This window comes from Alistipes megaguti (assembly GCF_944320325.1).
GTDB lineage: Bacteria > Bacteroidota > Bacteroidia > Bacteroidales > Rikenellaceae > Alistipes > Alistipes megaguti.
Genome location: NZ_CALUHA010000008.1, coordinates 1 through 57,671, shown reverse-complemented (window position 1 = coordinate 57,671; position 57,671 = coordinate 1). Strand labels below are relative to the sequence as shown.

46 protein-coding genes, 1 tRNA gene and 1 pseudogene are annotated in these 57,671 nt (G+C 59.4%); 25 read left to right on the top strand and 23 right to left on the bottom strand.

Features of this window, described 5'->3' with window-relative positions:
* Positions 1–93 precede the first annotated feature (93 nt).
* Complete coding sequence (locus PUQ42_RS03685) at positions 94–621, top strand: DJ-1/PfpI family protein (protein ID WP_087311182.1); 528 nt, start codon at positions 94–96, stop codon at positions 619–621.
* Between the two features lie 550 nt (positions 622–1,171).
* On the opposite strand, the gene PUQ42_RS03680 is transcribed toward PUQ42_RS03685, so the two are convergent.
* The 3 genes from PUQ42_RS03680 to PUQ42_RS03670 all read right to left on the bottom strand — a co-directional run bounded on the left by PUQ42_RS03680 (position 1,172) and on the right by PUQ42_RS03670 (position 4,272).
* Positions 1,172–2,086: an AraC family transcriptional regulator gene (locus PUQ42_RS03680; RefSeq protein WP_087311181.1), complete on the bottom strand. Its 915-nt coding sequence runs from the start codon at positions 2,084–2,086 to the stop codon at positions 1,172–1,174.
* A gap of 262 nt (positions 2,087–2,348) precedes the next feature.
* A complete protein-coding gene (locus PUQ42_RS03675; protein WP_087311167.1) occupies positions 2,349–3,224 on the bottom strand; it encodes a YegS/Rv2252/BmrU family lipid kinase in 876 nt (291 codons plus the stop codon).
* Between the two features lie 37 nt (positions 3,225–3,261).
* The gene (locus tag PUQ42_RS03670) at positions 3,262–4,272 is read right to left on the bottom strand and encodes an FAD:protein FMN transferase (RefSeq protein WP_273371085.1); all 1,011 of its coding nucleotides are present in this window, start codon (positions 4,270–4,272) and stop codon (positions 3,262–3,264) included.
* Positions 4,273–4,463: 191 nt separating this feature from the next.
* Here PUQ42_RS03670 and rpsO point away from each other — a divergent pair, with 191 nt between their 5' ends.
* The 4 genes from rpsO (at position 4,464) to deoC (ending at position 10,136) form a co-directional block, all read left to right on the top strand.
* The gene (gene rpsO / locus PUQ42_RS03665) at positions 4,464–4,736 is read left to right on the top strand and encodes a 30S ribosomal protein S15 (RefSeq protein ID WP_273371083.1); all 273 of its coding nucleotides are present in this window, start codon (positions 4,464–4,466) and stop codon (positions 4,734–4,736) included.
* Positions 4,737–4,825: 89 nt separating this feature from the next.
* Positions 4,826–7,042 carry a polyribonucleotide nucleotidyltransferase gene (gene pnp, locus PUQ42_RS03660; RefSeq protein WP_273371079.1) on the top strand — a complete coding sequence of 739 codons (2,217 nt, stop codon included), beginning with the start codon at positions 4,826–4,828 and terminating at the stop codon, positions 7,040–7,042.
* A gap of 390 nt (positions 7,043–7,432) precedes the next feature.
* Positions 7,433–9,154: a hypothetical protein gene (locus PUQ42_RS03655; RefSeq protein ID WP_273371076.1), complete on the top strand. Its 1,722-nt coding sequence runs from the start codon at positions 7,433–7,435 to the stop codon at positions 9,152–9,154.
* Between the two features lie 100 nt (positions 9,155–9,254).
* Complete coding sequence (deoC, locus tag PUQ42_RS03650; RefSeq protein ID WP_087311163.1) at positions 9,255–10,136, top strand: deoxyribose-phosphate aldolase; 882 nt, start codon at positions 9,255–9,257, stop codon at positions 10,134–10,136.
* 502 nt (positions 10,137–10,638) lie between these two features.
* Here deoC and PUQ42_RS03645 read toward each other — a convergent pair.
* Both PUQ42_RS03645 and PUQ42_RS03640 read right to left on the bottom strand, forming a co-directional pair.
* A complete protein-coding gene (locus PUQ42_RS03645) occupies positions 10,639–12,279 on the bottom strand; it encodes a S41 family peptidase (RefSeq protein WP_087311162.1) in 1,641 nt (546 codons plus the stop codon).
* Positions 12,279–13,451, bottom strand: a complete 1,173-nt coding sequence (locus tag PUQ42_RS03640; RefSeq protein WP_273371073.1) for a DUF3078 domain-containing protein — start codon at positions 13,449–13,451, stop codon at positions 12,279–12,281. Before PUQ42_RS03640 ends, PUQ42_RS03645 begins: the two co-directional genes overlap by 1 nt.
* Before the next feature lie 96 nt (positions 13,452–13,547).
* Between PUQ42_RS03640 and nfo the strand changes: the two genes are divergently transcribed.
* Positions 13,548–14,399, top strand: coding sequence for a deoxyribonuclease IV (nfo, locus tag PUQ42_RS03635; RefSeq protein WP_273371070.1), 852 nt, complete (start codon positions 13,548–13,550; stop codon positions 14,397–14,399).
* A gap of 47 nt (positions 14,400–14,446) precedes the next feature.
* On the opposite strand, the gene PUQ42_RS03630 is transcribed toward nfo, so the two are convergent.
* From PUQ42_RS03630 to PUQ42_RS03610, 5 genes are all read right to left on the bottom strand, one after another.
* Entirely contained in the window at positions 14,447–15,646 is a 1,200-nt protein-coding gene (locus PUQ42_RS03630; protein ID WP_273371068.1) for an aspartate aminotransferase family protein, read from the bottom strand.
* A 21-nt stretch (positions 15,647–15,667) separates the two neighbouring features.
* Positions 15,668–16,393 (bottom strand): TrmH family RNA methyltransferase, encoded by a 726-nt coding sequence (locus tag PUQ42_RS03625; protein WP_087311158.1) that lies wholly within the window; start codon positions 16,391–16,393, stop codon positions 15,668–15,670.
* Positions 16,374–17,300 (bottom strand): ribosome small subunit-dependent GTPase A, encoded by a 927-nt coding sequence (rsgA, locus tag PUQ42_RS03620; RefSeq protein ID WP_087404115.1) that lies wholly within the window; start codon positions 17,298–17,300, stop codon positions 16,374–16,376. Before rsgA ends, PUQ42_RS03625 begins: the two co-directional genes overlap by 20 nt.
* On the bottom strand, positions 17,293–17,808 hold the full coding sequence (locus PUQ42_RS03615) for a CvpA family protein (protein WP_087311156.1): 516 nt from the start codon (positions 17,806–17,808) through the stop codon (positions 17,293–17,295). The genes rsgA and PUQ42_RS03615 overlap by 8 nt, the downstream gene beginning before the upstream one ends.
* A 106-nt stretch (positions 17,809–17,914) precedes the next feature.
* Entirely contained in the window at positions 17,915–18,127 is a 213-nt protein-coding gene (locus PUQ42_RS03610; protein WP_232009245.1) for a helix-turn-helix domain-containing protein, read from the bottom strand.
* Positions 18,128–18,285: 158 nt separating this feature from the next.
* Between PUQ42_RS03610 and PUQ42_RS03605 the strand changes: the two genes are divergently transcribed.
* Both PUQ42_RS03605 and PUQ42_RS03600 read left to right on the top strand, forming a co-directional pair.
* The gene (locus tag PUQ42_RS03605) at positions 18,286–21,390 is read left to right on the top strand and encodes a hypothetical protein (RefSeq protein ID WP_273371063.1); all 3,105 of its coding nucleotides are present in this window, start codon (positions 18,286–18,288) and stop codon (positions 21,388–21,390) included.
* Positions 21,391–21,620: 230 nt separating this feature from the next.
* Positions 21,621–23,654, top strand: coding sequence for a glycoside hydrolase family 2 protein (locus tag PUQ42_RS03600; RefSeq protein WP_273371061.1), 2,034 nt, complete (start codon positions 21,621–21,623; stop codon positions 23,652–23,654).
* Here PUQ42_RS03600 and PUQ42_RS03595 read toward each other — a convergent pair.
* Together PUQ42_RS03595 and ispG are read right to left on the bottom strand one after the other, a co-directional pair.
* Positions 23,572–24,177, bottom strand: a complete 606-nt coding sequence (locus PUQ42_RS03595) for a WbqC family protein (protein WP_122119877.1) — start codon at positions 24,175–24,177, stop codon at positions 23,572–23,574. The two genes, PUQ42_RS03600 and PUQ42_RS03595, sit on opposite strands and share 83 nt — an antisense overlap.
* A gap of 153 nt (positions 24,178–24,330) precedes the next feature.
* The gene (gene ispG / locus PUQ42_RS03590) at positions 24,331–25,848 is read right to left on the bottom strand and encodes a (E)-4-hydroxy-3-methylbut-2-enyl-diphosphate synthase (protein ID WP_273371058.1); all 1,518 of its coding nucleotides are present in this window, start codon (positions 25,846–25,848) and stop codon (positions 24,331–24,333) included.
* A 51-nt stretch (positions 25,849–25,899) separates the two neighbouring features.
* On the opposite strand from ispG, the gene recG reads away from it, so the two are divergent.
* The 4 genes from recG to PUQ42_RS03570 all read left to right on the top strand — a co-directional run bounded on the left by recG (position 25,900) and on the right by PUQ42_RS03570 (position 30,460).
* Positions 25,900–28,011: an ATP-dependent DNA helicase RecG gene (gene recG, locus PUQ42_RS03585; protein ID WP_087404111.1), complete on the top strand. Its 2,112-nt coding sequence runs from the start codon at positions 25,900–25,902 to the stop codon at positions 28,009–28,011.
* Between the two features lie 48 nt (positions 28,012–28,059).
* Positions 28,060–28,857 (top strand): DUF3108 domain-containing protein, encoded by a 798-nt coding sequence (locus PUQ42_RS03580; protein WP_273371055.1) that lies wholly within the window; start codon positions 28,060–28,062, stop codon positions 28,855–28,857.
* Between the two features lie 339 nt (positions 28,858–29,196).
* On the top strand, positions 29,197–30,132 hold the full coding sequence (locus PUQ42_RS03575; RefSeq protein ID WP_087404109.1) for a hypothetical protein: 936 nt from the start codon (positions 29,197–29,199) through the stop codon (positions 30,130–30,132).
* A gap of 169 nt (positions 30,133–30,301) precedes the next feature.
* Complete coding sequence (locus PUQ42_RS03570) at positions 30,302–30,460, top strand: hypothetical protein (protein ID WP_162608235.1); 159 nt, start codon at positions 30,302–30,304, stop codon at positions 30,458–30,460.
* 97 nt (positions 30,461–30,557) lie between these two features.
* On the opposite strand, the gene PUQ42_RS03565 is transcribed toward PUQ42_RS03570, so the two are convergent.
* Positions 30,558–31,631, bottom strand: a complete 1,074-nt coding sequence (locus tag PUQ42_RS03565) for an SGNH/GDSL hydrolase family protein (protein ID WP_087311148.1) — start codon at positions 31,629–31,631, stop codon at positions 30,558–30,560.
* Between the two features lie 106 nt (positions 31,632–31,737).
* Positions 31,738–32,748, bottom strand: coding sequence for an ROK family protein (locus PUQ42_RS03560; RefSeq protein ID WP_273371050.1), 1,011 nt, complete (start codon positions 32,746–32,748; stop codon positions 31,738–31,740).
* 118 nt (positions 32,749–32,866) lie between these two features.
* Between PUQ42_RS03560 and PUQ42_RS03555 the strand changes: the two genes are divergently transcribed.
* The 9 genes from PUQ42_RS03555 (at position 32,867) to PUQ42_RS03515 (ending at position 46,070) form a co-directional block, all read left to right on the top strand.
* Positions 32,867–33,838 (top strand): polyprenyl synthetase family protein, encoded by a 972-nt coding sequence (locus PUQ42_RS03555; protein ID WP_273371049.1) that lies wholly within the window; start codon positions 32,867–32,869, stop codon positions 33,836–33,838.
* Positions 33,839–33,845: 7 nt separating this feature from the next.
* Positions 33,846–35,090 (top strand): peptidase U32 family protein, encoded by a 1,245-nt coding sequence (locus PUQ42_RS03550; RefSeq protein ID WP_087311146.1) that lies wholly within the window; start codon positions 33,846–33,848, stop codon positions 35,088–35,090.
* A gap of 481 nt (positions 35,091–35,571) precedes the next feature.
* Positions 35,572–36,942 (top strand): MFS transporter, encoded by a 1,371-nt coding sequence (locus tag PUQ42_RS03545; RefSeq protein WP_273371142.1) that lies wholly within the window; start codon positions 35,572–35,574, stop codon positions 36,940–36,942.
* Complete coding sequence (locus PUQ42_RS03540) at positions 36,939–38,114, top strand: S66 peptidase family protein (protein ID WP_273371046.1); 1,176 nt, start codon at positions 36,939–36,941, stop codon at positions 38,112–38,114. The genes PUQ42_RS03545 and PUQ42_RS03540 overlap by 4 nt, the downstream gene beginning before the upstream one ends.
* Positions 38,115–38,216: 102 nt before the next feature.
* Entirely contained in the window at positions 38,217–39,608 is a 1,392-nt protein-coding gene (locus PUQ42_RS03535; RefSeq protein ID WP_122119915.1) for an aminopeptidase P family protein, read from the top strand.
* Between the two features lie 14 nt (positions 39,609–39,622).
* Positions 39,623–40,306: a GDSL-type esterase/lipase family protein gene (locus PUQ42_RS03530; protein WP_273371043.1), complete on the top strand. Its 684-nt coding sequence runs from the start codon at positions 39,623–39,625 to the stop codon at positions 40,304–40,306.
* Positions 40,307–40,460: 154 nt separating this feature from the next.
* Positions 40,461–42,617, top strand: coding sequence for an elongation factor G (locus PUQ42_RS03525; RefSeq protein ID WP_273371041.1), 2,157 nt, complete (start codon positions 40,461–40,463; stop codon positions 42,615–42,617).
* Positions 42,618–43,055: 438 nt separating this feature from the next.
* Positions 43,056–45,287, top strand: a complete 2,232-nt coding sequence (locus PUQ42_RS03520; RefSeq protein WP_273371039.1) for an inorganic phosphate transporter — start codon at positions 43,056–43,058, stop codon at positions 45,285–45,287.
* 204 nt (positions 45,288–45,491) lie between these two features.
* Positions 45,492–46,070: a DUF4924 family protein gene (locus PUQ42_RS03515; protein ID WP_087311139.1), complete on the top strand. Its 579-nt coding sequence runs from the start codon at positions 45,492–45,494 to the stop codon at positions 46,068–46,070.
* 249 nt (positions 46,071–46,319) lie between these two features.
* Here PUQ42_RS03515 and PUQ42_RS03510 read toward each other — a convergent pair whose 3' ends face one another.
* The 3 genes and pseudogenes from PUQ42_RS03510 to rpmH all read right to left on the bottom strand — a co-directional run bounded on the left by PUQ42_RS03510 (position 46,320) and on the right by rpmH (position 47,604).
* Positions 46,320–46,865, bottom strand: coding sequence for a GNAT family N-acetyltransferase (locus PUQ42_RS03510; RefSeq protein WP_232009246.1), 546 nt, complete (start codon positions 46,863–46,865; stop codon positions 46,320–46,322).
* A 54-nt stretch (positions 46,866–46,919) separates the two neighbouring features.
* Positions 46,920–47,363 (bottom strand): annotated as a pseudogene (locus tag PUQ42_RS03505) (GNAT family N-acetyltransferase); the annotation flags it as partial.
* A 79-nt stretch (positions 47,364–47,442) separates the two neighbouring features.
* Complete coding sequence (rpmH, locus tag PUQ42_RS03500; RefSeq protein ID WP_087311176.1) at positions 47,443–47,604, bottom strand: 50S ribosomal protein L34; 162 nt, start codon at positions 47,602–47,604, stop codon at positions 47,443–47,445.
* 225 nt (positions 47,605–47,829) lie between these two features.
* On the opposite strand from rpmH, the gene murA reads away from it, so the two are divergent.
* Complete coding sequence (murA, locus tag PUQ42_RS03495) at positions 47,830–49,155, top strand: UDP-N-acetylglucosamine 1-carboxyvinyltransferase (RefSeq protein WP_273371034.1); 1,326 nt, start codon at positions 47,830–47,832, stop codon at positions 49,153–49,155.
* 98 nt (positions 49,156–49,253) lie between these two features.
* Positions 49,254–49,847 carry a thymidine kinase gene (locus PUQ42_RS03490; protein WP_087311137.1) on the top strand — a complete coding sequence of 198 codons (594 nt, stop codon included), beginning with the start codon at positions 49,254–49,256 and terminating at the stop codon, positions 49,845–49,847.
* A gap of 213 nt (positions 49,848–50,060) precedes the next feature.
* On the opposite strand, the gene PUQ42_RS03485 is transcribed toward PUQ42_RS03490, so the two are convergent.
* From PUQ42_RS03485 to PUQ42_RS03475, 3 genes are all read right to left on the bottom strand, one after another.
* Complete coding sequence (locus tag PUQ42_RS03485) at positions 50,061–51,605, bottom strand: sulfatase family protein (protein ID WP_273371138.1); 1,545 nt, start codon at positions 51,603–51,605, stop codon at positions 50,061–50,063.
* Between the two features lie 164 nt (positions 51,606–51,769).
* The gene (locus PUQ42_RS03480) at positions 51,770–52,462 is read right to left on the bottom strand and encodes a hypothetical protein (RefSeq protein WP_087311135.1); all 693 of its coding nucleotides are present in this window, start codon (positions 52,460–52,462) and stop codon (positions 51,770–51,772) included.
* The gene (locus tag PUQ42_RS03475) at positions 52,443–53,873 is read right to left on the bottom strand and encodes a carbon starvation CstA family protein (protein ID WP_273371031.1); all 1,431 of its coding nucleotides are present in this window, start codon (positions 53,871–53,873) and stop codon (positions 52,443–52,445) included. Before PUQ42_RS03475 ends, PUQ42_RS03480 begins: the two co-directional genes overlap by 20 nt.
* A gap of 181 nt (positions 53,874–54,054) precedes the next feature.
* On the opposite strand from PUQ42_RS03475, the gene PUQ42_RS03470 reads away from it, so the two are divergent.
* Positions 54,055–54,126: transfer RNA gene (locus PUQ42_RS03470), tRNA-Thr, on the top strand.
* A 153-nt stretch (positions 54,127–54,279) separates the two neighbouring features.
* The gene (locus PUQ42_RS03465; RefSeq protein ID WP_273371028.1) at positions 54,280–55,494 is read left to right on the top strand and encodes a site-specific integrase; all 1,215 of its coding nucleotides are present in this window, start codon (positions 54,280–54,282) and stop codon (positions 55,492–55,494) included.
* Between the two features lie 64 nt (positions 55,495–55,558).
* Here PUQ42_RS03465 and PUQ42_RS03460 read toward each other — a convergent pair whose 3' ends face one another.
* The 3 genes from PUQ42_RS03460 to PUQ42_RS03450 all read right to left on the bottom strand — a co-directional run.
* Positions 55,559–56,401 carry a hypothetical protein gene (locus PUQ42_RS03460; protein WP_273371026.1) on the bottom strand — a complete coding sequence of 281 codons (843 nt, stop codon included), beginning with the start codon at positions 56,399–56,401 and terminating at the stop codon, positions 55,559–55,561.
* Between the two features lie 148 nt (positions 56,402–56,549).
* Complete coding sequence (locus PUQ42_RS03455; protein WP_273371023.1) at positions 56,550–57,383, bottom strand: hypothetical protein; 834 nt, start codon at positions 57,381–57,383, stop codon at positions 56,550–56,552.
* Positions 57,384–57,474: 91 nt separating this feature from the next.
* Positions 57,475–57,671 (bottom strand): hypothetical protein (locus tag PUQ42_RS03450; RefSeq protein WP_273371020.1); only part of this gene is annotated, 197 nt, incomplete at its 5' end.

Genomic DNA, 57,671 nt, shown 5'->3' with positions numbered 1-57,671 from the left:
GTTCTTGTTTATTTGAAAATGCGCCCCTACCTTTGCATACAAAGGTAAGAAACTTACGGAAAATAACCGACAAACCATTCAAAAAAGAGAAACATGGCCAAGAAAGTTGCAGTTGCAGCCGTCAATCCCGTAAACGGGATGGGGCTGTTCCAGTATCTGGAAGCATTTTATGAAAACAAGATTCCCTACAAGGTATTCGCCGTAGCCCCCACGCGGGAGATCCGCACCAACTCGGGCGTCACACTGACCGTCGACGGAGTGATCGCCGATCTGAAAGGACACGAGGAGGAGTACGATGCGCTGGTTTTCGCTTGCGGAGATGCCGTTCCGGTCTTCGCCCAGCACGCCTCGGATCCCTGGAATCAGGATCTGATGGCCGTATTGAAGCGTTTCGGGGAGAAAGGCAAACTGATGATCGGCCACTGCGCCGCCGGACTGATGTTCGGATTCGCCGGCATCGCCGCCGGAAAACGCGTCGCCGTACACCCGATGGCCAAGGCCGGTGTGCAGGGGCCGATTGCCACCGACGCTCCGTCGGAGATCGACGGCAACTACTTCACCGCCCAGCAGGAGCACACCATTCCGACGATGATCGACCGCGTCATCGAGGCGTTGAAGTAGTTGTACAAAAAAGACATCGGGCTGCCGGTCACAAACCGGAGGGGGAGGGGTGAGGCGGCCGAAAGGTCAGCCGGAAAAACGGCCCCGATAAGAAGCCTCCGAAAGGACGACAGGGAAAAGGAGTCCGGAAGAAAAACCCGCCCGAGAATTCCGGGACAGAAGACCTGCCCAAAGAAAACGACCGCCGGAGAGACTCCGGCGGTCGTTTTGCCTGTTACAACGGTTCAAGCTCTGGGTTGTGGCTTCTCCCCGTTGGCTATCACTCCGATACGCGGCTCGATACTCCTGCGGCAGATCATTGCCCCGGCAAGCAGATCGCCGCTCCGTTCGGGCAAATGGGCCGAACCGACCCTACGGCCGCACGTCCTGCACAGATCAGCACTCCGACAGACCACCATCCCCACAGATCGCCGACCGCCCGGGCAAAAAAACGAAAGTATCCGATAACTGACCTCCTCGCCGTCTTACCGTCCTTACTGTCCTCGCCATCCTGCCGTCCTCACCGCCTTGCCGTCTCGGCGTCCTGCCGCTACGTTACCTCGGCGTCCCGCTACCCTTTGCGCTTGTAGCGCGAAGGCGAAGTGCCGGTATGCTGCTTGAAATACTTGCCGAAGAAGGATTGCGTCGAAAAGTTCAGGTGGTAGGCAATCTCCTGGATGCTCATCCCCGAATATTTCAACAGGGCCTTGGCCTCGAGGATCACCGATTCGTCGATCCACCGCGCCGCCGTCTTACCGCTCACCTCCTTGACCACCGACGAAAGGTACTTCGGCGTGATGTTCAACTGCTTGGCGTAGAAGCTGACGTTGCGTTCGCGTTTGCTGTACTGCTGCAGCAGCGACATGAACTCGTCAAAAAGCACCTCGCAGCGCCCCTGCTTCATCTCACCGGGCTGCTCGCGCAGATTGATCTCCGTGATGATATAGAAAGCCGCGGTGAAGAGCGTACGGATGATCTCGTGACGATAGCGCTCCTTGTCACTCAACAGCATCGTCTTGATCATCAGAAACAACTGCCGGATCTCGTCAACATCCTGCTGCGTCACCTCCAGCACCGGGGCTTTGCCAAAGCGCATGTAGACCGGAAGCGAAGTCGAGAGGTCAATCTGGATCTCGTTGACAAACGACTTGGAGAAGGCCAGCAGGTAGGCGGCGGCATTCGGCGAGCATTTCACCGTGCGGATGATCGAATCGGGATTGAAGAAGACGATCATATTGGGACGCACCGTATAGTTCTGCATGTCGATCGACACAACCGCTTCTCCGGAGATCATGATGATGGCCGTGAAGCCGTCGACCGTCGTCGGATAGTTGGCCGTAGTGTTCTTGTCGGCCGTCAGCGTCGTGATGACCAGATCGTCCGAAAGATAGAAGACATTGTTCATCTCCTTCTTGATCCGGGAGATGGAGACTTTATGAAGGCCTTCCCGTCCGCTGCCGCGCGTCGTTTTGCCATGTTCCGCCATAAGGTCGTGTTTTTTGACAAATATAGCATTTTACCGGGCGAAAAAGCAAATCAGGACATAAAAAAACACCCGAATGTGTAAAAAGTTGCAACAAGATCAAATTTTGCAAAATTGGCAAACCAAATCAGAATTGAATCGGATCATGGAAGAGACAGCAGGACGAAGATTTGCAGATCCCATCGGCCGTGAACCGGTCCCCGAAAAAGCAACCTCCCCCCCCCGAAAAGCAACCGGCCCCCCAAAAGCAACCGGCAGCGGAAGATCACTCCGCCTCCGCAGAGCACGGACGCACCACCCGCAAACCGCCGGCCACACACTCGATGTGAAGCGGGAATTCGGCACCGGGCTGTCCGTCGACATCCGTCGGCTCGTTGACCGTCGACTGGATGTCGATCTTCCGGGCCCGGAAGTGGCGGACAATCTTCGGATTGCCGCCCAGCAGGTACTGTCCCATGGCCAGCGTCGAACGGAAGAGATCCTTCTTTTCAAGCAGAATGCAGTCGAACAGTCCGTCGCGGATCGACGCCGTGCGCGCCAGGCGGAATCCGCCCGCCGTCTCGCCGTTGAAGATCAGCACCATCAGCGACCGCAGGTCGAAATGCTCGCCGTCGGCCACAATCTCCAGCGGCACGGCATGGATCGTCCGGAACTCCTTGACCCCCTCGATGATATAGGCCAGTTTGCCGATGCGGTGTTTGCGCGAATTGGGCGTACGCTGCGAGGTGGTCGTGAAGATCCCGAACGAGAAGATGTTGACGAACCACAGGTCGTTGACCCGGCCCACATCGACCCGATCCTCGCAACCCGTAGCGACCTGACGCGCCGCTTCGAGCAGTTCGTTCGACATGCCGAGCGCCCCGGCAAAATCGTTCGCCGTCCCGGCCGGAATCACCCCGATCGGAATATCGAGACCCTTGCGTTTCATGGCGTTGACGGCAAAATTGATGGTTCCGTCGCCTCCGGCCACGACCATCAGATCGATCGTCTCATGGCCCTCGAAGGGATTGACGGCAAAGTCGATCGGCTGCGGAATAACCCGGTAGCCGTTCGTACGGAAGATCTCGTCGATCTGTTCGGCTTCACGGGCGACGCGCCCCCGGCCCGATTCGGGATTATAGAGAAATACGGCGGTTTTCATAGATAAGAGTCGTTCGAATGGGTTGGTCCGGGGAGTTTCACTCCAGAATCAGCGGCTTCATCGCCGGGGAGACATACTCCTCATAGGCGTCACCCTCGCCCGCCAGGATGAAGTAGACCTTCACGCCCGGCATGCGGTCGACGGCCGCACGCGCATCGTCGGCCCCCATGGCCAGAAACATCGTCCCCAGGGCATCGGCCTCGGCACACGTCGGAGCCACCACCGTCACCGACAGCAGCCGCGACACGACGCTGTGTCCCGTACGGGGATCGATCGTATGGGCCACCTTGTTGCCGTCGGCATCCAGATAAAAGCGGCGGTAGTTGCCCGACGTGGCCAGACCGCCCTCCGAGAGGCTGATCCGACGCTGGAGATACTCTCCGTCGCTCATGTTGCCGTCGAAGGGTGTCTCCACGCCGATGCGCCACGGATTGCCCTGGTGGTTGACACCCCGGCAGCGCACTTCGCCGCCGATGTCGACGATGTAGTTCTCGGCACCGAAGCGCTCGACCAGCGCCGCCAGCAGATCCACCGTATAGCCCTTGGCCACGGAGTTGAAGTCGAGCTGCACGCGCGGATCGGCCTTCACCAGGCGGTTGCCCTCGATGTGCACCTTCTCACGTCCGACAAAGGTGAGGATCGAATCGATGTTCGGGTGTGCCTGCGCCTCCTTGCCCGCGAAGCCCCATGCTTCGACCAGCGGCTTGACCGTCACGTCGTAGCGGCCGTCGCTCAGGGCGCCGATACTGTCGGCCAGCCGCAGGTTGAAGGCGATATGGCGGTCGACCGTATCGGTCTGGTTGCGGTTCAGACGGCTCAGCAACGAGTTCTCCTCGAAGATCGACATCGAAGCTTTCGCCTCGCGGTCGAGATCCATGACGGCCGCATAGAGCTCTTGTGCCGAAGCATCGCGCACGTCGGCGACGATATGCAGCGTCGTACCCAGCATCACCCCGTCAACGGTCGTATAGTCGGGGCGTCCGGTACACGAGGCCAGAACCACTGCCGCAACCACGGCCCAGGCGCCGCGGACTCGCTTGTTTCCCATAATTTTCCTGCGTTTAGGCACAAAAATACGATTTTCCCCGTAAACTTTTCATTTTTCGCCCGAAAAGACGAAGAATTTTCGACTTTTCATTCCTAAATCATAATTATATTCGTACCTTTGCCCAACGCTCTGGCGTTATCCACGGTAAGGGGGATGCGTCGTAGAGTGGAACTTAAATAAACTTTTACAAAATGGCTTATTTAACAGCTGAGAAAAAGCAGGAGCTTTTCGGCCAGTACGGCAAGTCTAACACCGACACGGGTTCGCCCGAGAGCCAGATCGCGTTGTTTTCGTACCGTATCATCCACCTTACTGAACACCTCAAGAACAACCGGCACGACTTCGGCACCCAGCGCGCGCTGCTGCGTCTGGTCGGCAAGCGCCGCCAGTTGCTGGAGTACCTCAAGGAGGTCGACATCGAGCGCTACCGCGCCATCGTCAAGACCTTGAATCTCCGTAAGTAATCCGAGGTTTGAAATGAGGGCAATTCCCGAAGGGGGTTGCCTTCATTTTCTTGCGAAAAAAATCGAGCACATCATAGGTTAAAATTTTTATGGAAGAAAAGAAGCTGTACAACGCAGTCCGCAAGATCATCACCCTCGGCGACGGCCGCCAGATCGAGATCGAAACGGGCAAGCTGGCCAAACAGGCCGATGGCGCCGTGGTCGTCAAGATGGGCGACACGATGCTCCTCGGCACCGTCGTGGCCGCAAAGGATGCAAAACCCGACACCGACTTCATGCCCCTGCAGGTCGAATACAAGGAGAAGTACGCCGCATGCGGCCGCTACCCCGGAGGCTTCATGAAGCGCGAAGGAAAGGCCAACGACAGTGAAATCCTCGTGGCCCGTCTGATCGACCGCGCCCTCCGTCCCCTGTTCCCCGCCGATTACCACGCCGAGGTATACGTCACCGTAAACCTCATCTCGGCTGACAAGGACATTCAGCCCGATGCCCTGGCCGGTCTGGCCGCTTCGGCTGCCCTGGCCGTGTCGGACATCCCCTTCGGAGGCCCCATCTCCGAGGTCCGCGTCGTACGCAAGAACGGGCAGTATGCCATCAACCCCAACTTCTCCGAAATGCCCGAGTGCGACCTCGACATCATGGTCGGCGGTACGATCGACAACATCCTCATGGTCGAGGGTGAGATGAAGGAGGTCTCCGAGGAGGTCATGCTCGGCGCCATCAAGTTCGCACACGAGGAGATCAAGAAGCAGTGCGCCGTACAGATCGAGCTCTCGAAGGAGCTCGGCAAGGACGTAAAACGCACCTACTGCCACGAGGTCAACGACGAGGAGCTCCGCCAGACCATCATCAAGGAGCTCTACGACAAGGCCTACGCCATCGCTACGAGCGGCACGATGAAGCACGAACGCGAGGACCTCTTCAACGCCCTCGAGGCCGAATTCGCCTCGCGCTACACCGAAGAGGAGCTCGTCGAGAAGGCCCCGCTGATCCACAAGTATTTCCACGACGACGTCCTCAAGAAGGCCATGCGCAACATGATCCTCGACGAGGGCAAACGTCTCGACGGCCGCCGTACGGACGAGATCCGTCCCATCTGGTGCGAAGTGGGCTACCTGCCCGCCGCCCACGGTTCGGCCATCTTCACCCGCGGCGAAACCCAGGCCCTGGCAACGGTCACCCTCGGTACGAAGCTCGACGAGAAGGTCAAGGACGAGGTGCTCGTGCAGGGCACCGAGCAGTTCGTGCTCCACTACAACTTCCCGCCCTTCTCGACCGGCGAGGCAAAGGCCGCACGCGGTCTGTCGCGCCGTGAGATCGGACACGGACACCTCGCATGGCGCGCCCTGAAGCCCATGATTCCGCTGGGCGAGGAGAACCCCTATGCCGTCCGTGTCGTTTCGGACATCCTCGAGTCGAACGGTTCGTCGTCGATGGCTACCGTCTGCGCCGGTACGCTCGCCCTGATGGATGCCGGCGTGAAGATCAAGAAGCCCGTGTCGGGTATCGCCATGGGTCTGATCACCGACTCGGAAACCGGCAAGTGGGCCGTCCTCTCCGACATCCTCGGCGATGAGGACCACCTCGGCGACATGGACTTCAAGGTAACCGGTACGCGCGACGGTATCACCGCCACGCAGATGGATATCAAGGTTGACGGCCTCTCGTACGAAGTCCTCGCCAAAGCACTCGAGCAGGCTCGTCAGGGCCGCATGCACATCCTCGACAAGATCACCGAGTGCATCGCCGAGCCGCGCGCCGACTACAAGCCCTTCGTACCGCGCATCGTCCAGATCACCATCCCGCAGGATATGATCGGCCCCGTAATCGGCCCCGGCGGAAAGGTCATCCAGGATATTCAGAAGACCACCAACACCACCATCACCATCACCGAGGTCGACAACAAGGGTATCGTCGACATCTTCGGCGTGGACAAGGCCGCCCTCGACGCTGCACTGGCCCGCATCAAGGCCATCGTGGCAATCCCCGAGGTGGGCGAAACCTATCACGGAAAGATCCGTTCGATCGTGGCATTCGGCGCCTTCGTCGAGATCCTCCCCGGAAAGGATGCCCTGCTCCACATCTCCGAAATCGACTACAAGCGTTTCGAGACCATGGAGGAGACCGGTCTGAAGGAGGGTGACGAGATCGATGTCAAGCTCATCGGCGTCGATCCCAAGACCAACAAACTCAAGCTTTCGCGCAAGGCCCTGCTCCCGAAACCCGAGGGTTATGTCGAGCGTGAGCGTCGTCCCAGACCCGACCGCGGCGATCGCCGCCCGCGGCACGACCACAAGGACGAATAAAACGTTTGTGAATGTGACATTTCGGGCGGAAATTTTATTTACATTTTCCGCCCGAAATTTTGCATAATTTGCCGGACTTTTCTATATTTGCGTTGTTCCAGCGGCTCAGACTGCCCACCGGCTCGGATCCAGCGACTTAACCCGCAGGAGCGGGTCACCCGACAGAGAGAGATGAAGTGGCGGAGGTGCTCGGGAAAAGAGACAAAACGAAGAAAAAGAAGGTACGAGGCGCTAAATGAAGCGCTGGAGAGAAAAACAGAGAGGAGAGAGGGATAAAAGAGTGAGAGAACAGACATACGCCCCGATTCACAAGCGGACGTATCGGTTTTTAATCGAAAATAAGGCAAACAACAAATAAACACACTAACTTTATCTATTATGAAAAACATCATGAAATTGAGCGTTGTGCTCGTAGCTGCCGCTTTGGCATTCTCGAGCTGTAACTGCTTCAAGAAGATGGCCCAAAATCGGGACGACATCAAATTGACGGTGACCCCCGAGATTCTGACACTGAACAACGGCATCGTGGCCGCTGACATCAATGTCACGTTCCCCGAAGAGTACTTCAACAAGAAGGCTGTGATCAAGGTAACGCCCGTCATCGTTTTCGAGGGCGGCGAAGTTGCCGGTACGACCAAATATTATCAGGGTTCGAAGGTGGACGAGAACTACGCCGTTGTCGACAAGACCACCGGTGGAAACTTCTCGCAGCATGTCGAATTCGCCTACGATCCCCGCATGGATCAGTGCGAACTCCAGCTCCGCGCCGAAATCAAGTGTCCGAAGGGCAAGTGCAAGGAGTTTACGCTCGTAAACCTCAACAACGGTGCAATCCCCACCAAGGAGGAGGCTGCCGTGCTGGCCGGCAATGACGAGGCTGCCAAGGCTGCCCTGGCCAAGGAGTTCGGCCTGACGGTCGCTTACGGTCTGAACACCCTGCAGAAGGATATCAAGTACAGCGATCTGATGGAGCAGATGCCCAACGACTACAAGAAGGTTACCACCGTCGTTGACAAGACCGACCTGCTCTATGCCATCAACTCCTCCGTCGTGACGAAGAAGAACGAGCAGAACGCAAACCTCGACACCTTCAAGGCCAACGTCGACAAGAACCTCGACAACGACCGCGCTACCCAGAACATCGCCGTGAAGGGTTACGCTTCGCCCGATGGTCCGGAGAAGTTCAACGACAAGCTCTCCAAGGCTCGTAGCGAGTCCAGCCAGAAGGTCGTTGCCAAACTGCTCAAGGATGCCGGTCTGGAGATCGACGCCGCTGCCTACGGTGAGGACTGGGACGGCTTCAAGGAGCTCGTCGAGAAGTCCAATATCCAGGACAAGAACCTCATTCTCCAGGTGCTGAGCCTCTACAACTCGCCCGCTGAGCGTGAGGCCGAAATCAAGAACATGTCCTCCGTATTCGAGGAGCTGAAGAAGGAGATCCTGCCCGAGCTCCGTCGCTCGCAGATCGTCAACAGCACCGATCTTCAGGGTCTGACCGATGCTGAGATCATGGAGGCTTACCGCAACGGTGGCGAACTCACCGCAGAGCACTACCTCTACGCCGCTCAGGAGCTGACCGAGGATCCCGCCGAGCAGGTTGAAATCCTCACCGCCGCTTCGAAGAAGTACAACGACGCCCGCATCTGGAACAACCTCGGTGTTGCCCAGACCGAAGTCGGCGACAAGGCTGCTGCCCTCGAGTCCTTCGAAAAGGCTGCCAAGCTCGACTCCTCGAAAGAGCTCAACAAGAACCTCCTGCTGGCCAACCTCGCTAACGGCAACACCGCCGAGGCCAAGAAGTATGCCGCTGCCGCCGACGCCGAATCGAAGGCTGCCATGGCTGCTGCCGAGGGCGACTACAAGACCGCTGCCAAGGGTCTGACCGGCTACAACGAGGCTATCGCCCTGGTTCAGTCCAACGACCTGGCCGGTGCCAAGAAGGCCATCGCCAAGGACAACTCCGCCGAGGCCGACTACCTGCGTGCCGTCATCGCCGTCAAGGAGGGTGACCTGAAGACCGCCGAGGCTCAGCTCAAGAGCGCTACCTCGAAGAATCCCGAGCTCGCCGCCAAGGCTGCCAAGGACGTCAACCTCAAGGCGCTGAAGAAATAACTCCTCCCGCACTGAGGAATAAACGGGCCCGGATCGATTGATCCGGGCTTTTTTTTGCCGGTACGAATAATTTTCCTACTTTTGTGCAAAACCGTTAAGTATGGAATACGCCAACCATCTCAAAGAGTACGCGCCGGCCTGGAGCCCCGCACAGGTAGACGAAGAGGTCGCCCGCTTCCGCAAGATCGCCCAAGAGCGGAATCACAATATCGAGGTATACAAGTTCTGCTACTCGGCTATTGATCTGACGACGCTTTCGTGCAACGATTCGGTCGCTTCGGTCACCGAATTCGCCCGCAAGGCCGCAGAATTCTACGAAAAATACCCCGAAATCCCCAATGTCGCCTCGATCTGTGTCTATCCGGCATTCGTCGATACGGTAGGCGTTGCGGTTGACGGCACGCCGATGCGCATCACGAGTGTGGCTGGCGGTTTCCCTGCCTCGCAGACCTTCCTCGAGGTGAAGGCCCTCGAAGTGGCCATGGCCGTGGAGAACGGAGCCGACGAGGTCGATATCGTGCTCAACGTCGGCAAGATGCTCACCGGGGCCTATGACGAAGCCGCCAACGAAGTAGAGGTGATCCGCACGGAGATGGACAGCGACATCGTGCTGAAGGTCATCATCGAGTCCGGAGCGCTGAAGACTCCGGAACTGATCCGCAACGCGTCGCTGCTGTCGATGTTTGCCGGTGCGGATTTCGTGAAGACCTCAACGGGCAAGATCGACGTGGCCGCTACACCCGAAGCCGCCGTCGTCATGTGCCAGGCGATCCGCGATTACCACGAAAAGACGGGCCGCAAGGTCGGTTTCAAGGCCGCAGGCGGCGTCCGCACCCCCGAGGAGGCTGCCCTCTACTACACGATCGTCGAGGAGATTCTCGGCAAGGAGTGGCTCACGACGGATCTCTTCCGCATCGGAGCCTCGTCGGCCGCCAACAACATCCTCTCGGCCATCGAAGGAAAAACGATCAAATACTATTAGCAGCCCTGCACAATTTGCATTGTACGGGAAACGGCAACCTTTGTAGAAAGGTTGCCGTTTTTTCACGCGCATCAACCGGCCTTTGCGAGACAATGGCGCCCCTCAAAGCGAGGCAAAGACCGCCGGCAGACCGAAGGACCAAGTAATTGCGGAAAGACCGGGCGGAAGCTGAAATCCGGCAACCGCAAGATCAGAACCAGAGGTTTCCCGATGGATTCAACGCAAAGAATCCGTCGACAGGGAGGGTTCTGCCGGAGTATCACCCGGAATAGCCGCGGAGTCCACTCCAGGTTTCGTTCCGGGAACCGCTTCAGAGCCGGAGCGTACGGCCGTATCCCCGACAGTCTCCTGCGTCGGAACAGGAGCCCGCTGTGAATCCTGCGGCACAAGCGTCACACCGGGATCACCGAACGGAAGCATCGAACGGTAGCGACCGTGATGAAGGATCGTTATCACCACAACGGCCAGCACGGCCAAAGTCACCACAAAACCGATCAGTCGCTTAATCATCGCTGGCCTCCTCTCCTTTCAAAACGGCAATCGCCCGCATGATGACGTTGTCCACGGGATAGATATTCGCATAGAAACCGTTGTCTTCGAGCTGCGTATTGCGGCCGATATAGGCCCGAAGCTGCGCCTCGATCAGCTTGCGCGAACGGGCAATGTCGCCGTAGCGCGGCGCAACCCCCTTGCGGGCCGCATAGCGGATGAAATCCTCGACCAGCGCCCGGTCGCTGTCGAGCAGCGTCTCGAGATCATCGATCGTCTGCACGGCATTGAGTGCCTCGCGGTGACGGTCGGCGTACTCGATCGTATAGCGGTAGAGGATGTTGCGGCCCACGACCTCGACGAAATAGGGGGTCACATCGGTCGTGTCAGCCGGTACAAAAATGTCGGGCATGATGCCTCCGCCGCCATATACGACCTTGCCGCCGGGCGTCACCCGCTTGAGCGAGTCGGCAAAGTGGATGCTGTCGGCCGAGAAGAACTCGTTGTTGCGGTAACGGTTGTAGAGATCCTCCTCGTAACTCTCGTCGTCGCCGATCGTATAGGGTTTCTGGATCGATCGGCCGGTGGGGGTGTAGTAGCGGGCCGTCGTCAGACGCAGCGCCGAACCGTCGCTGAAGGGGATCTGGCGCTGCACAAGCCCCTTGCCGAACGAACGCCGGCCGATGATCGTGGCGCGGTCGTTGTCCTGCAGGGCGCCGGCCAGAATCTCGCTCGACGAGGCGCTCCCTTCGTCGATCAGCACGGCCAGCTCCATATTCTGGGCCGAACCTCCGCCGTCGGCGTATTCTCGCAACTGCTGGTGGTGGCGGTCCTCCGTATAGACGATCAGCTGCCCTTCGTGCAGAAACTCGTCGGCTACGCCGATCGCCTGATCGAGATAACCGCCCGAATTGCCCCGCAGGTCGAAAATCAGTTTGTTGACCCCCTCGGCCTGCAGCGCGGCAAGCGCACGGCGGATCTCCTCGTGAGTCGTCCGTGCGAACTGGCCCAGTTTGATGTAGCCGATGCTGTCGGTGATGCGGAACGACGATTCGACACTCTTGATCGGAATGACACCCCGCTCAACCTCGACCTGCACCAGATCCGGAATTCCCTGCCGTTCGAGCCCCAGGTGCACCTTCGAGCCGCGCGGACCGCGGAGCTTCCGTACGATCTCGTTCTGGGGAATCTTGCGCCCGGCCACCAGCGAATCGTCGATCTCGATGATCCGGTCGCCGGCCTTGATCCCGGCCTTGTCGCTCGGGCCCTGCGGGATGACGTTCAGCACGATCACCGTATCGGTGGCCATGTTGAAGACCACGCCGATGCCGTCGAACTCCCCTTCGAGCGGTTCGTTCAGCGCGGCCATCTCCGAGGCCGGAATATAGACCGAATGGGGGTCGAGTTCACGCACCAGCAGCGGAATGACGTGCTCGGAGAGCGAATCCATCGAGACGGAGTCGACATACTCGTTCTCGATCAGGGAAAGCGTGTAGGTGAGTTTGTTGGAGGGGAGCGTCATGCGGTCCAACACCCCCTTGAGTTGCGAAGCCGTCGTGTTGCGTCCGAGGTACTGTCCGAGCAGCAGCCCCGCTACCACACCCGCCGCCAGCAGCAGCGGGAAGAGAATCGTCTGTTTCGAATTGCGGTACATCACTTGTTCTTGAAGGTATAGGTCAGACCGACGCTCAACAGCGTTTCGGTCTGTACGGAGAGGTTCTGCGCCCGGTTGTAGTAGAGCTGGAAACTCAGCGTCGTCGTCAGGAATTTCGTGGCCTTGATATCCACGGTATTGGTCCAGCGCACCGTCGGATGAATCGCCAGGCGCGGCTTGAGTTCGGGATCCGAACCGTTCTGCTCCCACGTCTGCACGGCATCCAGATAGCGGTTGTAATCGTTATACTTGTGCGGCTGCCCCACGTCGGTGATCCAACCGTAGAAGGTATAGAGCGTCGTTCGATAGCGCAGGTAACCCGTCTTGCCGAACGTGCGGTCGAAGTTGATCTCCACCGACGAACCGCCCTCGTACTTCGAGGTCTTGCCCTCAGAGGCCAGACCATAAGATTCCCACCCCGGTTTGTTGCTATCCCAACTGTTGCTCCGAATTCGCGAACTCTCCACAAAAACGGCACTCAGGGCTACCGGCGAGATATTGACCGCTATGGGAAACTTCGCAAGCGGACTCTTGTAGGTCAAACCCAGCGAAATGTCGAGGTAACCCGGCGAGAGGAAGGAGCTCTTCAGATGTTCACGTTCCTGCTCGGTACGCGACTTGTAGCCGTTGACGAACTGGCTGCGGAACTGGAACGTCGAACCGTAGGACCAGTTTTTGGCCAATTTGAAGGCCGGATTGACCCATACGACAAACTCATCCTGATTCTTGAACCACACGCCGTTGCTCACCGGTTCGTTCTCCGCGTTCGTCGTCTCCACCTTCATGCGGTTGTAACCCAGTTTGGCAGAAGCCTTCGTCTCAATCGAGAAGAGGTTTTTCTTAAACAGATGCCTCAGGTTGAACGAGGCGACCAGCGCAATAGAGTTATCACCGCCCGATACGGAGATCCATGGATCGTTATAGGAGGTCAACGTGCCCTGCAGTCCTGCACTGATTTCCAAATCATTGCGCTCCTTGCGGATGGCGGCACGCTCGGCCCTGTAACGGGCCAGACTGAAATAGTCGACATCCACCGACGTGGATTTCAGTTCATCGTGGAACTTCACGTCCGAGGGCTCGGCATTGACCTCGTCGATCGAGATCTGGGCCGCGGCCGGAAGGCTCGAAAACAGCAGGAAAAACCCTGCGAGAAGCACATGTGAACGTTTCATAACGGGTTCAAGGCGTTATATTTCCAAAATGCAAAGTTATGAATTTATTTACAAATTCCTTAACTTTGTCCAAAACAACACGAAACATCGAACACCATGAAATACTTCGGAGCACACGTCAGCGCATCAGGCGGGCTGGAGAACGCCCCCCGCAATGCCCGGGCCATCGGCGCCACGGCCTTTGCCCTCTTCACCAAGAACCAGCGTCAGTGGATGGCCAAGCCCCTGACCGCGGCCGAAATCGACGCCTTCCGCCGCGCCTGCGACGAGTGCGGGTACACCCCGGCGCAGATTCTTCCCCACGATTCGTACCTGATCAACCTCGGACACCCCGAGGCCGAAGCCCTCGAAAAGTCGCGCACGGCCTTCACCGACGAGATGAAGCGCTGCGAACTGCTGGGGCTCGACCGCCTGAACTTCCACCCCGGAAGCCATCTGAAGCAGATCTCCGAGGAGGAGAGTCTCGACCGCATCGCCGAGTCGATCAACCTCGCCCTCGAAAAGACGCACGGTGTCACGGCCGTCATCGAGAACACCGCCGGGCAGGGTTCGAATCTCGGATTCCGCTTCGAGCACCTCGCCTATCTGATCGACCGCATCGAGGACAAGTCGCGCGTCGGGGTCTGCATCGACACCTGCCACGCCTTCGCCGCCGGCTACGACCTGCGCACCGAGGAGGCCTGCGAAGCCACCTTTGCCGAATTGGAGCGGGTTGTCGGATTCCGTTATCTGAAGGGGATGCATCTGAACGATGCGATGAAGATTCTCGGAAGCCGCGTCGACCGCCATTCGTCGCTCGGCGAGGGGATGATCGGCGAGGCCTGCTTCCGCTACATCGCCCGCGATCCGCGGTTCGACGCCATTCCACTGATCCTCGAGACCCCCGACGAGAGCCGTTGGGCCGAGGAGATCGCCCGGTTGAAGGCCTTCGCCGCCGAGGCGCAATAGGGCATAGGCAGCGGGACTTTTTTTCTTTTTCCCCCCTCCTCGACCGGCTACAGCCGGTCGAGGCATTCGCGAATGAGCGCCGCACTGTCGCGCACCTCCTCCTCGGAGATCGTCAGCGGCGGCGAAATACGGAACGCCGTGTCGCAGAAGAGAAACCAGTCGCTCAGGATCCCCGCCTCCTTGAAGAGTTCCATGATCCGGTAGAGGCGCTCCGAAGAGCCCAGCTCGACGGCCAGCAACAGACCGCTGCGGCGGATCTCCCGCACGGCCGGATGGTCGCGCAACAACTCTTCGTACAAGGCACCCTTCGCCTCGACCGTCTCGACGACGTGGTTCTCCAGCAGGTAGTCGAGCGCCGCCAGACCCGCCGCACAGCAGACCGGATGGCCGCCGAAGGTCGTAATGTGTCCCAGCACGGGGTCGTGCTGCAGGGTATCCATCACCTCGTGGCGCGCGATGAAGGCCCCGAGAGGCATGCCGCCGCCGAAAGCCTTCGCCAGGCAGACGATATCGGGCACCACGCCGTACTTCTGCATGGCGAACAGCTCGCCCGTGCGGCCCAGACCCGTCTGGATCTCGTCGAAGATCAGCAGCGTCCCCGTCTCGTCGCAACGCTTGCGAAGCGCCTCAAGGTAACCCGGCTTCGGAGGACGCACACCCGCCTCGCCCTGTACCGGTTCGGTCAGCACGCAGGCCGTGCGGCGCGTGATGCGCTCCAGCTGGTCGAAGTCGTTGAATTCGATGGCCTGCACGTCGGGCAGCAGCGGCCGGAAGGCCCCCTTCCACTCCTCACCCTCGGGGGCGCCCATCATGCTCATCGCACCGTGGGTCGAACCGTGGTAGGCCCGCCGCATGGAGATCATCTCCGTACGGCCCGTGAAGCGCTTGGCCAGCTTCAGCGCCCCCTCGACCGCCTCGGCGCCCGAGTTGACAAAGTAGACACTCTCCAGATCGCCGGGCAGCAGCGAGGCGATCTTCGCCGCATAAGTCACCTGCGGTGTCTCGACCAGCTCGCCGTAGACCATCACGTGCATGTAGCGCGCCACCTGCTCCTGCACGGCCCGCACCACGGCCGGATTGGCATGTCCGACGTTGCTCACCGAAACCCCCGCCACCAGGTCGTAATAGCGTTTCCCCTCGGGCGTGTAGAAAAAGGTGCCCTCGCCCCGGGCCACCTCCACCAGCATCGGCGAAGGCGACGTCTGGGCCACGTGGGCCAAAAACTGTTTCCGAAGAATCGTACTCATCCTATTTCGCTTGTTAAAACGTCACTCCGCAGTGCCGAAGCGTCGCTGCAGGATTGCATCGGCATCCTTCACGCTGCGCCGCATCCACCGCTCCATCAACGCCGCCTGCTCCGCGACCGGAAGCTCCCACCCCGCGACCGTACGCCGCACCCGCAACGAGAGTTCGTAGATCAGGATCGCCGCCGAGGCCGAAACGTTCAGACTCTCGACCAGTCCGCACATCGGGATGCGCAGAAACTCGTCGGCTCCGGCAATCGCCTCGTCCGAAATGCCGGCGTGCTCCGTGCCGAAGATCAGCGCAAAGGGCCCCTTCGCGACGTCGAACGTCTCGGGGGTCACATCCTCGCGGTGGGGCGTTGTGGCCACGATGCGGTAGCCCTCGCGCCGCAGCGAGGCGATGGCCTCCGCCGTCGAGGCGTGGCGCTCGACATCGACCCATCGCTCCGACCCACGCGCAATGACCGGATTGGGGCGGAAGGTGCAGCGCGTCTCCACAGTGTGCAGATGCTGCACCCCGAAAGCGTCGCAATGGCGGATCAGCGCCGCGGCATTCTGCCCGTGGTACATGTTCTCGGCCAGCACCGTCATGTAGCGCATGCGCATGGCTACGCTGCCCCGCAGCACGCCGTAGCGCTCGGGGGTCATGAACTCCGCCAGGAAGGCAATCCGCTCCGCCGCAGGCCCCGCCTCGGGACCGAACAGCGCATCGCTGCGCGGCGTCGTGTCGTTACTTGCGGTACTTCTCATCTTCGTCGAGGATTTTCAGGTAGCTCTCATAGCGCGGCCAGGCAATCTCGCCCGCCTTGACCGCCTCCACCACGGCACAGCCCGGCTCGTGGGTATGCGTGCAATTATAGAAACGGCACCCCGGAGCCACACGCATCATCTCCGGAAAGTAGTGCCACAACTCGGCATCGTCGATGTCGATCAGTCCGAAACCCTTGATCCCGGGCGTGTCGATCACCGCTCCGCCCCCCTGCAGGGGATACATCGTCGAGAAGGTGGTCGTATGGCGCCCCTTGTGGTGACTCTCGGAGATTTCACCCGTGCGGATGTCGAGCGCGGGGTCGATCGTCTGGATCAGGGTCGACTTCCCGACTCCCGAATTTCCCGACACGAGCGTTGTGGAACCGGTCAACAACCTGCGGACCTCCTCCACACCCCGTCCGTCCCGGACCGAAACCTCCAGAACACGGTATCCGGCCCCCTCGTAGACGGCCCGGAAGTCGGCCACGGCCTCCGGATCCTGCAGGTCGATCTTCGACAGCAGGATCGTCACCGGCACCTTGTAGGCCTCGCACGTCACCAGAAAACGATCCACGAACTCCGGCGGAGTCTCGGGCGACTGCAAGGTGACCATCAGCAACGCCTGGTCGATGTTCGAGGCGATGATGTGCGACTCCTTCGAGAGGTTCGAAGCCCGGCGGATGACATAATTGCGCCGCGGGCGAATCTCCACGATCACCCCTTCGCCGGGAGTCTCCTCCCGTTCGCACTCCACCACGTCGCCCACAACAACCGGATTGGTCGACCGCACCCCCTTCAGGCGCAGGCGCCCCCGGATCCGGCAGCGCACATGCCCGCCCTCCGGCGTGGCCACGTCGTACCAACTGCCCGTCGCACGCACGACGGTGGCTGTAAATCGCTCATTCATCGGTTGGTCTGTTATCGTTCTGAAAGGTGATTCTCTCGTACATCCGCTCCACGAAGGGGAAGAGGCTCTCCGAAAGCCGAAGAATCGGACGGTAGCTCCGCGACTCATCGAGCGTCTGCCGCTTGACCAGCGTATAGTCCGCATTCAGCCGGCTGAAAGCCGAGAAGAGCACGCTCATGACCAGCAGGTATTTCACCACCGAGACGGCAATGCCCAACAGGATGTCCGCCACGCCGAACCCCGCAAAGTGAAAGAGACGACGCACCAATCGTGCCGCAATGGCCACCACAAGCACCACCACGATCAGCACCGTGACGAAACCGCCCGCTGCGGCCACCTCTTCGTCGAGCCGGAGCAGCGCACCGACCTCGGCGCCGAAACGCGCCGCCAGCCAGATCCCCGCGACGATCCCCGCCAGCGAAAAAATCTGTACGATGAAGCCCTGGCGCCAGCCATTCCAGACGGCCAGCACCAGCACCAGGCAGACAAGCAGATCAATCGTATTCAAGCAGCGCTTTTTAAGTTCCGAAAGATACGAAAATTACCTGAACGAGCCAAAAAAAGCACCGATACCGCCTTTTTGACCTGTCTTCGATTAATATAAGTATAAAGGCTCAGCGAACTACGTCCCGAAGCTTGACTCCCAGAGCGTTACAAATTATACACAAGGTTTTAACCGTCAGATTCGTTCGACCGGCTTCGATACGGCTCATGTTGGATCTCTCCATGTCACACCTGTAAGCCAGTTCCTGGACCGTCAGCTGACTCGCCCTCCTCAACTCCTTGATTCTCCCGGAGATATATCTTATCTCCTCCTGATAATCCATTCCCATTTCAAAAATCTTGACAAAAATTTTGCGGTACAAATTTTTATCTTTATATTTGCACCATGCGTATCATATATGATACCAACAAGCAAAAAACAGAAGCATTAACACACTGAAAGTCAAAGATCGAACACACTCATTTATTCAATCATTCCACTATGAAACACAATCTATTCAGGAATTTCACGGCATTGCTCCTGAGCGGAACAATGCTGGCCGGTGTCGGTTGTAAGGACTATGACGACGACATCGACAACATCAACAAACGTCTCGACGAGATGCAGGTGACGGTCTCCAGTCTGCCCGAGCAGATCGAGGCCATCAAGGGTTCGATCCCCGACCTCTCGTCGCTGACCTCACGCGTCGAAGACCTCGAAGGGAAACTCGAGGGCGTAACCGATCTGAAAGGCCAGCTCGACGCACTCAAGGGACTGGAAAACACCCTGAAAACGTATATCGACGATGAGATCGGCAAGGCTACGACGGCCGATGCCCTGAAAAAAACGCTGGACAACTATTATGCTACCGCTACGGCTCTGAGCGACCTGGAACTCAAGTTGACCGACATCACGAAGGACAACGGCGCAATCGACCAGGCCGTGGCTGCTGCCGTTTCCGAGATTCAGAACGATCTCTCGGATCTCGAATCGAGCATCAAGACCTGGATGGGATCGCAGATGGAGGGCTATCTCACCGCGGAAGCAACCAAAACGTATGCGGATAACGCAGCCAGTGGTGCCGTGAAAGACGTTTTCGATCAAATCAAATCGGCTCAGGGCGAGTATTACGATGCGCTTACCGATGCCGTGAAAAATGCGATTGTTGGTGAAAACGGCACCATCAAGATCGGCAAGGAGCAGCTCGACAGCGCCCTGCAGACCCTGATTGATGAGATCACACCGCTGATCAGCCGCGTTGCCGAACTCGAAGGCCGCATCCAGTCGCTGGTATACGTTCCCTCGACGCTGGAAGAGGCTCAGAACAACACGATCATGTTCAAGGGTACTTCGTGGATCAAGTTCGATGAGTCGACGAAGTTCTACCTGGACCAGACCAACAAACAGACGGCAAAGATCACCTTCCGCGTATCGCCCGCTTCGCTGGCCGGAAAGATTACGAAAGAGAACACCTCCATCGTAACCGAGAAGATCTCGAAGACCCGCGCCGGTGAGCCGCTCTTCGTGGTAACCGATGTGACCGCCGAGAAGGAGTCGGACGGTGAGGCCTACACCGGAGCATTCACGGTTACGGCCGAATGCAACTACAACTACGGCGAAGTGGATGGTGAGACTCTGGCCATCGCCCTGAACGTCAACATCGCTCCGGCTGAGGGCAGCGACAGCAAATTCGGCATCGATTACACGACCCCGTACATCGGAACCGATTATGAGGAAGGCGGCGAGATCAACAACAAACTCGTCATCGCCAAAGAGATGGAAAATGGCGCATTCGTTGAGCCCGACGGCGGCATGTACAAAACGGAGCTGAAATACAACTCGGATGAGACCGTCACCTTCCTGGATGGATTCTCGATCTACTACAAGGATGGCGACGAGTACACGGCCCTTTCGAACTGGGAAAACGCCGAGGACCTCATCGAGATCGCAGCTCCCGAGGAGAAGGCAACGACCACCGGAACGGAAAACCTGTACGAACTGGGAACGACGACTGTCAGGTTCAAGGATGCGGCAAATGGAAGCAACGTAGGCGAGATCAACTCAAAGATCACCTCGGAGCCCTTCACCTTCAACCTCGTATACAAAGAGGAGACGATTGAGGTGGGCAGCGTACAGCACGAAATCACGATTGCCGGTGACAACACGGACGTTCAGGCCGATGCCATTGCCATGACCTGGAACTATGCTGCGGCCATCTCAGATCAGCTTTACAGCAAGGAGGCCATTGATCTTGCCGAGAATGTGCTGGATCCGAAGACCTACGCCGCCATGAAGGGTTACACGCAGGCCGCCGAACTCGCAGCAGGCAAGTATACCGTAGCACTTACCAAGAACGGTCAGGCTGCCGCAGGTATCACCGCAACGATCGAACTGACAACGACGCCGAGTGTCGCAGGCGACGCACAGCAGATCAAGGTAACGCTGACAGGCGATCTGAAAGAGACGGCCACTTATGAGCTGAAGGCCGTTTACATGCACGAGGATTTGACCACCGCGACGATCAACGCCACGATCGACGTGACGGGCATGCCGACTCTCCCGAGCTATGACCTCTCGAACGAAACCACCTCCATCAAGGAGTACAAGGGTCAAAACAAGTTCGAAATGCTGGAGGGCTTCGCCGCCGCATACGCCAAGAAGGTCTGGAATGACGAGCTCGAAGCCGCATTCGGTACCGAGGAGACGCTGGCTGGCATCTTTACGGGTATCACCCCGACGGCTGCCGGCAGCGACAAGGCTACGCTGAGCGCCGAGGAGGGCAACATCTTCGTCACCTTCGAGAATGCAGCCAAGTTCGGCGAAAGCTACCAGCCGACGCTTACCTTCACCCACGGAACGATCGCAGATCTGAAGGTTCTCTTCACGAGCAAGGTCCAGCTCGCCAAACCCGCCAACGTTGAGCTGGAGGCCAACGACGCAATCATTTCGAACGGCCAGGCTACGGCTCAGACCCAGATCTCGGGCACCTCGTTCGACGTCATCGACAAGGCACTCGACGGAGCCTTCTTCTACGACCAGAGCATTGAAGGTCTGAAGGTTGTCTACAGCATCGCCACGAATCTGGATGATTTCGAGGACGGAGAGGCTCCGGCCATTGTCGACAACAAGCTGGCCTGGAACGACTGGACGGGTCTGACCCTCGACGTGAAGGCCGCACTCGAACTGAATGGCCGTCAGATCGACGAGGCTACGTTCACCGTGGCAATCAAGGATCCGATCGTCGACGCACAGATCTCGACGCTGGAGAATGTCAATGCCTCGATCTACACCGACGCAAAGAACAAGACGTTCAACGTGGCCTCGATGCTGAAACTTTCGGCCCAGAACGGCGAGAACGTATTCGCCAACAGCGACCTCGCAACGGCTATCGAAGGCAAGCCCAGCTACAAGCTGGTCGAGGAGAACCCCAACATCGAACTGACGGACGGCGTTGTCAGCCTGATCACCGACTCCTCGCTCACACTCACGGCTTTCGATGTAGAGGTTGAGGTTAATTACAGCTATAAATTCGGAAAACGCGAACCCGTCACGGTAACGGTTCACATCATTCCGGGTGCCAACCCCGCAGAGACACCGGGCAACTGATCAAAATCCCTTTAGGGAGAGGGGAATAACCGGTGATGCCGGGCGCAGAATCGAACCGCAGCGATTCGCGCCCGGCTCCTTTGTCTCCGCCGGCCGGCTCCGCCCGGAATTCACGAAAAATAATGTTTGATTTTCATAACGCGTTGTGTATCTTTGCAGGGATGAACCCCGACGGCCGCATCCGGCATACAGAGCCCCGGCTCGCCGATCGGAGCCTTAAACGTCCTGCCATGAAACGATTCATAACTCTTGTGCTGCTGATGCTCGGAATCGCACTCTCGGCCCGCGCCCGGGAGGTATTCCCTATCAACGAAGGCTGGCGCTTCTACTTCAAGACCGAGCGCACCTCCGACAATGCCCGCCATGTCACCCTTCCCCACAGCTGGAACACCGACCCCCTGGCACAGGGTTACTGGCTCGAAACAACGGGCAACTACATGAACGGCATGTACGTCCCCAAAGAGTGGGCTTCGAAACGCCTCTTCGTGAAGTTCTACGGCGTACAGAGCGTCGCCGACGTCTTCGTCAACGGAAGCCACGTCGGCACCCACCGCGGCGGCGGTACGGCCTTCGTCTTCGAGATCACCGACAAGATCCGCTTCGGAACGGACAACGCCCTGCTCGTGATGGTCAGCAACAGCTGGCGCGACGACGTGCTGCCCACCTCCACGGACATGAACTCCTACGGCGGCATCTACCGCGAGGCCGAACTCATCGTCACCGAATCCACCGCCGTCTCCCCGCTCTACTACGGCTCGGACGGAGTGCTCATCCATCCGCAGAGCGTCTCGGCAGAACGCGCCGAGGGCGAAATCGAGGTGCACCTCACCTCGCGCAGCGGAAACACCTGCATGCTCAACCTTGAAATCTCGGCTCCCGACGGCAGAACCCTCTTCACGAAACGCCAGAAGGCCAAAATCGAGGACAAACCCGTACTGATTCCCTTCCAGGTCGAGAACCCCGAACTCTGGAGCCCCGACCATCCGGCCCTCTACACCGTGACGGCTGCCATCGGCGAAGACAGCATCACCGACCGCGTAGTCGTCCGGACCGGATTCCGCTCGCTCAACGTCACCCCGGACGATGGTTTCCTGATCAACGGCGTGCGGACTCCGCTGCACGGCGTGGTGCTGCACCACGACAACGCCCTCTCGGGCGGAACCCTCGTCGCCCAGGATTACGATGCCGATCTGCAGGTCGTCCACCGCATCGGCGCCAATGCCATCCGCTCGGCCGTCATGCCCCATGCGCAGTACCTCTACGACCGCTGCGACGAAACCGGCCTGATGGTCTGGATCGACGCCCCGCTGCAGCGATCCCCCTTCCTGAGCGACATGGCCTACTTCGCAACCCCGGCCTTCGAGGAGAACGGACTGCAGCAGCTGCGCGAAATCATCGCCCAGCACATCAACCATCCTTCGGTGGTCATGTGGGGCATCTTCTCCCAACTCTGGATGCGCGGCGACGACGTAACCCCCTATCTGCGCCGGCTGAACGAGACGGCTCACACGATGGATGCCTCGCGCCCGACGGTCGCCTGCAGCGATCAGGACGGAACCGTCAACTTCATCACCGATCTGATCGTCTGGAAACAGAATGTCGGCTGGCAGCGCGGATCAACCGACGATGTGGCCGTATGGCGCGACCTGCTGCAGAAGAACTGGTCCCATCTGCGCTCGGGCGTGCAGTACGGCGAACCGGGATTCCTCGGGCACAAGAGCTACACCTCGCAGGCACTCCCCCGCTCGAACTGGCTGCCCGAAGAGCGGCAGACCCGTTTCCACGAGGAGTATGCCCGCAACCTGCAGAACGATTCGCTCTTCTGGGGGGTATGGATCGAGAGTCTGTTCGATTACGGATCTTCGCGTCGCCCCTACGGCGTGAACGGCACGGGACTGCTGACCCTCAACCGCCGCGAAGCCAAGGATGCCTTCTATCTCTACAAGGCCCTGTGGAACACCGCGGAACCCACGCTGCACATCGTCAACAAGCGGCTGCGGCTGCGCGACGGCAACATGCAGCTCTTCCGCGTCTATTCGTCGGCCGGAACCCCACTGATCATGGCAGGGGCCGACACGCTGGCCGTGACGGAGTATGCCCCGTGTCAGTACCGCACGGATTCGGTATCGCTGCAGGGCGTGGTCGAGATCAAGGCGATGGCCGGAGCGCTGCGTGACAGCGTCACGATCCGAATCGGCAACGTTCTAAAACCGAAACGGACGCCGGGCCTTCGGCGAACAGCAGGTCCGCAAACGACAAATTAGCAGCAAAGGGCATCCGGTCGGAGAAGACCTGGAAATAGGGCTCGGCCTCGAAGGCCGGGCCCTCGCTGTTTCGGCTGCGCAGGTCGAGATCGCCCGGACGGGCCTCGACGTAGCGCTCGCAGAGGGTCGGCATCGGGATCCTGGCCAGCGAGCACAGCACCTCGAGCAATCCGAGATTGTACTCCACCAGAAAGTCGTACGGCCGCGTGTAGAAGGGTTCGAAGCGTCCGGCGTAGTGGTCGAAATAGGGCGACGAGCGGTAGGAGGAGACCAGCGCCCCCCAATGCTGGTGCTGCCAGCGCTTCGAGTAGTCGAGGCGCACGTCGCGCATCGGCTGCCGAGGGCGGTTGGCGTGGCAGACGTGGGCCGTGAGCTCCATCACGCCGCCGGTGGCCAGAATCCGGGTCCGGTTGCGCTCGGAGCGTTTCACGAAGTGTTCGCCGAGGTCCACGACGCAGTCACCGCGGAGCAGGCGGGCAAAATAGGAGACCGAGGGCAGGTAGGCAAGGGGAAGTATGGTCATCGTCAGAACGGGTGATAAAGGTCAATGGGTGTATCCGGAGGCGTCGTTTCGGGCCCCGGAGAATCAGTTTCAAGTCCGGGACGGGGTCCGGGAGCGTCTGTTTCGAGAATCCGGATTGATCAGAGTATCGGAGACATCGGAGGGGTCGGGGCGTCAGTTGCAGGGCTCGGGTGCTGCCGGAGCATCGGAAGCGTCGACCCAGTCGCCGTTCTGGCGGATCAGCTCGATCAGGCGGTCGAGAGCCTCCTCCTGCGGGATGTTGCGCACGATCACCTCACGCCCCTTGTAGAGCGTAATGCGGCCCGGACCGGCTCCCACATAACCGTAATCGGCATCGGCCATCTCGCCCGGACCGTTGACGATGCAGCCCATGACGCCGATGCGGAGGTTTTTCAGGTGCGACGTACGGGCCTTGATCTCCGCAAGGGTCCGCTCGATATCGTAGAGCGTCCGTCCGCACGACGGGCAGGCGATATACTCCGTATGGGAGAAGCGCACGCGCGCCGCCTGCAGGATCATCAGCTCCAGATCGCGGATCTGCGCCGCGGTAAGGGCCGGGGCATCGATCCAGATGCCGTCGGCCAGTCCGTCGAGCAGCAGCGGCCCCAGGTCGGCCGCCGCCTTCACGGCCACCGCCTCGAGCGTGGGATCGTCATAGCGGCGCCGCACGACAACCGGTTCGTCGGGAGTCTCCAGATTCAGAATCGCCGCGCGCAGTTCGGCCGTCGGATTCCCCGACGTGGCCTCCAGGATACGGAAGCCGTCGAGCGGTTCGCCGTGGATTACGGGTACAGTGACGTGCGAACGGCGGCGGTAGGCCGTCGGCGAATAGCGTTCGGGGTGGCGGACCTCAAACACGCCAGGACGCGAAGCGAAGTGTCGGACAAGCATCTCAGCCACGGGAATCTCGTTCTCGGGCGCTTCAGTCAGCGAGACGCGGATCGTGTCGCCGATGCCGTCGGCCAGCAGCGCCCCGATCCCCACGGCGCTCTTCACGCGCCCTTCGAGACCGTTGCCCGCCTCGGTGACCCCGAGGTGGATCGGGTAGTGCATCCCCTCGGCATCCATCGCCTCGACCAGCAGCCGGTAGGCTGCCACCATCACCCGCGTGTTGCTCGACTTCATCGAAACGACTACCTGGTCGAAGTCGCGCTCGCGGCAGATCCGCAGGAACTCCATGGCCGAGACGACCATCCCCTCGGGCGTATCACCCCAGCGGTCGAAGACCCGCCGCGCAAGCGACCCGTGGTTGACGCCGATGCGCAGCGCCACGCCCCGCCGGCGGCACTGTTCGATCAGCGCCTCGAATTCGCCGTGTTCGTTGCGGTAGTTGCCCGGATTGATGCGCACCTTGTCGACGTACTGCGCCGCGATGGCGGCCACCTCCGGCACGAAGTGGATGTCGGCCACGATGGCCGTATCGAAGCCGTCGGCCCGCAACTGGCGGACGATGTTGGAGAGGTTCTCCCCCTCGCGCCGCCCCTGGGCCGTCAGGCGCACGATCCGGCCCCCGGCCCGGTCGATACGCTCGATCTGAGCCACGCTCGCCGGCGTGTCGTTCGTATCCGTATTGGTCATCGACTGCACGGCCACCGGACGGTCACCGCCGATCGTCACCTGCCCGATCCGCACCTCGCACGTCGGGCGTCGTCTGAATGTCGTCAGATCCATTTCCTGAGAGTTTTCGACAAAGATAGTACAAATTTAACTATCTTTGTCTTCGTGGAGATACTCGACAACGACATAAAGTACGTCCCGGGGGTCGGCGAGGCCCGCGCCAAGCTCCTCGACCGGGAACTGGGAATCCGTACGGTAGGCGACCTGCTCTCGCACTATCCGTTCCGATACATCGACCGCACGCGCGTCTACCGTATTGCCGAAATCACCGACTCGGCCGGACTCTCCTACGTGCAGTTCCGCGCCCGCGTCATGGGGGTCGCCTACGCCGGGGCGGGGCGCAAACGCCGCTTCACGGTCCAGGTGCAGGACGACTCGGGACGCGCCGAACTGATCTGGTTCCAGGGCATCAAGTGGATCGAAAAAAGGGTCGAGGTCGGCCGCGAGTATCTCGTCTTCGGACGCCCGAACTTCTTCCACGGCGAACTCTCGATCGCCCACCCCGAACTGGAGACCGTCGAGCAGGCCCTCTCGCGAAAGGTCGAGAGCGGCATGCAGGGCATCTACCCCTCGACCGAAAAACTCGGCAACGTCCTCGGCACGAAGGGCATGTACCAGATCGTCTGCAACGCCTGGACACTCGTCCGCGACCGCATCACGGATCCGCTGCCCGAGGCGCTCCGGCAGCAATACGGTCTCATCCCGCTGCCCGAGGCACTCTACAACATCCACTTCCCGCAGTCGCAGGAACTGCTCCGCCAGGCCCAGTACCGGCTGAAGTTCGACGAACTGCTCGGCGTACAGCTCAACATCCAGCAGCGCCGCACGGCCCGCCTCTCGAAGAGCGACGGATTCCTCTTTGCAAAGGTCGGCGGCATCTTCAACACCTTCTACAACGAGAAGCTCCCCTTCCCGCTCACCGGAGCCCAGAAGCGCGTCATCCGCGAAATACGCCGCGACACCGTCTCGGGATTCCAGATGAACCGCCTGCTGCAGGGCGACGTCGGCAGCGGAAAGACCCTCGTGGCACTGATGTCGATGCTGCTGGCCGTCGACAACGGATTCCAGGCCTGCATGATGGCCCCCACGGAGATCCTCGCCCGACAACATTTCGCCACCATCAGCAGGATGCTCGACGGACTGCCCGTGCGGGTGGCCATCCTCACCGGCGCCTCGAAGACCAAAGAGCGTCGCCAGGCCCTCGAAGGAATCGCCTCGGGGGAGGTCCAGATTCTGATCGGCACCCACGCCCTGATCGAGGACCGCGTGCAGTTCGCGAACCTCGGTTTCGTGGTCATCGACGAACAGCACCGCTTCGGCGTCGAGCAGCGCGCCCGTCTCTGGACCAAAAACGCGCAGCCGCCACACATCCTCGTGATGACCGCCACACCAATCCCCCGCACGCTGGCCATGACGCTCTACGGCGATCTCGACGTCTCGGTGATCGACGAACTGCCCCCCGGACGCCGCCCGATCAAGACCTATCACTATACGGATGCCGCCCGGCTGAAGCTCTTCGGATTCATGCGTCGGGAGATCGCCAAGGGCCGGCAGGTCTACGTCGTCTACCCGCTCATCAAGGAGTCCGAAGCGATGGACTACAAGGACCTGACGGACGGCTACGAGGCCATCTCGCGCGACTTTCCCCTGCCGCAGTACGTCACGGCCATCTGCCACGGTAAGATGAAGCCCGCCGACAAGGAGGAGTCGATGCGTCAGTTCAAGGAGGGCGAGGCACAGATTCTGGTCGCCACGTCGGTCATCGAGGTGGGGGTCGATGTCCCGAACGCCACGGTGATGGTCATCGAATCGGCCGAACGCTTCGGCCTCTCGCAGCTCCACCAGTTGCGCGGACGTGTCGGGCGCGGCGGCGAACAGTCCTACTGCATCCTCATGTCGGGCGAAAAGCTCTCGCGCGAGTCCCGTGCCCGGCTCGACGCCATGTGCGAGACGAACGACGGATTCCGCCTGGCGGAGCTCGACCTGAAGCTGCGCGGCGCCGGAGACATCAACGGCACGCTGCAGAGCGGCATGGCCTTCGATCTGAAGATCGCAAGCCCGACGGCCGACGTGCAGATCCTCACCCTTTCGCGCGAAGCCGCCGCCGCGGTGCTCGCCGCCGATCCGAAGCTCGCGCGGCCCGAAAACCGAGGCCTCGAAGCACTCCGCCGACGCTATTCCGGACGCGAAGAGTTCGATTTTTCCCGTATTTCGTAATATAATGCTCCCTAAACCCGTTTATTCCCCACAAAGAGACACCTTGCAATGAAACGATTTCTGTTCAGCATACTCCTCGCGGCAGCCGTCTCGCCCCTCTTCGCCCAGTTCTACCATCCGGGCGAAGAACTCTTCTACCGCGTGAGCTACAAGGCCAAGATGTTCCCCAATACCGAAGTCGGCGCCGTCGAGATCCGAACCTCCGAGGAGCGGAGCGACGGCCGCAACTTCTACAAGGTCGAAGGCATCGGCCGTACACTGCCCACCTACCGCTGGTTCTACAACCTCGAGGATATCTATACGGTCTGGATCGACAATCAAACGCTGCGTCCGGTCCGCTTCGTGAGCGACCTGCGCGAGGGTGACTACACCTTCCAGAGTTACTACACCTACCTGTGGCCCGACTCCACGGTCCACACCCGCTGGAAGAGCCGCCAGAACCCCTTTCAGGAGAAACGCATGCGGCTGACCAACGAGAGCATGGACGCCATCTCGCTCTTCTTCAACCTCCGTTCGGCCGAGGCCGAGGACTTCCGCGTCGACGAGGTCGGGACCCTGCAGATGATCCTGCAGGACACCATCAAGCACATCCACTACCGCTATCTGGGACGCGAAAACAAGAAGATCCGCAACATGGGCCGGTTCCGCACGCTGAAGTTCGAATGCCAGCTGGGAACCACCGAGGGATACTCGTTCACCGACGGCACAATCTTCACCATCTGGATCTCCGACGACCGGAACAAGATCCCGCTCTATATCGAGTCCCCGGTCAAGATCGGCAGCATTCAGGCCTATATCTCCGGGTTCAAGGGGCTCAAGTATCCTCTCGAAAGCCGGATCCGGTAAGCCCGGGAGGGAGCCAAAGGGCCGGGAAGCCAGGGGGGGGGCAGGAACCGGAGAGCCGGAGGACTGGGGAGCCGGAGGACAGAGGAACCGGAGGACAGAGGAACCGGATGGCCGACGGGACGGAGCAAACCACTCCGGCACCACGAACGGCAGCCCCGGCAACAAAAAGTGTTGCAAACTATCCTCCGACAACGGCTTTCAGATTCCGCTTTTTTTCATATCTTTGCCCGTAAGTATCGACAACACCCCGGTCCGGTTGCCGAAACCGCCCGCAAACCCGATCCAATCCGGCAAAACGGAGCGAAACAGGCAAACTTCGAACCGCTAAAACCAACCTTTATGGAAAACAAACAGGGATACGATCCTTCGGATTTCGAAGACGACGACTTCTCGACACCGCAGCCCGATGCCGGAAAGTCCATCCGCGGCTATCGCATCGTCATTATCATCCTTTCGGTTATTCTGGTGGCCCTCTCGGCCCTCTACTTCGGCATCCACCGCCAGCAGATGATCGACAACGAACTGCTGCGCGCCGACCGCGACTCGATCCAGAGCGATCTGGGCCGGCTGATGACCGACTACGACAACCTCCAGATCTCCAACGACTCGATCTCCCGCGGCCTGGACATCGAACGCGAACGTGCCGATTCGCTCATGACCCGACTCAAAAAGGAGCGTTCGTGGAACCTCGCCAAGATCAAACAGTATGAAAAGGAGGTCGGTACGCTGCGTACGATCATGAAGGGATACGTCCGCCAGATCGACTCGCTCAATACGCTCAACAAACAGCTCATCAAGGAGAACGTCGGATACCGCAAGGAGATCTCCACGGCCCGCCTGCGCGCCGAAATGGCCGAGGAAAAGGCCGCAGAGCTCGACAACAAGGTCAAGGTCGGCGCCGTACTCCGCGCCCGCGACATCCGCCTCTCGGCCCTCAACAGCCGCAGCAACCCCGTTTCACGCATCAAGAACGCCTCGCGCCTGCGCGTCGACTTCGTCCTCTCGGCCAACGAACTCGCCACGCCCGGAAACAAGGCCATCTACGTGCGCATCACCTCCCCGGACGGCTATGTGCTGACCACCGAGCAGATGCCCACCTTCGAATTCGAGGGCGAACGACTCAGCTACTCGGCCATGCGTGAGGTCGACTACCAGAATCAGGACCTCGAGGTAGGCATCTACTTCAATTCGACGGGTTTCGCCGCCGGAACCTACTCCGTCGAGCTCTACTGCGAAGGCCGTCTGATCGGTCAGACGCAGGTCGTCATGAAATAACGGCCGCACGAAATGAAGCGGCTGCATCGGACATGCTGCCGACCTTTCCGGGTCGGCAGCATCTTTGCACAACTGCTGCGACCCGTCGGAGAACACCCCGCATTCTTCCTCTTCGCAGCCCTCGTTCCCGACATTCTCTGACATTCTCTACGCTGTCAGCCAGGAGGAGATGAGCTTCTTCATCGACCGCAACCTGGTGCTCCGGGAGACCAACCCACAGGAGAGCAGCGAATTCCTGAAGACCTACAGCACCTCGACGAGCTGCATTCTGCTGACGCTCTTCTTCCTGCTGCTGGTGGCCGAACACGACACCCTGATCCGGGAATAGCCCTCCGACGGCACGCAACGGGGCCCGCTCCAGGACAGAAAAACCCTGCAACTTGACGTTGCAGGGTTTTTCCATACGAAAGGGCGCGGCTTCCGAATCAGCGGATGCCGCACTTGCGCAGCACCTTCAGCAGTTCGGGCTGCAGATTCTGCGCCCAGCGCCAGTAGCCCAGATCCGAAGGGTGGGTACCGTCGGCCGAGGTGACATGGTCGGTGCCCGTCAGATCCCGGGCGTCGATGAAATAGACGTTGTCGAACTGCTCCATGGCCCGGGCCATCATCTCGCGGGCCGCCGCACGCTTGGCCTCCTCGCGGGCCCGGCTCCCGAGGTTGAAGTTGCCGCTCTCACGGTAGATCGTCTGCACGAAGATCAGCGGCGTCGCGGGCAGTTTCTCGCGGATACGGGCAATGAAGGGGATCAGCCGCTCGCGGATCATCTCCGCGCCCGGATTCGAGAAGCCGTCGAAGACCATCGCATCGGCATCCTTCACGTCGGCCAGGTAATCGGCAAAATAGGGCTGCAGCTTGCAGTTGCCGCTGCAGGCAATGCTGCAGAAATAGAGCCCCGTGTTGCGCTCGATCTGCATCGGGTAGCTCATTCCCGCGCGGCTCGTGCTCACGCCGTGCGTGAAGCTCGATCCGAAGATCACGATCTTGTGCCGGAAGGGGTTCTCCATCGGCGTGATTGTCGCCGCGGAGTCCACGCCGATCTGCAGCGACAACAGTTCGCTGTAGTTGGGCAGATACAACAGGCACTCCTTCTGCGTGGTGTCCATCTCTTGGATGAGCGTGAATGTCCGACCGCGCCGGCCGGCCGCCTGCGACGCCGCATAGAGCCATTCGCCATCCTTGCGGATATAGAGGTCGAATCCCTCCGAGGCGACACGCGGCGTGCTCGTCCCGCCGTAAACGAACGACGAATAGACCGGGCGCATGTCGAGACGGCTGGAATTGGTCTTGAACACCAGCGCAAGACCCGCCGAACAGCGGACCTGCTGGTTCTCCGTGGGGGTGAAGCCCTTGTAAAGGGTCGTGTCGATCCGATGATAGGGGTGCGAAGTCGGCAGCGCCTTGCCGATCAGTGTCAGTTGCGTCGCATCAACGAAGCGCACCTGGGCTCCCGCGACGGCGGCCGTCAGCAGTACGGCGGCCAACAGAATCACTTTTTTCATGGTCTCTTTCAGTAGTTGTGGGTTGTTAGGGTCGATTCCCGAATTTTCAAATTCCAAAAAGGGCGGAGTCCGAAAACTCCGCCCGTCATTCCTTCCGATCGAAAGCTTACTGGATATGTCCCTGCTCCTGCCAGATCAGCGCCGAGGCGCCCAGAATGGCGGCATTCTTGCCCTGAATGCCGCTCGGCAGCAGCTTCACCTTGTTCTTGAAGACGAAGAGCATGTTCTCCTCCATGTACCACTGCGTGGGTTCGAAGAGCAGTTTGCCCGCCTTCGACAGGCCGCCGAAGAGGAAGATCGCCTCCGGCGAGGTGATCGTCACCACGTCGGCCAGCGCCCGGCCCAGCATCTCGCCCGTAAAGCGGAAGGCCTCCTTGGCGATGGGGTCCCCCTGCTCGGCGGCGGCCGAAATCATCGAGGCGTCGAAATCGTCGAAGGCAATGCTGCGCAGCTTGCTGGGAACATTCATCCGGGCCATCAGCTCGAAGGCCGTACGCTTGATGCCCGTCGCCGAAACGTAGGTCTCCAGGCAGCCCCGCCGTCCGCATCCGCACTCACGACCGTTGCGCTCGACTATGACGTGGCCGAATTCACCGGCAAAACCGTCGTGTCCGTAGATCATCTCGCCGTTGGAGACAAAACCCGAACCCAGACCCGTACCGAGCGTAATCATCACGAAATCCTTCATCCCCTTGGCATTGCCGTAGATCATCTCACCGATGGTGGCGGCGTTGGCGTCGTTGGTCACGACGGTCTTCACGCCGTTGAAGCGGCGCGAAATGTCGTCGGCCAGCGGGAAGATCCGACGAGACTCGTCGGGATTGGAATCCCCCTCGCGAAATTTCCACAGGTTGGCCGGAGACTCGATCGTCCCCTTGTGGAAGTTGGCGTTGGGGGCGCCGATGCCGATACCCGCCAGTTCATACTCGAACGACAGACTCTGCGCCAGGGCCCGGAGCGAATCGCAAAGTTCCTCGACATAGGCCGGATAATCATCCACACAGGGATATTTCTTGGTCGAGATGACCGATTCGGCATACAGATCGCCGTTCTCGTCCACCAGACCAAAGGCGGTGTTGATACCTCCGATATCCACACCGATAGCGAGTTTTTTCATGATTTTATCTTCAGTTAAAGTTCGATTTATCCTTTCAAAGTTAAAGGAAAATTCGGCCATTCCAAAGTTTTTTCCTATTTTTGGGTCAACTTTGATCCGAAAAAAACGTCCCGAAACCATGCTGAACAACGAGCAACTGCTCCAATCCATCGAAAATTATCTGGCTCAGACCGACTTCCCGGCCGAACCCGAACTCCTCTATGCACCGATCGGTTATTCGTTGGCCGGCGGAGGCAAACGGCTTCGTCCGATGCTTCTGGCCCTGGCCTGCGGCATCTTCTCGGACGACATCCAGCAGGCTCTCCCGGCGGCCGCGGCCGTCGAGGTTTTCCACAACTTCACGCTCCTGCACGACGACATCATGGACAACGCCGCCATGCGCCGCGGAAAACCTTCGGTCTACGCCAAATGGGGACAGAATGTCGCCATCCTCTCGGGTGACGCCATGCTCATCTGCGCATACCGCCTGCTGGGCGCCATTCAGCCCCGCTTCCTGCCGCAGGTCCTCGCCGTGTTCAACACCATGGCCCTCGAGGTCTGCGAAGGTCAGCAGTACGACATGGATTTCGAAACCAAGTCCAAGGTCTCCGTGGTCGAGTACATGCACATGATCGAACTGAAAACCTCGGTACTGCTCGCCGGGGCGGTCGTCATCGGAGCCACCCTCGGCGGCGCCTCCGAAGAGGAGTGCCGAAAACTCCGCCGATTCGCCATCGAACTCGGACTGGCCTTCCAGCTGCAGGACGATCTGCTGGACAGCTACGGCGACGAACGCCTCGGAAAGGCTATCGGCGGCGATATCCTCGAAGGCAAGAAGACCTATCTGATGATCACGGCCATGAGCCACGCCGACGAGCCCACGCGCGAGGTGCTCCGCTCGACCTACCGCAACGCCAGCCTCTCCGACCGCGAGAAGATCGACACCGTAAAGGCCATCTACGACCGGCTCGACATCCCACGCCTCACGGAGCAGCAGATCTCCGTGCGTTTCGAACGCGCCCTGTCGCTCCTCGACACCCTGTCGGTCGGGGCGGAACGCACCCGCCAGATGCGCGAATTCGCCGCCGGACTGATGGGTCGCAAACATTGAGCCAAGCATGAAACGTTCGGATATCGAAATCATGGCCCCCGTGGGCTCCTGCGAGTCGCTGGCCGCAGCCATTCAGGCCGGTGCCGACGCCGTCTACTTTGGGGTCGGAAAGCTCAACATGCGCTCGGCGTCGGCCGCCAACTTCACGCTCGACGACCTGGAGCAGATCGCCTGCACGGCCCGGCAGGCCGGCGTCAAAAGCTATCTGACCGTCAATACGGTGGTCTACGAGGATGAGATCGCCGACCTGCACGCCGTCATCGACCGCGCCCGCCGGGCCGGCGTCGACGCCATCATCGCCTCCGACATGGCCGCCATCCTCTATGCGCGGCAGATCGGGCAGGAGGTCCATATCTCCACACAGTGCAACATCTCGAACTCCGAAGCCGTACGCTTCTACGCCCAGTGGGCCGACACGGTGGTGCTGGCCCGCGAACTGACTCTCGAACAGGTGGCCGAAATCCACCGCCGCATCGAGGCGGAACAGATCCGCGGTCCGCGCGGCGAACTGGTTCAGATCGAGATGTTCGCCCACGGAGCCCTCTGCATGTCGGTCTCGGGCCGCTGCTACCTCTCGCTCTACGAAACCGGATGCTCGGCCAACCGCGGCGCCTGCCGCCAGTTGTGCCGCCGAAAATACACCGTCACCGACAAGGAGACCGGCGCCCAGCTGGACATCGACGGCCGCTACGTCCTCTCGCCGAAGGATCTCTGCACGATCGACTTCCTGGACAGGATGATCGGCGCCGGAGTCCGCGTGCTGAAGATCGAGGGACGCGCCCGCGGCGCGGAGTATGTCAAGCGCGTTGTCTCGTGCTACGACGAGGCGCTCCGCGCCCTCGAGGCCGGATGCTACACCCCGGAACTGGCCGCCGGACTCAAGGAGCGGCTTCGCGAGGTCTTCAACCGCGGATTCTGGGAGGGATACTACGCCGGACGCCCCGTCGCCGAACACAGCACCGCCTACGGTTCGTCGGCCACCAAGCGCAAGGTCTATGTCGGCAAGGTGGTCAACTTCTACAAAAAACTCTCCGTCGCCGAGGTGGCCGTCGAGGCCTCGACCCTGACGGTCGGCGAGCAGATCTTCTTCCTCGGAGCCACGACCGGTGTGGCCGAACAGACGCTCACCGAACTCCACGGGCCCGACGGAAAGCCCTGTCAGCAGGTCTCGCAGGGCGAGCTCTGTGCCATTCACACCCCGGGAGTGATTCGGCGCGGCGACCAGCTCTACAAGTTCGTCGACGCCCAATAACCCAGGGGCCCGAGAAGGGGAGGGGTGAGCTGGTGGCAGATCAGAAGCAGGAGAGAAGCGAACCGGGAGCAGGACAGAGGTGGACCGGAAGCAGGATAAAGGCGGGCCGGGAGCAGGAGAGGCAAACCGAAGACAGGATAGGAGAGGCCGGAGGCACACAGGAACAGACCGGGCGGATCGGGGACAGACCGGGCGGACAAGCAGCAGGCCGGAAAGCGCCGAAAGCTGATCGGAGAGTGCCAAGAGCAAATCGGAGAGTGCCAGAAGCTGATCGGGGAATGCCAGAAGCTGATCGGGGAATGCCAGAAGCTGATTGGCCGGTGAAGGCAAAAAGCCGGAAAGCCCCGGCCACAAGAAGGCTCTCCCGGCAGTCAGGACCCGGCAAGCGATATCGGAGACGGTTCAGCGTCTCCGTTTTTTTCATACCTTTGCGGCGATGTTTACCTCCCCGCACATATCCACACCGGCCGACGGACTGCCGATGCCCCGCAGGCTGGGCGCCATTCTCGCCGTCTCGTTCGGAGTCTCTCTCTCGGTCATCGACGGCTCGATCGCAAACGTCGCCCTGCCCACCATCAGCTCCCAGCTCGGCGTCTCGGCCGCCGACTCCATCTGGATCGTCAACGCCTATCAGTTGGCCATCATGGTCTCGCTGCTCTCCTTCTCGGCGCTGGGCGACGTGATCGGTTACCGCAAAATATACATCGCCGGTCTGGCCCTCTTTACGGTGGCATCGGTCGGTTGCGCCCTGGCCGGATCGTTCCAGGCTCTGGTGCTGGCCCGCGTCATGCAGGGTTTCGGAGCCTCGGCCGTCACCTCGGTCAACACCACGCTCGTCCGGTTCATCTATCCCGGAAACCAACTCGGACGAGGGCTGGGTATCAATGCCACGGTGGTCGCCGTCTCGTCGGTCGCCGGACCTACGATCGCCGCCGGAATCCTCTCCGTGGCCCATTGGCCCTGGCTCTTCGCCGTCAACATTCCCGTCGGACTGGCGGCCCTGATCCTCAGCCACCGATTCCTCCCCTCGAACCCCGTCAAGGATGCCGCCCACCACTTCAGCTGGCGCGACGCCCTGATGAACGCCCTCACCTTCGGTCTGATGATGGCCTCCATCGAAGGCTACTCCCACGGCCTCGACCCGCGGCTCCTCTCGGTCGGAATCGGTGCGCTGCTCATCATCGGATTCTTCTTCATCCGCTCGCAGCTGCGCGAAACCTATCCGATTCTGCCCTTCGACCTGCTGCGCATCCCGATCTTCTCGGTCTCGGTGCTCACCTCGATCTGCTCGTTCCTGGGGCAGATGCTTGCCATGGTGGCCCTTCCGTTCTACCTGCAGCACTCCTGCGGCTACAACGACGTCCAGACCGGCCTGTTGCTCACGGCCTGGCCCGCCATCATCATGATCGTGGCTCCGGTGGCCGGCATGCTCGTCGAGCGCATCCACGCCGGACTGCTCGGAGGCCTCGGACTCACGGCCATGGCCGCCGGACTCTTCCTGCTGGCCTGGCTGCCCGAAAACCCCTCGCAGGGCGACATCGTCTGGCGGCTGATGCTCTGCGGTGCCGGTTTCGGATTCTTCCAGTCGCCCAACAACAGCATCCTGATCGCCTCGGCACCCCCGTCGCGCAGCGGTTCGGCCAGCGGCATGCTCGCTACGGCCCGGCTGGTCGGCCAGACGACCGGCGCAGCCCTGATGGCCCTGCTCTTCCATCTCGTCCCGACGAACAGCACCCACGCCGCCCTGATGCTCGCCGGCGCATTCGCCATCGCCGCTGCGCTGATCAGCTTCTCGCGCCTCTCGCTGCCGCTGCCCGAGGGATTGACCCGCAAACGCAAACAAAAGGTATGAGACTGCACCCGATACGGCTTCGGCTCTCCCTGCTGTCGGCGCTGCTCTCCGCCCTGCTCCCGGCGGCAGCCCAACCGACCGATTCGACGGACTTCATCCGCCCGCCCTGGCTCCGCGAGGGCGATACCGTCGCGATCGTCGCGCCGGCCGGCAAACTCTCCGAACGGGTCGACACGGCCCGCATCCGCCAAAAATTCGGAGAGTGGGGGTTGCAGGTCCGTTTCGGCACCTGTCAGAATCCCGACAAAAAAGCCTACTTCGCCGCACCGGACAGCGTGCGCGCCGAGGAGCTGCAACGAGCAATCGACGATCCGTCGGTAAAAGCCGTCATCGCCTGCCGCGGCGGATACGGTTCGGTACGACTGCTGCCCCGGCTGCGGCTCGACGCGCTGCGCCGGCATCCGAAATGGATCGTCGGATTCAGCGATATCACCACACTGCATCTGGCCTTGCGCCGGCTCGGAATCGAGAGTATTCACGGCCCGATGCCCGGCGGTTTCCGCTTCGAGGAGGAGAAAACGGGCGCTTCCCGGAAGACGGGATCCGCAAGAACGACTCCCTCCGACCGGAGTCGGGCAACCGCGGAGCCAAAAGAGAGACGGTCGGAATCCTGCAAGACAACAGGACTGACGGCAAGGGGTCAAGGCGCCGGAAGACCGCATGCGGCGGAGCCGGAAGACGACTCGTCGGAATCTCTGCGCGAAGCCCTCTTCGGAGAGGTGCATTCGATCGCGGCGGAGCCCCATCCGCTCAATTCGCCCGGCGAGGCGCGCGGACGTCTGGCCGGCGGAAACCTCACGGTGATCTGTGCCGCTAACGGAACCCCCGAAGCACTGCAGGCCGACACGCCGACGATTCTCCTGATCGAGGAGATCGGCGAATCGGCCTACCGCATCGACCGCATGATGCAGAGTCTCGCGCGCTGCGGCGTGCTCGAACGGCTGCGGGGCGTCGTCGTGGGACACTTCACCCGCACGGCCGGCTGCGAGCGATTCGGGGTCGAGGAGCCCGAGGCCCTGCTCGATGCCTATCTCCGGCCGCTGGGTATACCGGTCGCCTACGGATTCCCGGTCGGGCACCAGGAGCCCAATCAGGCCCTCTATCTGGGTCACGAGGTGCGGCTGGAGGTCGGAGCGGAGGGCGCCCGGCTCGATTTCGGAGATGACCGATAGCTCGGAGCCGGAGGAGACGGTACCGTCCGGCAGACAAAAAAATCGCGCAAATTTGACTTTCTCGCCCGGCTTTTGTTATCTTTGTGGAAAACTCTACGCTTTATGTTCTCCGCAAAAACCTATACCGCGCGCCGCCGCGAGCTGCGCACCCGAATCGGAGAGGGCATCATCTTGCTGCCCGGCAATACGCTGGCTCCGAACAACTACCCCAACAACGCCTACTACTTCCGTCAGGATTCGACGTTCCGCTACTACTTCGGACTGAACGTCCCGTCGGTGGTCGGCCTGATCGACGCCGACTCGGGCGAAGAGGCCCTCTACGGCGACGACTTCACCGTCGAAGACATCATCTGGACCGGCCCCCAGCCCACACTCTGCGAACTGGGTGCCCAGGTCGGCGTGACGAAGACCTTCCCGACGGCCGATCTGCCCGCCCGCCTGCGCAAGGCCATCGCCCTGGGCCGCAAGATCCACTACCTGCCCCCCTATCGCGGCGAAACGAAACTCCTGCTCTCCGAACTGCTCGGAATCAAACCCGCGGCGCTGCACGACTACAAATCGGTCGATCTGATGTTCGCCGTGGCCGAGATGCGCGAAAAGAAGAGCGCCGAAGAGATCGAAGCCATGGAGCGCGCCTTCCACATCGGATACGAAATGCACACGCTGGCCATGAAGATGTGCCGCCCGGGGGTCATCGAACGCGAAATCGCCGGCGCCATCGAAGGCGTCGCCAAGTCGATGGGACAGGGCGTCTCGTTCCCCTCGATCGTCTCGCAGCACGGTGAAACACTCCACAACCTCAACTCCGAAGGGGTGCTCGAGGAGGGACGTCTGCTGCTGTGCGATGCCGGCGGAGAGAGTCTCGAGGGCTACTGCTCGGACCACACCCGAACCTATCCCGTCAGCGGACGGTTCACCCAGAAGCAGAAGGATATCTACAACATCGTCCTGGCCGCCCACGACCACGTGGCCCGCATCGTCAAACCCCACATGATGTACACCGAAGTGCACAACGCCGCCTACACCATACTGGCCGAAGGTCTGGTCGGACTGGGGCTGCTCAAGGGTTCGCCCGCCGATGCCGTCGCGTCGGGGGCCATGACCATGCTCATGCCTCACGGCCTGGGACACGGTCTGGGAATGGACGTTCACGACTGCGAGGCCATGGGCGAACGGTCGTTCGACTTCTCGGCGATCGCCGAACGCGCCGCTCAGTCCGGAACCTGCGTCTACCGAGCCGCCTGGCGCATCGAACCCGGTACGATTCTGACCGATGAACCGGGACTCTACTTCATCCCCGCCCTGATCGACAAGTGCCGCGCCGAGGGACTCTATCAGGGTATTGTCGACTACGACGCCCTGGAGGCCTACCGCGACTTCGGCGGCATCCGCATCGAGGACGACATTCTGGTCACCGAAACCGGAAGCCGCATCATCGGCGACCGCAAAATCCCGGCTTCCGTCGAGGAGCTGGAGGCCGTTGTCGGAAAATAAAGACGCGTCAAACGATGAAAAAACTGTTGTTCGCCTGCTGCATCGCCCTGCCGCTCCTCGCCGGAGCCCAACGCCCGGCCGACTGGGCCGACTATGGCCGCTACGCCGAAGCCAACGCCCGACTCGAAAAGGCCCCCGTCGTGGTATTCATGGGCAACTCGATCACCGACGGATGGGACAATGCCCATCCGGAGTTCTTCACCGACCACAACTTCGCCTGCCGCGGAATCGGCGGGCAGGTCACCTCGCAGATGCTCTGCCGCTTCCGCGCCGACGTGATCAACCTCCACCCTGAGGCGGTGGTGATTCTGGCCGGAACGAACGATCTGGCCCAGAACAACGGTCCGATCGAAATGGAGCACATCGTCGAAAACATCGTCTCGATGGCCGAACTGGCCCGTGCGGCCGGAATCCGACCGATCCTCTGTTCGGTGCTCCCCGCCGGGAAATACCCCTGGCGACCCGAGATCGAAGGGGTGGCCGAAAAGATCCGTCAGCTCAATGCCCTTCTGAAGGCATGGGCCGACGAACAGGGCGTCACGTGGGTCGACTATCATGCGGCGATGGATGCCGGCGACGGCTCGATGCGCAGCGAGCTGACCCGCGACGGCGTGCACCCCACCCGTCAGGGATACGATCTGATGGAGCAGGTCATCGCTCCGGTTCTCAAGGAGTACGAATCCGGCAACGGACACTGATCCGACCCGCTCCGAAGCCCCGAAAATCGCCCCCAAAGGGCGATTTTTTCGTTTCCGGTGGTTGTTTTTCCCGATTATTTCGTATATTTATAGTCGCGTGCCTGAAAAGGCACGGCCAACAGCAACGAAACCAAAAACCTAAAACTTTCGGAATATGAAAAACTATTCAGCCAAGGAGATCAAAAACATTGTACTGATCGGTGCCCCGGGCACGGGGAAAACGACCCTTGCCGAAGCGATGGCTTACGAGGGGAAAGTCATCGACCGCAGGGGTAGTATCGAGACCAACAACACGCTCTCGGACAATACGGATATCGAGCACGAATACAAACGCTCGATCTACTCCACGATCCTCTTCACCGAATTCATGGACCGAAAGCTCAACATCATCGACTGCCCCGGTTCGGACGACTTCTGCGGAAGCCTCTTCTCGGCCTTCAAGGTCGGCGACGTCGGCGTATTCCTCTTCAACGCCCAGAACGGCTGGGAGGTCGGCAGCGAAATCCAGGCCCGCTACGCCCGTCTGCTCAAAAAACCCGTCATCGGCGTCATCAACCAGCTCGACGCCGACAAGGCCTCGTTCGAGTCGACCTTCGAGTCGATCAAGGCCGCCTCGCGCGTCAAACCCGTCATCATCCAGTATCCCGTCAACCAGGGTCCCTCGTTCAACGCCTTCATCGACGTGCTGCTCATGAAGATGTACCGATTCAAGGACAACGACGGCCACCGCGAAGAGCTCGAAATCCCCGCCGAGGAGATGGAAAAGGCCATGGAACTCAACAAGGAACTCGTCGAAATGGCCGCCGAGCACGACGAGGCCCTCATGGAACTCTACTTCGAGAAGGGAACCCTCACGCAGGACGACATCCGCGCCGGTCTGAAGATCGGCGTCTCGAAACGCGAGGTGATGCCCATCTTCTGCGCCAGCGCCAAACGAGACATCGGAACGAAACGTCTCATGGAGTTCATCATCAACGTTGCCCCCGGTCCGCTCAAGGCCCCGGCATTCCTCTCCACCGAGGGCGAGGAGATTCCGGCCGACGAGTCCGCTCCCGCCGTCGCATTCGTCTTCAAGAGCCAGATCGAACAGCACATCGGTGAGATCACCTACTTCCGCGTCATCCGCGGCAAGATCACCGAGGGTACGGAACTCGTCAACACCCGCACCGGAAACAAGGAGAAACTCTCGCAGCTCTTCGCCGTGGCCGGCAAGAACCGCATCAAGGTCACCGAACTCTCGGCCGGCGACATCGGCTGCACGGTCAAACTCAAGGGCACGCGCACGAACGACACCCTCTCGGCCGCCACGGATCCCGTGACGATCGAACCCATCGTCTTCCCCGAACCCCGTTACCGCGCCGCCATCAAGTGCAAGGAGCAGAGCGACGAAGAGAAGCTCGGCAAACTGCTCAACGACGTCCGGTATGAGGATCCGACCATTCTGGTCGAGTACTCCAAGGAGTTGAAGCAGACCATCGTCCAGGGACAGGGCGAACACCACCTGAATATCCTCCGCTCGCGCATCGAGAAGGAGAACAAACTCCCCTACGAGTATATCGCTCCGAAGATCCCCTATCGCGAAACCATCACCAAGGTCGCTCAGGCCGACTACCGCCACAAGAAACAGTCGGGTGGCGCCGGACAGTTCGGCGAGGTGCACATGATCATCGAACCCTACTACGAGGGAATTCCCGAACCCAAGAACTACAAGATCCCCGGCAAGGGTGACATGGTGGTCAACATCAAGAACAAGGAGGAGTACGATCTGCCGTGGGGCGGCAAACTCCAGTTCTACTCGGCCATCGTCGGCGGAGCGATCGACGCCCGCTTCATGCCCGCCATCCTCAAGGGTATCATGGAGAAGATGGACCAGGGCCCGCTGACGGGTTCCTACGCCCGCGACATCCGCGTCATCATCTACGACGGCAAGATGCACCCGGTGGATTCGAACGAAATCTCCTTCAAGCTCGCCGCCCGGAACGCCTTCAAGGAGGCCTTCCGAAACGCCGGGCCCAAGATCATGGAGCCGATCTACAACGTCGAGGTCCTCGTGCCGAGCGAGTACATGGGCGCCGTGATGTCGGATCTGCAGAACCGCCGCGCCATGATCGCCGGCATGGAGTCCGACAAGGGTTTCGACCGGCTGAACGCACTCGTCCCCCTGGCCGAACTCTACCGCTACTCGACGACCCTCTCGTCACTCACCTCCGGATCGGCCACCTACACCATGAAGTTCTCCTCCTACGAGCAGGTGCCCTCCGACGTCCAGGAGAAGCTGCTCAAGGCATACACCGACACCGACGAGGATTGAGCCCCGGCGTCGTAAAACCCCGTGCGGAGGGCGGACGGCCATCAGGCGGTCCGCCCTCGCTCTTTTCCGGGGCAGAGCCTGGATGCACAGAGAAAGGGTCCGGAAGCACAGAGGCAGGACCGGGCGGCGCAGGATGGGATGCGGCGGGACGAAACAGGCGGAACAAGCAAGACAGGCAAAGAAGAAAGAAGAAGGAGAAGGCGGGGACAGCAGGAATGACGGGGACGGCGGAGACGGCAGGAACAGCGGGAATGGCGGGGGATCAGCCCACAGAATCAGCAGTTTTGAACAATAAGGGCGATTCCGACCGGCCGAATGCCCCCAATCGGAGGATGTTTCCGACAGGGCGATGTTAAATTAACGTTAACAATCCCTTTCAATTCCGTTTCATCGGGAAAAATCCAGTAAATTTGTTCTCAAATTGCACTAAAACCAAACATGAGCGAAATCTACACCTTCATCGTCGGTATTCTGGGAATTCTCGCTGTTTCTGGTCTTTTCGTCGGCGTGACGAACGACGCCGTCAACTTCCTCAACTCCGCCATCGGATCCAAGGCCGCTCCCATGCGGGTGATTCTCGCCGTGGCCTCGATCGGCATCATCGTCGGAGTGGTCACCTCCAGCGGCATGATGGAGGTCGCACGAAGCGGCATGTTCAACCCCGGACTCTTTACCTTCCACGAGGTGATGATGCTCTATCTGGGCGTCATGTTCGCAAACGTCATCCTGCTCGACCTCTACAACTCCTGGGGACTCCCGACCTCGACCACCGTCTCGCTGATCTTCTGTCTGCTGGGCTCGGCCATCGCCGTCTCGATCTACAAGATCTCGAACGACCCCGCGCAGGGAATCACCTCCCTCGGACAGTACATCAATACCTCCCGGGCAATGGGTATCGTCTCGGCCATCCTCCTCTCAGTGGTCATCGCCTTTACCTGCGGAACGATCATCATGTATGTCTCCCGACTCATCTTCTCGTTCCGATACACGGCCCTCTTCCACCGATACGGCTCGCTCTGGTGCGGCGCCTCGCTCACGGCCATCATCTACTTCGCCGTCTTCAAGGGGCTGAAATCGATCCTCGACGGGCACGCCTTCATCGAGTGGATCGACACCCACCTGCTGCTGGCCATCTTCATCTGCTGGATCGTCTGCTCGCTCGTGCTCTTCTTCATCCAGCAGCTCAAGATCAACATTCTGCGCATCACGATCCTCTCGGGAACATTCGCCCTGGCGCTGGCATTCGCCGGAAACGACCTGGTGAACTTCATCGGCGTCCCCGTCGCCGGATTCGACGCCTACTCCATCGCCCACCATACGGGTGACGCCGGCATGCTCATGGAGCCCCTCAACGAAAACGTCCCGACCAACTTCCTGATCCTGCTCGCCGCCGGGGCCATGATGATCCTCACGCTCTGGACCTCGAAAAAGGCCATGCACGTCACCGAAACCGAACTCTCGCTCTCGGCCCAGGGCGACGAAGGGCAGGAGCGATACGGCTCGTCGCTCTTCTCGCGCACGATCGTCCGCGCCGCCCTCAACATCAATGCCGGCGTCGAACGCGTCATCCCCCCCAGAGTCCGCAAGGCCATCTCGCGGCGATTCGAATATGAGGATGTCGAGCACAGCGGAGCCCCCTATGACATGATCCGCGCCACGGTCAACCTCACCACCTCGGCCCTGCTCATCGCCATGGCCACGTCGCTCAAACTCCCCCTGTCGACCACTTACGTCTGCTTTATGGTGGCCATGGGCTCGTCGCTCGCCGACCGCGCCTGGGGGCGCGAAAGCGCCGTATACCGCATCTCGGGCGTCATGACCGTCATCGCCGGGTGGTTCATCACCGCCCTGGGCGGATTCTTCATCGCGCTGGTGGTCGGGTTCGCCCTGATTTACGGCGGAACCCCGGTCTTCATCATCATCACCATCCTCTGCGGATGGATGCTCATTCACAGCAACTTCCTCAAGAAGGACAAGACCAATGCCGCGGAGCGCCAGCAGATCAAGACCAACGAGGATATCATCGCCGATCTGCGAGACGAGGTCTGCTCGACGATGGAGTCCGCCACGAAGATCTATGACCGCACGCTGATCGCCGTCTTCAAGGAGAACCGAAAGGTCCTGCGCGACATGGTCAAGGAGTCGAACGACCTCTTCTACCGCTCGCGCGAGCGGAAATACTCGCTGCTCCCCACGCTGAAAAAGCTCCAGGGCGAGGATGTCAACACGGCCCACTACTACGTGCAGGTCGTCGACTACCTCAACGAGATGACCAAGGCCCTGATGCACATCACGCGCCCGGCCTTCGAACACATCGACAACAACCACGAAGGCATGTCGATGGACCAGACCCGCGATCTGATGTCGATCAACGACGACGTGGAGTCGATTTACCGCCGCATCAACCAGATGCTGCGCGAGGGTGACTTTTCCGAAATCGAGACCGTACTGACGATGCGCGACCAGCTCTTCGAGTCGATCGCCGACGCCATCAAGTCCGAGCTGACGCGTATCAACGAGGCCAAGTCCAACACCAAGGCCTCGATGCTCTATCTGACGATCCTGACCGAAACCAAGAACATGGTGCTCCAGTCGCGCAACCTGCTCAAATCGCAACAGTACTTCCTGAAGCACCTTTCCGGTCCCGTCGCCAAAACCTGGATCAAATAAACCGGGCAAAGCATCCAAAGGCCGAGTCGTAAGAGGGGGGGGGAGAAGGACGAAAGAGCAGTGCAGAAGGAGCGATAAAGAAGGGGCAGCAAAAGAGGCCGCAACAAGGAGGAACGGTGAAAGGGATGCGGTAAAGATGGAGCGGCAAGAAGGGACGGTAAAGGCAGGCCCTCAACAAAAGGGAAGCCTCAAAAACGGAAAAACATGGATATTGCAAAAGCCAAACGACGCGAAAATATCGCCGAATACATTCTCTACCTCTGGCAGCTGGAGGATCTGATGCGGGCGCTGCAGTTCAGCCCCGAGGCTATCTACTCGACACTGATCGCCCCGCGCAAAGACATCGCCGAAGAGCAGAAACACATCTTCCTGATGTGGTACCTCGACCTGGCAACGCTGCTCCAACAGGAGGGCAAGGAGGAGAAGGGACATCTCGAACACACGCTCCATCTGATTCAGGATCTCCACGACCTGCATCTGCAACTGTTGAAACTCCCCGTCGGCGAACACTACCGGCAAACCTATGCCCGGCTCGAACCCGAACTGCCGCGGCTGAGAGCCGTGATCGGCAACCCCGGCATGAGTGATACCGAACTCTGCTTCCGGGCCCTCTACGCCTCCATGCTCTACCGAATCAAGGGCGAGGGCAACAAATCGGCCGTAACCGATACGCTGGAGTTCATCTCGCCGGTGATTGCTGAACTGGCCGACCTGTACGGCAAGGTCGAGCGCGGCGAAATCGACCTCTTCAAGAACGATTCCGAGGTGCCCAAGGGCGAATAGGGCGGGGTCTCCGGGGCCAAAAACGGAAGAGAACCGCGTAAAAAGAAAGGAGACAGTGGTGAGGGAGAGAGGAAAGGGAGAAGAGGGAGAAAAGAGGGGAAGAGCAAGGAGAAGGAGTGGAAGAAAGAACAAGAAGAGAGAACAAGAAGAGAGAGCAAGGAGGAGCGGCCGAAGTGAGGCCGGAGAATGGATACAAAAAAACGGATCGACCTGACGGTCGATCCGTTTTTGTCTGAAGAGGAGCCGGGGCTATGCAATATCCAGCCCCATGATGTAGTCGTTCATGTAGAAACCCCCGCCGATCGGGAAATCCCCCTCGCGCAGACGCCGCATGCCCATGTGTTCATAGAAGTGCAGGGCCCGGTTATGACGGTTGACATTCAGTTCCAGACGACACGGCGTCGGTGAGAGGCGCCGCACATGCGCAACGGCCTGCCGGAAAAGACGGCCTCCGATACCGTGACCCTGGGCCTGCGGCAGCACATAGATCTTCTGCAGGTGAAAAAGAGCCTCACCCTCTCGTTCGACGGAGACATAGCCGCACGGCGCACCGTCGAGAAAGGCCAGATAGAAGCAATGTCCTTCGCGGAACTGTGTGCGGAGACTCTCCTCCGAATACATCCAATCCATCATGTAGTCGAGCTGCGACGGGGTGAGAATCTCACGGTAGGTGGCCGGAAAGGCAACCTCGGCAACCTGCCGGATCAGCGGAATGTCGGACTCCGAGGCCCGGCGCAGATAGACGTGCTGCAAGGCCTGCCATTCGTCACGACTCAGGCACAGGATCTCACCCATCTGCGGCAAACCGCCGGCGAGATCCTGCAACCCGGATTCGGTCCGAAGATAACGAAAGCCGCACTTCTCCATCACGCGTCGCGAAGCTTCGTTTCCGACAAAACAACTGCCCCAGAGCGCCGTCAGCTCCAGCTCCTCGAACGCACGGCGAACCATCTCGCCCAAGGCCTCCGGCATCAGACCACGGCCTCGCCACGACGTACCGATCCAATAACCGACCTCGGCTTCGGTTGCTCCGAGCCGGAAATGACTCGACGACGGAAAGAGCAATCCGACGCATCCGACGGGCCGCCCGCTCTCCCGCAGCACCACGGCATAGGTTTCAGGAGAGGCAAAAACCGTACGGATCACCTCGGCACTCTCTTCGACACTGCGGTGAGGCGGCCAACCCGCAGCAGGACCCACCTGCGGATCCCGCGCTACGGCGTACAGATCGGTGGCATCCTCCAACCGCCACGGACGAAGCTCCAGCCGTCGGGTTGTCAAGGTTTCAATCATGGTTGTCCGGATTTCTACAGGCCCCAACGAAAGAAGGCCGACTCGATAAAAGTCGGCCTTAAATCTTTCTGCCGGAAACTTATGCGTACTTGAACGTCGACTCGTCCGATACGGTCAGTTTCTTGCGCCCTTTCGCGCGACGCGCTGCCAGCACCTTGCGACCGTTGGCCGTAGCCATGCGAGCACGGAATCCGTGCTTGTTGATACGCTTGCGACGCGAAGGCTGGAAAGTTCTCTTCATTGCCATAGCTATCTGTTTTTTGTTGTTTCAGACATTTTTACGGATTGCAAAAATACAACAAAAAAACGATCCACAAAAATTTTTCACGAAAATATTTCATTTCTACGGGTAAAACCCCCTTTTTCAATTATCTTTGTAGAAGAACTGTTCGCTCCGGAGTCCTCGACATAAACCGTCGCCGCATCCGGAGCCCCTGTTTTACGAATCCGTTAACAAACATCCGAAATGGCTATCTTCAAGGTCGAAGGAGGGCACCGCCTCCACGGTTCGATAACCCCTCAGGGCGCCAAAAACGAAGCCCTCGAAATCCTCTGCGCAACGCTCCTTACCCCCGAACGCGTCGTCGTGAGAAACATCCCACGAATCCTCGACGTCATGCAGCTCATCGAGCTGCTGCGACGCATGGGCGTCATCGTCGAACAGCTGGCCGATGACACCTACGCCTTCCAGGCCCGCGATATTGACTTCGAATACCTCCGTTCGGACGACTACCGACAGCGGTGCACCCGTCTGCGCGGTTCGGTCATGCTGATCGGACCGATGCTGGCCCGTTTCGGAGTCGGATACATCCCCAAACCCGGCGGTGACAAGATCGGCCGCCGCAGGCTCGATACCCACTTCATCGGATTCCAAAAGCTCGGCGCCAAGTTCAACTTCGACATCGCCGATGACTTCTTCATGGTCGAGGGCCGCGACCTCCGGGGTACCTACATGCTCCTCGACGAGGCCTCGGTCACCGGTACGGCCAACATCATCATGGCCGCCGTCATGGCCCGAGGCATCACGACCATCTACAACGCCGCCTGCGAACCCTACGTACAGCAGCTCTGCCGCATGCTTAACCGCATGGGCGCCCGCATCTCCGGAATCGCCTCGAATCTGCTCACCATCGAGGGCGTCGACTCGCTCGGCGGCACCGAACACATGCTGCTGCCCGACATGATCGAGGTCGGCAGCTTCATCGGCATGGCCGCCATGAACCGTTCGGAGCTGACCATCCGAAACGTCTCCTACGAAAACCTCGGCATCATCCCGGCACAGTTCGCCCGCATGGGCATCCGCTTCGAACAGCGCGGCGACGACATCTACATCCCCCAACAGGACCACTACAGCATCGAAACCTTCCTCGACGGTTCGATCATGACCATTGCCGATGCCCCGTGGCCCGGGCTGACCCCCGACCTGCTGTCGATCTTCCTCGTCGTCGCCACCCAGGCCAAAGGCGCCGTACTGATCCACCAGAAGATGTTCGAAAGCCGTCTCTTCTTCGTCGACAAGCTGATCGACATGGGTGCCCAGATCATCCTCTGCGACCCCCACCGCGCCACGGTCATCGGCCACGACCACCGCATCTGTCTGCGCGCCACGCGCATGACATCGCCCGACATCCGCGCCGGCGTCGCCCTGCTCATCGCCGCCATGTCGGCCGACGGAGTCTCCACGATCCAGAACATCGAACAGATCGACCGCGGATACAAGGACATCGACGTGCGGTTGAATGCCCTCGGCGCTCGGATCACCCGGCTGGACGAATGTGAGATGCGCAAATAACCGGCCGGAAGACCCGATCGCCCGGACGTCGGTGGCGGCACGAAAAGCCCCGGCGGCCGATGATACCTCGTGTTGTATTCAAAACTTTCCCGATAGTTATGTTTCTTGAAAATGCCAGCCGAAAGGGCTGGATCGAAGTTGTCTGCGGTTCGATGTTCTCCGGAAAGACCGAAGAGCTGATCCGCCGGCTCAAACGGGCCCAGTTCGCCCACCAGCGCGTCGAGATCTTCAAACCCCGCATCGACGTCCGCTACTCCGAGGAAGAGGTCGTCTCGCACGACGCCAACGCCATTCGGTCGACCCCCGTCGAGTCACCGCAGAATATCCTGCTGATGACCTCCGACGTCGATGTGGTCGGCATCGACGAGGCGCAGTTCTTCGACGAGAGCATCGTCGACGTCTGCCGGCAGCTGGCCGACAGCGGGGTGCGTGTCATCGTCGCCGGGCTCGACATGGACTACACCGGCAAACCCTTCGGGCCGATGCCCGCCCTGATGGCCACGGCCGAATACGTCACGAAGGTCCACGCCATCTGCGTCCGCTGCGGCAATCTGGCCCATCACTCCCACCGCCTCACCAGCGACGACAAGCAGGTGATGCTCGGGGCACAGGACAGTTACGAGCCCATCTGCCGCCACTGCTTCCGCGAGTTGCGCCAGGCCGAGTTGGCCAAGGAGCAGGAAAAGGAGTAAAAACAGACGCTCGCCGACACGGACGCTCGAAAAGCAGCGTCACACGCCCGCTGCATCGGAAGGAATGGGGTTGCCGGAGAGACTGGGAAAAAGCGGCGAAGTTCTCCGGAAAAGCCGTTTCAAAGAAAACCCGGCCGTCCATACGACGGCCGGGTTTTCTTTCTGCCCAATCCGAAGAGGGACCCGCTTGAGTGAAGACGTGTCCGGATCCGGTTACCGAACAGTCGGCTTCACCGCCTCGCGCACCTCCGCAAGGCGTGCCGACAGATCGGCCACCACCTCCGGATGTTCGGCCGCCACGTTGTGCTGCTCGCGCGGGTCCTCGCGCAGATCATAGAGCTGCGGCTCGGGCGAGTTGCCCAGTTCGGTCCGGGTCCAGAACTCCAGCGCCGGACCGTCGCTCGGCTCAAGGTATTTCCACGGTCCCGAAATAAGAGCCAGCGTATTGTTCAGATTCTGCTCGACGATGAACTCCCGGTCGGTCTGCGTCTCGCCGAGAAGCACCGGCAGGCAATCGCGGCTGTCGGGGGCGGCCGCGGCGGGAAGTTCGGCACCGGTCAGGGCCGCCAGCGAGCGGTAGACGTCGATCTGCGAAAAAAGCGCAGGCTGTTCGCCCGGCTGCACGCGGGAGGGCCACCGCACGATGAACGGCACACGCGTCCCGGCCTCGTAGAGGCTGTACTTCCCACCCCGGTAGATGCCCATCGGAGTGTGACCGTTCAACAGCTCGCGGGCCTGGTCCCGATAGCCATCGTCGATCACCGCGCCGTTGTCCGAGGTAAAGATGAAGAGCGTATGGTCGGCCAGCCCCAGGCTGTCGAGCGTGCGCATCACCTCACCGATCGTCCAGTCAAGCTGCAGGATCACGTCACCCCGAGTGCCAAGACCGCTCTTGCCCGCAAAACGCGGATGAGGAACCCGCGGCACGTGGACATCCTGCGTCCCCATATAGAGGAAGAAGGGTTCGTTGCGGTGGCGGGCGATGAAGCGCGTGGCCTTCGCGGTGATCGTGTCGGCGATATTCTCGTCGACCCACAGCGCCGACCGGCCGCCCGTCATCCAACCGATACGCGGGATACCGTTGATGATCGTATTGTTATGCCCCTGGCTCGGCCGCAGTTTTACCAGTTCGGGATTCTCCGCGCCCGTGGGCCAGTCGCCCACCTTGTGGTCGTAGCTCACCGTGATAGGATCCGACGGATCGAGCCCCACGACGCGGCCGTTCTCGACAAAGACGCACGGCACGCGGTCGACCGTCGCCGGAATCAGGAACTCGTAGTCGAAACCGATGTCGCGGGCTCCCGGACGGATCTCCGTGTTGAAGTCCGTCCCGCCGGCCGGGCCCAGTCCCAGATGCCACTTCCCGACGGCTGCCGTCGCGTAACCCGCATCGTGCAGGGCGTCGGCCAGCGTATAGCACGCCGTGTCGATGATCAGTTCGGAGTTGCCCGGAGCGATACCCGTATTCTGCTGCCGCCACGGATACATCCCCGTCAGCAGCCCGAAACGCGACGGCGTACTCGTCGCCGAGGTGGCATAGGCATTCGTGAAACGCTGGCCCTGGGCCGCCAGACGGTCGATGTTCGGCGTCGAGATCTTCGTGGCGCCGTAGCAGCTCAGATCGCCAATGCCCAGGTCGTCGGCATAGATGAAGATCACGTTCGGAAGACGCGGCGAAGAGGTCGTCGTCTCTCCGCAGCCCGAAAGAAGGGCAGCTGCCGGCACGGCAGCCAACAGGCAGTAGGGGTTGGTTTTCATAGTCATCAATATCGAGTTTTTCATGCGATTCTCATACGGCCGGCAAGCTAACGGACAACCCGGACAACCCGGCAAACGGACCTCTGCGCCGGACAAGCGGGAAAACGCCGGCAAACAGCCGCGGCAACCACTTCACGCCCCCGCAGGAGCCTCCTCCGGCTCCTTCACCGGGCCGCCCGAAGCGCGTCGATGAAGACCGGCCACAGCGACCACAGATTCTCGGTCTGCAGCCACAGCTCCCGGGCCTGGGCCGCCGCCGTGGGGTGTTCGCTCTCGATGTCGCGCAGGTAGGCCTCGTCGGCCGGGTGCTCCGCAGCCGTAAACTCCTCGAACCACGGTGCAAAGTGGCTCCGGAACCGTTTCAACTCCCCTTCGGGCAGTTTCCCGTCGCGGCGGTAGCCCGACCACAGCAACAGCAGCTCCCGCGCCGGAGATTTGTCCGAGAGGTCGTTGATCACCTCGTCGAAAAGTTCGTCCTCGCCCATGGCCAGGTAGTCGAAGGCCAGCAGCTGGCTCCCCTCGAGGTGATCCTCCGGATCGAGGTCGAGCAGCATCTCCAGCAGCGCCGCCGACATCTCGAAATCGTTGATCAGAAAGTGGTCGATGGCCGAGGCATGGATCAACTCCAGCGCCGCACGCGAATTGCGGTGGTTCCACTCGAGATTCACCTCCTCGTCCTCGGGAATCAACTCCGCCAGGCGTTGAAACGCCCGGAAGCGGGCATTGCAGGCCCCTTCGACATCCCCTTCACGCTGCATCCGCCGCGTGTGGGCCAACACCTTCTCAAAATCATAGGGGCCCTCGCCGATCACTTCGAAGGTCTGATCCGGCGTAGGCTCAAGCATCGCCTTTTGCATAGTCGCGTCGCAATTTGAAAATCATCAACAAAAGAACACCCAACGTCACCACGCCTCCCAGCACATAGGCCCAAAGCCGGTTCTCCAATCCGAAGAACTGCTCCGAAACAAACAGAAACGATGCGCAGACATAGGTCATGAAGATCGCCGGAAGCAGCGCCACCCACACATTCCAGCGATGACGCATCAGGTAGACGGCAATCGACCACAACACCAGCGTCGCCAGCGTCTGGTTCGTCCACGCGAAATAGCGCCAGACCACATCGAAATTGACCGTCGTGATCCAATACCCCACCACAAAGAGCGGAATGCAGATATAGAAGCGTTTCAGATAGCTGCGCTGCTCGAGGTGCAGCATGTCGGCAATGATCAGACGCGCCGAACGGAAAGCCGTATCTCCCGAGGTGATCGGAGCCGCCACCACGCCCAACAGCGCCAAGATACCGCCCACAACACCCAGCAGACCGTTCGAAACCGTATTCACGGCCCACGCGGCACTGCCGTTGTGAGCCCCCAGCGCCTCGGAAAGCTCTCCGGCGCCTCCGAAGAAGGCCATGGCCGCTGCGGCCCAGATCAGGGCGATGATCGACTCGGAGATCATCGCTCCGTAGAAGACCGACCGGCACTCCCGTTCGTTGCCCACACAGCGCGCCATCAGCGGCGACTGCGTGGCATGGAAGCCCGAAATGGCTCCGCAGGCTATCGTGATGCAGAGCGTCGGGAAGATCGGCAGACTCTTCGGATCGAGCTGGAAGTTATGCAGCGTCGTCAGTTCGGGAATGTGCCATCCGCCGACGATCAGCGCCCCGACCAGCCCCACGACCATGACGATGAGCGCCACGCCGAAGATTGGGTAGATCTTGCCGATGATCTTGTCGATCGGCAACAGCGTCGCCACGAAATAGTAGGCCAGGATGATCCACACCCACACCGGCACCGAAACCGACGGTGTAAGGCTGTTGAGCAGCTGTGCCGGACTCAGCACGAAAACCGCACCGACCAAAACCAGCAGTAGCACCGAAAACAGACGCATGAACTGGCGCATGCCGCCTCCCAGGTAGCGGCCGACCACTTCGGGAATGCTCAAACCGTCGTTGCGCACGAGCATCACACCCGATACGAAATCGTGCATCGCACCCATGAAGATCCCGCCCAGCGTAATCCAGATAAAGGCCACCGGACCGAAGCAGGCGCCGAGAATGGCTCCGAAAATGGGGCCCGTCCCGGCGATGTTGAGCAGCTGAATCAGAAAGGTCCGCCAGCGCGGCAGCGGAACATAATCCACCCCGTCATAAAGGCGATGGCAGGGCGTTTCGGCCTTCGGGTCGATTTTTACCAGACGCTCCAGGTAGCGTCCATACGTAAAATAGGCTCCGACAAGGAGCGCCAGACAGATCAGAAAGGTTATCATAACACGACGGGGCGTCAGTTTTTCTGCGAAGATAACAAGAAATGAGAATTTTTTTGCAAAATTGTTGCAGGAAAAAAAATTTTTGCAGATATTTGCAGTCCCAAAGCGAACCGAACGGCTGCAGACCGGCGCTGCGAAGTGAGTCAAGGGGGGGGGTAGGGAAAGGAAATTTACCCCAAAAGCCGAATTAGCTCAGCGGTAGAGCACTTCACTCGTAATGAAGGGGTCCCGAGTTCAAATCTCGGATTCGGCTCTCAAAATCAAGAGGTTGCATTTCGATGCAACCTCTTTTTTGTGCTGTTCGGGAGTGAAACAGGGGCAAAAAAGGGCTTCCGAGCGCAAATGTTGGACACTTTGTTGGACACCGCCATCGCTTCTCTCAATTACTTGCAGAATACGCAAGTAGATGAAAATCAAGATTATTCTAAAAACAGACAGAGTCTACAAAAACGGTCGATCCCCGTTGATGCTTCGGTTTACCCACAACCGCACCTCAAAACTAGTGGCTCTCGGACTTTCTGTTGCACCCTGTTACTGGGACAAAGAGGCCGAAATGCTGACAGCGGATTGCCCTGATCGAGCCACCCTGCAAAGTAAGATCGACTGCACATTAACAGGATTTCAGAAGAAGATCAAAAGGCTGGAGGCGTTGGATATTCCCGTAAACTTCGATACGCTGTTTGAGGTAAAAACCGCCCATATCGCAGGAATCACCATCGAACAAGGATTCAACGAGGTGATTGAACGGTTGGAATCGCTCGGCAAGATTCATTCGGCAACCAAACACCGATATGCTCTGCAAGTGTTGGGAGGCTACAAACCGACCAGCATGGCCATGGAAGCCATCGACCTCGACTATCTGAAAGGGTTGGAACTATACCTACGGGAACGTGGCAACAAGGACAACAGTATCGCCACACGATTCGCCATCTTCAAGGCCATCTACAACAAGGCAGTCAAAGAGGGAAAAATCGAGACCGAACAAAATCCGTTCAGCCTTTACCAAGTGGGTAGCTTGTGGGCCAAGACCCGCAAACGAGCCATCGACAAAGAGGACATCCAGCGATTGATTGATCTCGAAATTACAGAGGGACATACGACGGAGTACCGACAACTTGCCAAGGATTTATTCCTGTTCTCCTACTTTACGGCAGGAATGAATTTCGGAGACATGGCACGGCTACGTTACAAGGACCTCATAAAAGGCAGAATCTATTACACCCGTCACAAAACCCAGAAACTGCTATCCTTTCAGCTCGTGCCGAACGCCTTGCAGATTATCGGGAAATACAGCAGGGACAACCACACACAAGAAGATTATATCTTCCCAATTCTCGACCGTGCGGAACACAAGACCGCACAGCAGATTTTCAACCGTATCCATAAGGTGCTGGCAAAGATCAATCGGGAATTGAAAGTGCTGGGAGAACAGATCGGATTGGAAGTTCCTTTGACGACCTATGTGGCCCGCCACACATACGCAACCGTCCTGAAACGGTCAGGAGTAAGCGTGGCACTGATTTCCGAATCGTTGGGACACTCTGACCTCTCGACCACGCAAATCTACCTCGATTCATTCGAGAATTCGCAAATCGACGAAGCCATGCGGCATCTGCTGTAAAAGGAAAAAGGTCGGACAACCAATTCGGTTTCCGACCTTCTTTCCCATCTAATGCCAAGCAATCCTATTTGCCAAGGTATTTTATCAGGAGGTTGATTGTGGTTTGCTCACGCGTCTGATCCTCTACTTTCTCGGGGTTCATAATCTCCTTTGCCTGCTCCTCTGTTAGGCTCCTGATTTTCTCCACCATCTGAACCGTGAAGGATGTCGGATCGGCCGCATTGTGATACTTGTCGATGATGTAGGTTATCAAATACTTCTTGGCAAGGAATTTATCGTTGAACTTCTGCTCTGCGGCCTCGTACCATTGCTGACTGCGGGAGAGCCATCCGTTATTATCGAAAGCCCGATCCAAAGAATCTGAACCGATAAGCTTAACGAACATGGAGGGCTTCATCGAATTCTTCCCGAGACACCACAGCGAAATCGTTGCCAGCGGGAATCCTTTCTTGCGCAAGAACAAGGCAAAGTCAAAGACCTCATTGGACTCCTTCAGCGTCATTGCAGACCCAGCCATGTAATCCGTGCCCCTCCACGCAACGGTACGGATATTCATCTCAGCAATCTGCTTCATGACGGACACACGCGTGTTTAAGGATTCCATAATCACGATTTTATTCATCTCGGGATCAAATTCCTTGAAGGCTTGCACTCTATGCTGACCATCCAGTACAGCATAATAGTTCTGGGCCTGGTCATCGGGAATATCGGTCCCTTTCAGATCAACCAAATGTCCTCCCGAGCGCAAAACCTCCTCACCCTTGGCAACGGTAATGGGGGACAACTGCCCATAGTCCCGATAAGAATTTGACTTGCGGAATACTTCGTCGCTATTGGTCGGGCGGTTGCCTTTCACAAAAGCCAGTTGACGATTCGTGTTGTCCTCTTGCATAACCATCTTTTTCATGGCCATAAATTACTCCGTCCTTTACGGAGGGGCGTTGGTTAGCTGCTTGCCTTGCCCAAGGGGTTGCAGGTCGTCTGGACCATCCATCCGACGGATACAAAGCTCGGCAAAATTCCACCCCTCTTTAGGGAGTAAAATACAACCCGACTTACTCTCCCTCTTCTTTCGGCAGTCGTAAGCCGCCCGTATAAACCCGAGGTTCCAGTTGGTTGAAGTCCGTATTTCCGTACTGTTTCAAGACTCCTTTCAATGAGGAGCTGTCCACCGTAAAGGATTCATTGGCCGTCAGTCGGCAGAAATAGATGATGCGGGAGACAAGGAGCTGTTTGCTGTACGACACAACCTCTCCCCGCTTGGCACGCAACTCGGGTAATTTGAGGGTATCGAACAGTACCTTGAACAACCGATACATCAGCACCTGTTGCTGGGCAGTGGACAGTGATTCTGTATAATTCCTATAAAGGAGGTCGATGGTAAAGATTTTTTGTTGGGGCGGTTCTGGATATTGCGCCAACTCCTGCTTGACAAAACGACGCAGGCAGCCCAAAATCAACGGACTGTTGGTTTCGTAGCGTTCACTCTTGCGTAACTCCCGATCCTCCGAGAGGTAGAGAACTGCTTTCGGGTGCTGTTGCAGAAAATCGTTGAGTTCCGTCAGAATCTCATAATCCGTCTTGCTGGCATCGGCAGCATTCAAGCAGAAAGAGATCGTGATGTCGTAGATGAAGAGCAACGCATACCAGAACTTTTCGGCATCCAACCCGTATCCCTCCAATGTAGCCATGATGCCGTCGTTATCCCTGAAGGCTTCATACGTGAAGGGGGCTTTCACCAAGCCCTTGTTCAAACGAACGAGAAATCGGAGGCTCCAGTCACTCGGACAATAGTTCTCACCATCCCAGCCTACATTGATTCGATCGGCCAATCGGTTGGCATAATCCATGGCTTCATCACTCCAGTTTTGAGGAATCGTACAGTTCATAGTCAGTTCGGGGTTTCAGTTCCTCAAAAATAGCGAAAGTCTGCCTAAATATCAATCATACGACTAATCGAGAAAACAGCCGAGAATATTATCAAATAATTTGATTTATTGTAAAATATTTTATATATTTGCATAGTTTTTCTACGAAAGACATCCACCGTTCAAATAGGGCTAATTTTGTTAAGGCAGATTCGTCTGCCTTTTCTTTGCACTGTCTTTCCACATTTTTTGAGTGTGAAATGAAAGTCTCCTTTATAAATATAGATTCAAGATTAAAAAAGATGGAAG

Bases quoted from the DNA above. Each gene is read 5' to 3' on its own strand.
- PUQ42_RS03685 (WP_087311182.1), top strand. From the start codon at position 94: ATGGCCAAGAAAGTTGCAGTTGCAGCCGTCAATCCCGTAAACGGGATG.
- PUQ42_RS03680 (WP_087311181.1), bottom strand. From the start codon at position 2,086: ATGGCGGAACATGGCAAAACGACGCGCGGCAGCGGACGGGAAGGCCTT.
- PUQ42_RS03675 (WP_087311167.1), bottom strand. From the start codon at position 3,224: ATGAAAACCGCCGTATTTCTCTATAATCCCGAATCGGGCCGGGGGCGC.
- PUQ42_RS03670 (WP_273371085.1), bottom strand. From the start codon at position 4,272: ATGGGAAACAAGCGAGTCCGCGGCGCCTGGGCCGTGGTTGCGGCAGTG.
- rpsO (WP_273371083.1), top strand. From the start codon at position 4,464: ATGGCTTATTTAACAGCTGAGAAAAAGCAGGAGCTTTTCGGCCAGTAC.
- pnp (WP_273371079.1), top strand. From the start codon at position 4,826: ATGGAAGAAAAGAAGCTGTACAACGCAGTCCGCAAGATCATCACCCTC.
- PUQ42_RS03655 (WP_273371076.1), top strand. From the start codon at position 7,433: ATGAAATTGAGCGTTGTGCTCGTAGCTGCCGCTTTGGCATTCTCGAGC.
- deoC (WP_087311163.1), top strand. From the start codon at position 9,255: ATGGAATACGCCAACCATCTCAAAGAGTACGCGCCGGCCTGGAGCCCC.
- PUQ42_RS03645 (WP_087311162.1), bottom strand. From the start codon at position 12,279: ATGTACCGCAATTCGAAACAGACGATTCTCTTCCCGCTGCTGCTGGCG.
- PUQ42_RS03640 (WP_273371073.1), bottom strand. From the start codon at position 13,451: ATGAAACGTTCACATGTGCTTCTCGCAGGGTTTTTCCTGCTGTTTTCG.
- nfo (WP_273371070.1), top strand. From the start codon at position 13,548: ATGAAATACTTCGGAGCACACGTCAGCGCATCAGGCGGGCTGGAGAAC.
- PUQ42_RS03630 (WP_273371068.1), bottom strand. From the start codon at position 15,646: ATGAGTACGATTCTTCGGAAACAGTTTTTGGCCCACGTGGCCCAGACG.
- PUQ42_RS03625 (WP_087311158.1), bottom strand. From the start codon at position 16,393: ATGAGAAGTACCGCAAGTAACGACACGACGCCGCGCAGCGATGCGCTG.
- rsgA (WP_087404115.1), bottom strand. From the start codon at position 17,300: ATGAATGAGCGATTTACAGCCACCGTCGTGCGTGCGACGGGCAGTTGG.
- PUQ42_RS03610 (WP_232009245.1), bottom strand. From the start codon at position 18,127: ATGGATTATCAGGAGGAGATAAGATATATCTCCGGGAGAATCAAGGAG.
- PUQ42_RS03605 (WP_273371063.1), top strand. From the start codon at position 18,286: ATGAAACACAATCTATTCAGGAATTTCACGGCATTGCTCCTGAGCGGA.
- PUQ42_RS03600 (WP_273371061.1), top strand. From the start codon at position 21,621: ATGAAACGATTCATAACTCTTGTGCTGCTGATGCTCGGAATCGCACTC.
- PUQ42_RS03595 (WP_122119877.1), bottom strand. From the start codon at position 24,177: ATGACCATACTTCCCCTTGCCTACCTGCCCTCGGTCTCCTATTTTGCC.
- ispG (WP_273371058.1), bottom strand. From the start codon at position 25,848: ATGGATCTGACGACATTCAGACGACGCCCGACGTGCGAGGTGCGGATC.
- PUQ42_RS03580 (WP_273371055.1), top strand. From the start codon at position 28,060: ATGAAACGATTTCTGTTCAGCATACTCCTCGCGGCAGCCGTCTCGCCC.
- PUQ42_RS03575 (WP_087404109.1), top strand. From the start codon at position 29,197: ATGGAAAACAAACAGGGATACGATCCTTCGGATTTCGAAGACGACGAC.
- PUQ42_RS03570 (WP_162608235.1), top strand. From the start codon at position 30,302: ATGAGCTTCTTCATCGACCGCAACCTGGTGCTCCGGGAGACCAACCCA.
- PUQ42_RS03565 (WP_087311148.1), bottom strand. From the start codon at position 31,631: ATGAAAAAAGTGATTCTGTTGGCCGCCGTACTGCTGACGGCCGCCGTC.
- PUQ42_RS03560 (WP_273371050.1), bottom strand. From the start codon at position 32,748: ATGAAAAAACTCGCTATCGGTGTGGATATCGGAGGTATCAACACCGCC.
- PUQ42_RS03555 (WP_273371049.1), top strand. From the start codon at position 32,867: ATGCTGAACAACGAGCAACTGCTCCAATCCATCGAAAATTATCTGGCT.
- PUQ42_RS03550 (WP_087311146.1), top strand. From the start codon at position 33,846: ATGAAACGTTCGGATATCGAAATCATGGCCCCCGTGGGCTCCTGCGAG.
- PUQ42_RS03545 (WP_273371142.1), top strand. From the start codon at position 35,572: ATGCCCCGCAGGCTGGGCGCCATTCTCGCCGTCTCGTTCGGAGTCTCT.
- PUQ42_RS03540 (WP_273371046.1), top strand. From the start codon at position 36,939: ATGAGACTGCACCCGATACGGCTTCGGCTCTCCCTGCTGTCGGCGCTG.
- PUQ42_RS03535 (WP_122119915.1), top strand. From the start codon at position 38,217: ATGTTCTCCGCAAAAACCTATACCGCGCGCCGCCGCGAGCTGCGCACC.
- PUQ42_RS03530 (WP_273371043.1), top strand. From the start codon at position 39,623: ATGAAAAAACTGTTGTTCGCCTGCTGCATCGCCCTGCCGCTCCTCGCC.
- PUQ42_RS03525 (WP_273371041.1), top strand. From the start codon at position 40,461: ATGAAAAACTATTCAGCCAAGGAGATCAAAAACATTGTACTGATCGGT.
- PUQ42_RS03520 (WP_273371039.1), top strand. From the start codon at position 43,056: ATGAGCGAAATCTACACCTTCATCGTCGGTATTCTGGGAATTCTCGCT.
- PUQ42_RS03515 (WP_087311139.1), top strand. From the start codon at position 45,492: ATGGATATTGCAAAAGCCAAACGACGCGAAAATATCGCCGAATACATT.
- PUQ42_RS03510 (WP_232009246.1), bottom strand. From the start codon at position 46,865: ATGGGTGAGATCCTGTGCCTGAGTCGTGACGAATGGCAGGCCTTGCAG.
- rpmH (WP_087311176.1), bottom strand. From the start codon at position 47,604: ATGAAGAGAACTTTCCAGCCTTCGCGTCGCAAGCGTATCAACAAGCAC.
- murA (WP_273371034.1), top strand. From the start codon at position 47,830: ATGGCTATCTTCAAGGTCGAAGGAGGGCACCGCCTCCACGGTTCGATA.
- PUQ42_RS03490 (WP_087311137.1), top strand. From the start codon at position 49,254: ATGTTTCTTGAAAATGCCAGCCGAAAGGGCTGGATCGAAGTTGTCTGC.
- PUQ42_RS03485 (WP_273371138.1), bottom strand. From the start codon at position 51,605: ATGAAAACCAACCCCTACTGCCTGTTGGCTGCCGTGCCGGCAGCTGCC.
- PUQ42_RS03480 (WP_087311135.1), bottom strand. From the start codon at position 52,462: ATGCAAAAGGCGATGCTTGAGCCTACGCCGGATCAGACCTTCGAAGTG.
- PUQ42_RS03475 (WP_273371031.1), bottom strand. From the start codon at position 53,873: ATGATAACCTTTCTGATCTGTCTGGCGCTCCTTGTCGGAGCCTATTTT.
- PUQ42_RS03465 (WP_273371028.1), top strand. From the start codon at position 54,280: ATGAAAATCAAGATTATTCTAAAAACAGACAGAGTCTACAAAAACGGT.
- PUQ42_RS03460 (WP_273371026.1), bottom strand. From the start codon at position 56,401: ATGAAAAAGATGGTTATGCAAGAGGACAACACGAATCGTCAACTGGCT.
- PUQ42_RS03455 (WP_273371023.1), bottom strand. From the start codon at position 57,383: ATGAACTGTACGATTCCTCAAAACTGGAGTGATGAAGCCATGGATTAT.